General features: G+C 64.0%; 66 protein-coding genes, 1 tRNA gene, 1 pseudogene and 1 riboswitch (2 of these 69 running past the window's edge). Of the genes and pseudogenes, 43 read left to right on the top strand and 25 right to left on the bottom strand.

Annotation, left to right across the window (positions count from 1 at the left end):
- From LB520_RS17590 to LB520_RS17605, 4 genes are all read left to right on the top strand, one after another.
- Positions 1–98 carry the final stretch of a hypothetical protein gene (locus LB520_RS17590; protein WP_181174787.1) on the top strand. 280 nt of this gene lie to the left of the window's left edge, so the window shows 98 of its 378 coding nt (coding positions 281–378); its start codon lies off the left edge, out of view; it ends in the stop codon at positions 96–98.
- Positions 99–371: 273 nt separating this feature from the next.
- Positions 372–968 carry a glutathione S-transferase gene (locus tag LB520_RS17595; protein WP_224627621.1) on the top strand — a complete coding sequence of 199 codons (597 nt, stop codon included), beginning with the start codon at positions 372–374 and terminating at the stop codon, positions 966–968.
- Positions 969–1,231: 263 nt separating this feature from the next.
- Positions 1,232–1,603, top strand: a complete 372-nt coding sequence (locus tag LB520_RS17600) for a TfoX/Sxy family protein (protein ID WP_224524943.1) — start codon at positions 1,232–1,234, stop codon at positions 1,601–1,603.
- An 86-nt stretch (positions 1,604–1,689) separates the two neighbouring features.
- Positions 1,690–2,103, top strand: a complete 414-nt coding sequence (locus tag LB520_RS17605) for a GFA family protein (RefSeq protein ID WP_224638318.1) — start codon at positions 1,690–1,692, stop codon at positions 2,101–2,103.
- A gap of 144 nt (positions 2,104–2,247) precedes the next feature.
- Here LB520_RS17605 and LB520_RS17610 read toward each other — a convergent pair whose 3' ends face one another.
- Positions 2,248–2,901 (bottom strand): outer membrane protein, encoded by a 654-nt coding sequence (locus LB520_RS17610; RefSeq protein WP_095767043.1) that lies wholly within the window; start codon positions 2,899–2,901, stop codon positions 2,248–2,250.
- A 413-nt stretch (positions 2,902–3,314) separates the two neighbouring features.
- Between LB520_RS17610 and LB520_RS17615 the strand changes: the two genes are divergently transcribed.
- The 10 genes from LB520_RS17615 (at position 3,315) to LB520_RS17660 (ending at position 10,655) form a co-directional block, all read left to right on the top strand.
- A complete protein-coding gene (locus LB520_RS17615) occupies positions 3,315–4,079 on the top strand; it encodes an SDR family oxidoreductase (RefSeq protein ID WP_224638319.1) in 765 nt (254 codons plus the stop codon).
- Positions 4,076–6,166: an excinuclease ABC subunit UvrC gene (uvrC, locus tag LB520_RS17620; RefSeq protein WP_224638320.1), complete on the top strand. Its 2,091-nt coding sequence runs from the start codon at positions 4,076–4,078 to the stop codon at positions 6,164–6,166. The genes LB520_RS17615 and uvrC overlap by 4 nt, the downstream gene beginning before the upstream one ends.
- Before the next feature lie 488 nt (positions 6,167–6,654).
- Positions 6,655–7,251: a CDP-diacylglycerol--glycerol-3-phosphate 3-phosphatidyltransferase gene (gene pgsA / locus LB520_RS17625; protein ID WP_224638321.1), complete on the top strand. Its 597-nt coding sequence runs from the start codon at positions 6,655–6,657 to the stop codon at positions 7,249–7,251.
- Between the two features lie 9 nt (positions 7,252–7,260).
- Positions 7,261–7,518 carry a molybdopterin converting factor subunit 1 gene (gene moaD / locus LB520_RS17630; protein ID WP_095767047.1) on the top strand — a complete coding sequence of 86 codons (258 nt, stop codon included), beginning with the start codon at positions 7,261–7,263 and terminating at the stop codon, positions 7,516–7,518.
- Between the two features lies 1 nt (position 7,519).
- Positions 7,520–7,999, top strand: coding sequence for a molybdenum cofactor biosynthesis protein MoaE (locus tag LB520_RS17635; protein ID WP_224627626.1), 480 nt, complete (start codon positions 7,520–7,522; stop codon positions 7,997–7,999).
- Between the two features lie 134 nt (positions 8,000–8,133).
- Positions 8,134–8,547, top strand: a complete 414-nt coding sequence (locus LB520_RS17640) for a YbaY family lipoprotein (protein ID WP_224638322.1) — start codon at positions 8,134–8,136, stop codon at positions 8,545–8,547.
- A gap of 181 nt (positions 8,548–8,728) precedes the next feature.
- Positions 8,729–8,998: a hypothetical protein gene (locus LB520_RS17645; protein WP_095767050.1), complete on the top strand. Its 270-nt coding sequence runs from the start codon at positions 8,729–8,731 to the stop codon at positions 8,996–8,998.
- Between the two features lie 221 nt (positions 8,999–9,219).
- Positions 9,220–9,282: riboswitch (Fluoride riboswitch) on the top strand.
- Between the two features lie 98 nt (positions 9,283–9,380).
- Entirely contained in the window at positions 9,381–9,836 is a 456-nt protein-coding gene (gene crcB / locus LB520_RS17650; RefSeq protein WP_224638323.1) for a fluoride efflux transporter CrcB, read from the top strand.
- 18 nt (positions 9,837–9,854) lie between these two features.
- Entirely contained in the window at positions 9,855–10,277 is a 423-nt protein-coding gene (crcB, locus tag LB520_RS17655) for a fluoride efflux transporter CrcB (protein ID WP_224638324.1), read from the top strand.
- 33 nt (positions 10,278–10,310) lie between these two features.
- On the top strand, positions 10,311–10,655 hold the full coding sequence (locus tag LB520_RS17660; RefSeq protein ID WP_224638325.1) for a DUF190 domain-containing protein: 345 nt from the start codon (positions 10,311–10,313) through the stop codon (positions 10,653–10,655).
- On the opposite strand, the gene LB520_RS17665 is transcribed toward LB520_RS17660, so the two are convergent.
- Together LB520_RS17665 and ndk are read right to left on the bottom strand one after the other, a co-directional pair.
- Complete coding sequence (locus LB520_RS17665; protein ID WP_224638326.1) at positions 10,630–10,878, bottom strand: hypothetical protein; 249 nt, start codon at positions 10,876–10,878, stop codon at positions 10,630–10,632. The two genes, LB520_RS17660 and LB520_RS17665, sit on opposite strands and share 26 nt — an antisense overlap.
- Positions 10,879–11,040: 162 nt before the next feature.
- Positions 11,041–11,463 carry a nucleoside-diphosphate kinase gene (gene ndk / locus LB520_RS17670; protein WP_027165590.1) on the bottom strand — a complete coding sequence of 141 codons (423 nt, stop codon included), beginning with the start codon at positions 11,461–11,463 and terminating at the stop codon, positions 11,041–11,043.
- Between the two features lie 157 nt (positions 11,464–11,620).
- On the opposite strand from ndk, the gene LB520_RS17675 reads away from it, so the two are divergent.
- Positions 11,621–11,854: a hypothetical protein gene (locus LB520_RS17675; protein WP_224638327.1), complete on the top strand. Its 234-nt coding sequence runs from the start codon at positions 11,621–11,623 to the stop codon at positions 11,852–11,854.
- Positions 11,855–11,908: 54 nt separating this feature from the next.
- On the opposite strand, the gene LB520_RS17680 is transcribed toward LB520_RS17675, so the two are convergent.
- Positions 11,909–12,205, bottom strand: coding sequence for a DUF1905 domain-containing protein (locus LB520_RS17680; RefSeq protein WP_224544036.1), 297 nt, complete (start codon positions 12,203–12,205; stop codon positions 11,909–11,911).
- A gap of 24 nt (positions 12,206–12,229) precedes the next feature.
- On the bottom strand, positions 12,230–12,922 hold the full coding sequence (locus LB520_RS17685) for a glutathione S-transferase family protein (RefSeq protein WP_224638328.1): 693 nt from the start codon (positions 12,920–12,922) through the stop codon (positions 12,230–12,232).
- Positions 12,923–12,983: 61 nt separating this feature from the next.
- On the opposite strand from LB520_RS17685, the gene LB520_RS17690 reads away from it, so the two are divergent.
- The 3 genes from LB520_RS17690 to LB520_RS17700 all read left to right on the top strand — a co-directional run bounded on the left by LB520_RS17690 (position 12,984) and on the right by LB520_RS17700 (position 15,809).
- Positions 12,984–13,493 (top strand): DinB family protein, encoded by a 510-nt coding sequence (locus tag LB520_RS17690; RefSeq protein WP_224638329.1) that lies wholly within the window; start codon positions 12,984–12,986, stop codon positions 13,491–13,493.
- Positions 13,494–13,702: 209 nt separating this feature from the next.
- Entirely contained in the window at positions 13,703–14,629 is a 927-nt protein-coding gene (locus tag LB520_RS17695) for a hypothetical protein (protein ID WP_224638330.1), read from the top strand.
- A gap of 394 nt (positions 14,630–15,023) precedes the next feature.
- Positions 15,024–15,809, top strand: coding sequence for a GGDEF domain-containing protein (locus tag LB520_RS17700; RefSeq protein WP_224638331.1), 786 nt, complete (start codon positions 15,024–15,026; stop codon positions 15,807–15,809).
- 71 nt (positions 15,810–15,880) lie between these two features.
- Here the strand turns inward: LB520_RS17700 and LB520_RS17705 are convergent, their stop codons facing one another.
- Positions 15,881–16,237, bottom strand: a complete 357-nt coding sequence (locus tag LB520_RS17705; protein ID WP_224638332.1) for a hypothetical protein — start codon at positions 16,235–16,237, stop codon at positions 15,881–15,883.
- 243 nt (positions 16,238–16,480) lie between these two features.
- On the opposite strand from LB520_RS17705, the gene LB520_RS17710 reads away from it, so the two are divergent.
- Positions 16,481–17,296 carry a sterol desaturase family protein gene (locus LB520_RS17710; protein WP_224638333.1) on the top strand — a complete coding sequence of 272 codons (816 nt, stop codon included), beginning with the start codon at positions 16,481–16,483 and terminating at the stop codon, positions 17,294–17,296.
- A 63-nt stretch (positions 17,297–17,359) separates the two neighbouring features.
- Here LB520_RS17710 and LB520_RS17715 read toward each other — a convergent pair whose 3' ends face one another.
- From LB520_RS17715 to LB520_RS17725, 3 genes are all read right to left on the bottom strand, one after another.
- A complete protein-coding gene (locus LB520_RS17715; protein ID WP_095767062.1) occupies positions 17,360–17,662 on the bottom strand; it encodes a DUF982 domain-containing protein in 303 nt (100 codons plus the stop codon).
- Positions 17,663–17,843: 181 nt separating this feature from the next.
- A complete protein-coding gene (locus tag LB520_RS17720) occupies positions 17,844–19,925 on the bottom strand; it encodes an ATP-dependent helicase (RefSeq protein ID WP_224638334.1) in 2,082 nt (693 codons plus the stop codon).
- 145 nt (positions 19,926–20,070) lie between these two features.
- Complete coding sequence (locus tag LB520_RS17725; RefSeq protein WP_224638335.1) at positions 20,071–20,238, bottom strand: hypothetical protein; 168 nt, start codon at positions 20,236–20,238, stop codon at positions 20,071–20,073.
- A 133-nt stretch (positions 20,239–20,371) separates the two neighbouring features.
- Here LB520_RS17725 and LB520_RS17730 point away from each other — a divergent pair, with 133 nt between their 5' ends.
- Positions 20,372–20,554 (top strand): hypothetical protein, encoded by a 183-nt coding sequence (locus LB520_RS17730; protein ID WP_140846066.1) that lies wholly within the window; start codon positions 20,372–20,374, stop codon positions 20,552–20,554.
- A gap of 262 nt (positions 20,555–20,816) precedes the next feature.
- Here LB520_RS17730 and LB520_RS17735 read toward each other — a convergent pair whose 3' ends face one another.
- Complete coding sequence (locus LB520_RS17735; protein ID WP_224524912.1) at positions 20,817–21,785, bottom strand: LysR substrate-binding domain-containing protein; 969 nt, start codon at positions 21,783–21,785, stop codon at positions 20,817–20,819.
- Between the two features lie 113 nt (positions 21,786–21,898).
- Here LB520_RS17735 and LB520_RS17740 point away from each other — a divergent pair, with 113 nt between their 5' ends.
- The 5 genes from LB520_RS17740 (at position 21,899) to LB520_RS17760 (ending at position 25,170) form a co-directional block, all read left to right on the top strand.
- On the top strand, positions 21,899–22,732 hold the full coding sequence (locus LB520_RS17740; RefSeq protein WP_181174920.1) for a hypothetical protein: 834 nt from the start codon (positions 21,899–21,901) through the stop codon (positions 22,730–22,732).
- A gap of 59 nt (positions 22,733–22,791) precedes the next feature.
- Positions 22,792–23,841, top strand: a complete 1,050-nt coding sequence (locus LB520_RS17745; RefSeq protein ID WP_224638421.1) for a DMT family transporter — start codon at positions 22,792–22,794, stop codon at positions 23,839–23,841.
- The gene (locus tag LB520_RS17750; RefSeq protein ID WP_224544029.1) at positions 23,822–24,043 is read left to right on the top strand and encodes a hypothetical protein; all 222 of its coding nucleotides are present in this window, start codon (positions 23,822–23,824) and stop codon (positions 24,041–24,043) included. The genes LB520_RS17745 and LB520_RS17750 overlap by 20 nt, the downstream gene beginning before the upstream one ends.
- A gap of 356 nt (positions 24,044–24,399) precedes the next feature.
- Positions 24,400–24,849 (top strand): MucR family transcriptional regulator, encoded by a 450-nt coding sequence (locus LB520_RS17755; protein WP_140846068.1) that lies wholly within the window; start codon positions 24,400–24,402, stop codon positions 24,847–24,849.
- Positions 24,850–24,888: 39 nt separating this feature from the next.
- Positions 24,889–25,170 (top strand): hypothetical protein, encoded by a 282-nt coding sequence (locus tag LB520_RS17760; RefSeq protein WP_224638336.1) that lies wholly within the window; start codon positions 24,889–24,891, stop codon positions 25,168–25,170.
- A 95-nt stretch (positions 25,171–25,265) separates the two neighbouring features.
- Here the strand turns inward: LB520_RS17760 and LB520_RS17765 are convergent, their stop codons facing one another.
- The 3 genes from LB520_RS17765 to LB520_RS17775 all read right to left on the bottom strand — a co-directional run bounded on the left by LB520_RS17765 (position 25,266) and on the right by LB520_RS17775 (position 26,906).
- A complete protein-coding gene (locus LB520_RS17765) occupies positions 25,266–25,466 on the bottom strand; it encodes a hypothetical protein (RefSeq protein ID WP_095767070.1) in 201 nt (66 codons plus the stop codon).
- Positions 25,467–25,756: 290 nt separating this feature from the next.
- Positions 25,757–26,533, bottom strand: a complete 777-nt coding sequence (locus LB520_RS17770; protein ID WP_224544027.1) for a lysozyme inhibitor LprI family protein — start codon at positions 26,531–26,533, stop codon at positions 25,757–25,759.
- A gap of 136 nt (positions 26,534–26,669) precedes the next feature.
- Complete coding sequence (locus LB520_RS17775; protein WP_224544026.1) at positions 26,670–26,906, bottom strand: hypothetical protein; 237 nt, start codon at positions 26,904–26,906, stop codon at positions 26,670–26,672.
- Between the two features lie 136 nt (positions 26,907–27,042).
- Between LB520_RS17775 and LB520_RS17780 the strand changes: the two genes are divergently transcribed.
- The 3 genes from LB520_RS17780 (at position 27,043) to LB520_RS17790 (ending at position 31,515) form a co-directional block, all read left to right on the top strand.
- Complete coding sequence (locus LB520_RS17780) at positions 27,043–28,920, top strand: ABC-F family ATP-binding cassette domain-containing protein (RefSeq protein ID WP_224638337.1); 1,878 nt, start codon at positions 27,043–27,045, stop codon at positions 28,918–28,920.
- A 119-nt stretch (positions 28,921–29,039) separates the two neighbouring features.
- Positions 29,040–29,234 carry a hypothetical protein gene (locus LB520_RS17785; protein WP_140846073.1) on the top strand — a complete coding sequence of 65 codons (195 nt, stop codon included), beginning with the start codon at positions 29,040–29,042 and terminating at the stop codon, positions 29,232–29,234.
- A gap of 175 nt (positions 29,235–29,409) precedes the next feature.
- Complete coding sequence (locus tag LB520_RS17790) at positions 29,410–31,515, top strand: molybdopterin-dependent oxidoreductase (RefSeq protein ID WP_224638338.1); 2,106 nt, start codon at positions 29,410–29,412, stop codon at positions 31,513–31,515.
- A gap of 29 nt (positions 31,516–31,544) precedes the next feature.
- Here the strand turns inward: LB520_RS17790 and LB520_RS17795 are convergent, their stop codons facing one another.
- Positions 31,545–31,757 (bottom strand): hypothetical protein, encoded by a 213-nt coding sequence (locus tag LB520_RS17795; protein ID WP_224633186.1) that lies wholly within the window; start codon positions 31,755–31,757, stop codon positions 31,545–31,547.
- 170 nt (positions 31,758–31,927) lie between these two features.
- Here LB520_RS17795 and LB520_RS17800 point away from each other — a divergent pair, with 170 nt between their 5' ends.
- Complete coding sequence (locus tag LB520_RS17800; RefSeq protein ID WP_224610536.1) at positions 31,928–33,415, top strand: winged helix-turn-helix domain-containing tetratricopeptide repeat protein; 1,488 nt, start codon at positions 31,928–31,930, stop codon at positions 33,413–33,415.
- Between the two features lie 23 nt (positions 33,416–33,438).
- On the opposite strand, the gene LB520_RS17805 is transcribed toward LB520_RS17800, so the two are convergent.
- Complete coding sequence (locus tag LB520_RS17805) at positions 33,439–33,612, bottom strand: hypothetical protein (protein WP_224638339.1); 174 nt, start codon at positions 33,610–33,612, stop codon at positions 33,439–33,441.
- Here LB520_RS17805 and dapB point away from each other — a divergent pair.
- From dapB to LB520_RS17835, 6 genes are all read left to right on the top strand, one after another.
- Positions 33,611–34,387: a 4-hydroxy-tetrahydrodipicolinate reductase gene (gene dapB, locus LB520_RS17810; RefSeq protein ID WP_224638340.1), complete on the top strand. Its 777-nt coding sequence runs from the start codon at positions 33,611–33,613 to the stop codon at positions 34,385–34,387. The two genes, LB520_RS17805 and dapB, sit on opposite strands and share 2 nt — an antisense overlap.
- A gap of 218 nt (positions 34,388–34,605) precedes the next feature.
- Positions 34,606–35,565 carry an ABC transporter substrate-binding protein gene (locus LB520_RS17815; protein ID WP_224638422.1) on the top strand — a complete coding sequence of 320 codons (960 nt, stop codon included), beginning with the start codon at positions 34,606–34,608 and terminating at the stop codon, positions 35,563–35,565.
- Between the two features lie 160 nt (positions 35,566–35,725).
- Positions 35,726–36,580, top strand: coding sequence for an ABC transporter ATP-binding protein (locus LB520_RS17820; protein ID WP_224638341.1), 855 nt, complete (start codon positions 35,726–35,728; stop codon positions 36,578–36,580).
- A 13-nt stretch (positions 36,581–36,593) separates the two neighbouring features.
- Complete coding sequence (locus LB520_RS17825) at positions 36,594–37,469, top strand: ABC transporter permease (RefSeq protein WP_140846079.1); 876 nt, start codon at positions 36,594–36,596, stop codon at positions 37,467–37,469.
- Between the two features lie 100 nt (positions 37,470–37,569).
- The gene (locus LB520_RS17830) at positions 37,570–37,860 is read left to right on the top strand and encodes a type II toxin-antitoxin system ParD family antitoxin (RefSeq protein WP_140846080.1); all 291 of its coding nucleotides are present in this window, start codon (positions 37,570–37,572) and stop codon (positions 37,858–37,860) included.
- Positions 37,857–38,168, top strand: coding sequence for a type II toxin-antitoxin system RelE/ParE family toxin (locus LB520_RS17835; protein WP_224638342.1), 312 nt, complete (start codon positions 37,857–37,859; stop codon positions 38,166–38,168). Before LB520_RS17830 ends, LB520_RS17835 begins: the two co-directional genes overlap by 4 nt.
- 8 nt (positions 38,169–38,176) lie before the next feature.
- Here the strand turns inward: LB520_RS17835 and LB520_RS17840 are convergent, their stop codons facing one another.
- A complete protein-coding gene (locus LB520_RS17840) occupies positions 38,177–39,544 on the bottom strand; it encodes a sensor histidine kinase (protein ID WP_224544016.1) in 1,368 nt (455 codons plus the stop codon).
- A complete protein-coding gene (locus tag LB520_RS17845) occupies positions 39,541–40,218 on the bottom strand; it encodes a response regulator (RefSeq protein WP_224544015.1) in 678 nt (225 codons plus the stop codon). Before LB520_RS17845 ends, LB520_RS17840 begins: the two co-directional genes overlap by 4 nt.
- Before the next feature lie 482 nt (positions 40,219–40,700).
- On the opposite strand from LB520_RS17845, the gene LB520_RS17850 reads away from it, so the two are divergent.
- The 3 genes from LB520_RS17850 (at position 40,701) to LB520_RS17860 (ending at position 41,724) form a co-directional block, all read left to right on the top strand.
- A complete protein-coding gene (locus LB520_RS17850) occupies positions 40,701–40,940 on the top strand; it encodes a DUF680 domain-containing protein (RefSeq protein WP_224544014.1) in 240 nt (79 codons plus the stop codon).
- Positions 40,941–40,995: 55 nt separating this feature from the next.
- Positions 40,996–41,202 (top strand): DUF680 domain-containing protein, encoded by a 207-nt coding sequence (locus tag LB520_RS17855; protein ID WP_095767086.1) that lies wholly within the window; start codon positions 40,996–40,998, stop codon positions 41,200–41,202.
- A 273-nt stretch (positions 41,203–41,475) separates the two neighbouring features.
- The gene (locus LB520_RS17860; protein WP_224638343.1) at positions 41,476–41,724 is read left to right on the top strand and encodes a DUF680 domain-containing protein; all 249 of its coding nucleotides are present in this window, start codon (positions 41,476–41,478) and stop codon (positions 41,722–41,724) included.
- A 70-nt stretch (positions 41,725–41,794) separates the two neighbouring features.
- Here LB520_RS17860 and LB520_RS17865 read toward each other — a convergent pair whose 3' ends face one another.
- The 3 genes from LB520_RS17865 to purM are packed head-to-tail and all read right to left on the bottom strand — an operon-like array spanning position 41,795 to position 44,102.
- Entirely contained in the window at positions 41,795–42,310 is a 516-nt protein-coding gene (locus tag LB520_RS17865) for a SixA phosphatase family protein (protein ID WP_224544013.1), read from the bottom strand.
- A gap of 8 nt (positions 42,311–42,318) precedes the next feature.
- Positions 42,319–43,026, bottom strand: a complete 708-nt coding sequence (gene purN / locus LB520_RS17870) for a phosphoribosylglycinamide formyltransferase (RefSeq protein WP_224524876.1) — start codon at positions 43,024–43,026, stop codon at positions 42,319–42,321.
- Complete coding sequence (gene purM, locus LB520_RS17875) at positions 43,023–44,102, bottom strand: phosphoribosylformylglycinamidine cyclo-ligase (protein ID WP_224524875.1); 1,080 nt, start codon at positions 44,100–44,102, stop codon at positions 43,023–43,025. The genes purN and purM overlap by 4 nt, the downstream gene beginning before the upstream one ends.
- A 381-nt stretch (positions 44,103–44,483) precedes the next feature.
- Between purM and LB520_RS17880 the strand changes: the two genes are divergently transcribed.
- From LB520_RS17880 to LB520_RS17900, 5 genes are all read left to right on the top strand, one after another.
- Positions 44,484–45,101, top strand: a complete 618-nt coding sequence (locus LB520_RS17880) for a CDP-alcohol phosphatidyltransferase family protein (protein ID WP_140846090.1) — start codon at positions 44,484–44,486, stop codon at positions 45,099–45,101.
- Positions 45,013–46,260 (top strand): AI-2E family transporter, encoded by a 1,248-nt coding sequence (locus LB520_RS17885; RefSeq protein WP_411966478.1) that lies wholly within the window; start codon positions 45,013–45,015, stop codon positions 46,258–46,260. The genes LB520_RS17880 and LB520_RS17885 overlap by 89 nt, the downstream gene beginning before the upstream one ends.
- A gap of 1 nt (position 46,261) precedes the next feature.
- Entirely contained in the window at positions 46,262–46,966 is a 705-nt protein-coding gene (gene hdaA, locus LB520_RS17890; RefSeq protein WP_224605739.1) for a DnaA regulatory inactivator HdaA, read from the top strand.
- 616 nt (positions 46,967–47,582) lie between these two features.
- Complete coding sequence (locus LB520_RS17895; RefSeq protein ID WP_140846092.1) at positions 47,583–47,840, top strand: type II toxin-antitoxin system Phd/YefM family antitoxin; 258 nt, start codon at positions 47,583–47,585, stop codon at positions 47,838–47,840.
- Complete coding sequence (locus LB520_RS17900) at positions 47,837–48,220, top strand: type II toxin-antitoxin system VapC family toxin (protein WP_140846093.1); 384 nt, start codon at positions 47,837–47,839, stop codon at positions 48,218–48,220. Before LB520_RS17895 ends, LB520_RS17900 begins: the two co-directional genes overlap by 4 nt.
- A gap of 16 nt (positions 48,221–48,236) precedes the next feature.
- On the opposite strand, the gene LB520_RS17905 is transcribed toward LB520_RS17900, so the two are convergent.
- The 5 genes and pseudogenes from LB520_RS17905 to LB520_RS29395 all read right to left on the bottom strand — a co-directional run.
- Positions 48,237–48,959 carry a hypothetical protein gene (locus LB520_RS17905; RefSeq protein ID WP_141245331.1) on the bottom strand — a complete coding sequence of 241 codons (723 nt, stop codon included), beginning with the start codon at positions 48,957–48,959 and terminating at the stop codon, positions 48,237–48,239.
- Between the two features lie 65 nt (positions 48,960–49,024).
- Positions 49,025–49,101 (bottom strand) — tRNA-Pro (locus LB520_RS17910).
- A 74-nt stretch (positions 49,102–49,175) separates the two neighbouring features.
- The gene (locus LB520_RS17915; protein ID WP_224627782.1) at positions 49,176–50,351 is read right to left on the bottom strand and encodes a flavin-containing monooxygenase; all 1,176 of its coding nucleotides are present in this window, start codon (positions 50,349–50,351) and stop codon (positions 49,176–49,178) included.
- Positions 50,352–50,486: 135 nt separating this feature from the next.
- Positions 50,487–50,921 carry a nuclear transport factor 2 family protein gene (locus LB520_RS29390; protein ID WP_176477007.1) on the bottom strand — a complete coding sequence of 145 codons (435 nt, stop codon included), beginning with the start codon at positions 50,919–50,921 and terminating at the stop codon, positions 50,487–50,489.
- Positions 50,895–51,400: pseudogene (locus tag LB520_RS29395) on the bottom strand (NADPH-dependent FMN reductase); its annotated part runs 55 nt beyond the window's last position; the annotation flags it as partial. The pseudogene LB520_RS29395 and the gene LB520_RS29390, both read right to left, overlap by 27 nt.

Genomic DNA, 51,400 nt, shown 5'->3' on the forward strand with positions numbered 1-51,400 from the left:
AGCCCGCCGCCAAGGCTCCGATGAAGGCCGCCGCCGCCAAGGCACCGGCAGCCGTGAAGAAGGCAGCTCCGGCCAAGAAGCCGGCCGCCAAGAAGTAATCGCGTAGCTTCGCTCGCGAACCGCAACAGGTGAGGGCGGGTGCCACTCAGGCACCCCTCTCGCCAATTCGGTGTCACGGCGAGCGGAGTCGGAGCGCACGCTCCTCCTAAAGCTCTCGGTAATTTTGCTGCCAGGCAAAACTTCCGGGAGCTTTTTTTGTTGCCGCGCCCGGGCGTCAAAAATGTATTGGCCAAGCTGGATCGGCCTTGCTGGGCCGTTGCCCTGGAGACCCATTCGGTCAACAGTGCCGCAGATAAACTGGAAAGCCGATCATGCCGAAGCTGCTTTACGCGCCCACGTCTCCTTATAGTTCGAAGGTCCGCATGGCGGCCCTCCATGCCGGGATCGCCATCGATCTCGTGCCGGTCAAGACGGAGGACAGGCCGGCCGAGCTGATCTCGGCCAATCCGCTCGGCAAGATCCCGGTGCTGGTGCTGGAGGACGGCCGGTCGGTCCATGACAGCCGCGCCATCACGCAACATCTCAACCGGCTGTCGAAGAATGCGCTGTTCCCTCGCAATCCCGACAAGCGGCTCGAAGCGGAAGTTCTCGAGGCACTGGCCGACGGCATCTGCGACTGCGCGCTGTCGATGGTCTATGAACGACGCACGCGTCCGGAAGCGATGGTCCACCAGCCCTGGCTCGATCGCCAGTGGGCGAAGATCACCGCCGCGCTCGACCTCATCAACGCCAACCCGCCGAAGCTGCCGAAGAAGATCACCGCCGGCCATATGGCGCTGCGCGCCTGCCTCGGCTATCTGGCGCTGCGCTTTCCCGGCCAATGGGAGAAGGGCCGCAGCCGGCTCGTGCGCTGGGCCGCGAGGTTTGATGAGAAGTTTCCGGAGCTGAAGGGCAGCGTGCCGGGGTAGATACAGCTGATCTCCCCCCTTGTGGGGGAGATGCCCGGCAGGGCAGAGGGGGGCGCTGTCCCGCCGGCATCTCAGTATTGCTGAGCATGTGCCGCCAACAAAGATAACGGGGCTGCCTCGAAAGTTGGCGTTCCTTCGCGCCCCCCTCTGGCCTGCCGGCCATCTCCCCCACGAGGGGGGAGATTGGCAGCTCGGCCTCACGCCCGCCTTGAACCCCGTCCGTTTCCATGCTTGCCTGACACCGCCCAAGTCGGAGTGGTGACATGGCAAAGCCCTCAACCAGCCTCGCGCCCGACCCTATGGTCGAGCGTCTGCGTGCGGCGCTCGACCGGCGCGCCTTCACCGAGCAGAAAATGTTCGGCGGCACCTGCTTCATGATCGACGGCAACATGCTGATTGGCACGTCGAAGCGCGGCTTGCTAGTGCGTGTCGGCAAGGCCGCGCATGCGGCCGCAGTCGCGCGGCCCCATGCAAGCCCGATGGAAATGGGCGGGCGCTCGATGGAAGGGTATGTCCATGTCGCGCCGGAAGGCACAGCCACGGAGGCGGATCTCCGTGGCTGGCTCGGCCTTGCGCTGGCATTCGTCGAAACTTTGCCGCCGAAACCCGCCAAGGTCGCAAAGAAACGCGCGTAAGCCGCTCGTCGCATCGGCCTTGCGGACCGCGATGGGTCAGTGTTGTTAAGCTGGCCTCGAGGAACGAACGGCCAGGGGAGGAAGCAATGGCACTCAATGGGCATTGCATGTGCGGTGCTGTGGCCTGGACTTATTCAGGCGAGATCACGCGCAACCTGGTCTGTCACTGTACCGATTGTCAGCGGGCGACATCCGCCCCCTTCACGGCCTTTCTGGGAATGAGGCCGGACAAGCTGAGCTGGAGTGGCGACATCAGGCACTATGAAAGCAGCCCGAATACTTTTCGCGGTTTCTGCCCGTCCTGCGGCGCGAGGCTCTACTTCCGCTCCGACCGATGGCCTGCCGAGATCCATGTCCACGCCGCCACGCTGGACGACCCGGGCGAGTACCGTGCGGATGCGCAAGTCATGATGCGCTCAAGAGCAAAATGGCTCGACGGGCTGCAGTCGATTCCAGTCCATGAGGATTTCCAGCAGGCGCCGTCGACGCCGACTCCCTGAAGTCAGGGCGATATACGGCTCGCGTGCAGTTTGTTGCCTGCTCGTACAAGGTTCTCGAAACCGGCAAGGGCAGAAGGACAGGATTACAAACACAAAAAAAGCCGGGCTCAAGGCCCGGCTTTTTCGTGTCGTGGCTTCTACGACTTAGAACTTCATACCGACGCCGAAGGTGACGCGGTTGTCCTTCGACTTGACGTTGCCGAGGGCGCCGAAGTCCTTGTCGCCGTAGTCGGTGTAGCGGTACTCGACGCGGCCGAACACGTTGTCCGTGATCTTGATGTCGGTGCCGACACCGGCCGTCCAGCCGAGCATTGCCTTGCTCTCGTCAGTGGCGGTGACGCTATCCGTGATCTTCTGGTTCTTGGCGGCGAGACCGCCGGTGCCATAAAGCAGGATTTCCGGGGTCACGGCATAGCCGAGGCGAGCGCGCAGCGAGCCTTCGAGGCCGCCCTTGGCGTTGATGCCAGCGCTGTCGCCCTTGACGCCGTTGTAGCCGAGATCGGCTTCAGCGCCGTAGACGAAGTTATCCTGCTGCCAGTTGTAGCCGCCGAACACGCCGCCGATGAAGCCCTTGGTCTTCACATTGACGCCGGCGTCACGAGCATCGGCATGGCCGCTGAAGCCGTAGCCGAGGCTGATACCGGCATAGGGGCCAGCCCAGGAAGCGACCGGAAGCTCGGCAACCGGGGCGGGAGCCGGCGGCTCTTCGGAAACGACGTCGGCCGCAAAGGCGGTGCCAGCAAAGGCGAACAGCCCGAGCGCAGCGGCAAGCGGCGCGAATTTGAGATTGGTCTTCATTGTTATACTCTCCTTAAGCCACAAGACACTTAGGCTTTTTTGTTCATGAAACGCCCCGGCCCGTCCGGGGGGATAAACGGGCTTGGCGCTCAACGGTTCCGAATGTCGTGCTGAAATGCGGCTGAAGCGAACCTGAACTTGGGTCATTCCCCGGCGCGAATAAGGCGGAAAGTTGACGTTGCATCTTCGCAACAGCGAATGTCAGCAGTCTAATCATGTTGCGCTGCACACCGCTTGGTTCAAGGGGTCCGGCGACATATATTGCCGTGAACGGCGCCCCGAATCCGATGGGGCGGAGGCGCGTCCGGGCCGCTTCGCCACATTCCTGCCTCAGGTGGAAATGGCATTTAACGCTTGGCCCGTCACATTGTGCCGGCTTCCCGGAATCGTGAAGTCGATTGAGGATTGACACCATGAGACAAGCCACGACCGTCGCGCTGGTGACGGGTGGAGCAAGGCGGATCGGCAAGGCGATCGTCGAGGATCTGGCCGCCAATGGCTTTGCGGTCGCCATCCACGCCAATCGCTCCGGCGACGAGGCCGAGGCGCTGGCGAAGAAGATCGTGGCCGGTGGCGGCCGCGCCGCCGTTGTCGCCGCCGATCTCACCGACATGGATGCCGTGGGTGATCTTGTCGGTCGCGCGCAGGCGGCGCTCGGACCCGTCACGCTGCTGGTCAACAACGCTTCCTTGTTCGTCGACGATCGCGTCGAGGATTTCGACTGGCAAGCCTGGGACCGCCACTTCGCCATCCATGTGAAGGCGCCGGCGCTTTTGGCGCAGAACCTTGCTCGCGCGCTGCCGCAAGACGGGGAGGGGCTGATCGTCAACATCATCGACCAGCGCGTCTGGCGGCCGACGCCGCGTTATTTCTCCTATGCGCTGTCGAAATCGGCTCTGTGGACGCAAACGCAAATGCTTGCACAGGCGCTCGGACCGCGCATCCGCGTCAACGCCATAGGCCCCGGCCCGACACTGAAGAACAAGCGCCAGGATGACGATGATTTCGAGAGCCAGATCGAGGGCCTGATCCTGAAGCGCGGCCCGCAATTGCCCGAATTCGGCGCCACGATCCGCTATCTGTGGCAAGCGCGCTCGGTGACCGGCCAGATGATCGCGCTCGATGGCGGCCAGCATCTTGCGTGGCAGACGCCCGATGTGACAGGCATGGTGGAATGAGTCCCGTAGCCCAAAGAGACAAACGAAACGGCGCCGCCGACGATCTGCCGCCCGATATCGACCCCGATATGGACGTTGAGGACGAGGCGGCGGAGGAGATCGTCGAGGCTGAGCCTTTGCCGTCCGGTCCCGAGGTCGCTTTCACGGCCATCGACTGGACGCCGCATGCCGGCGACGCCGACGGGATGGTCGGCGCCGAGGTGATCCAGACCCTGGTCAAGCGGCTGCCCAACCAGCCCGGCGTCTATCGCATGATGAACGCCGCCGGCGACGTTCTCTATGTCGGCAAGGCGCGCAGCCTGAAGAAGCGCGTCACCAATTACGCGCAGGGGCGCTTCCACACCGCCCGCATCGGCCGCATGGTGCGCGAGACGGCGACGATGGAATTCGTCGTGACCCGCACCGAGATCGAGGCGCTGCTGCTCGAGGCCAACCTCATCAAGCGGCTGCGGCCCCGTTTCAACGTGCTGATGCGGGACGACAAGTCCTTCCCCTACATCCTGCTCACCGGCGACCATGTCTCGCCCGGCATCTACAAGCATCGCGGCGCGCGCTCGCGAAAAGGCGACTATTTCGGCCCCTTCGCTTCCGCCGGCGCCGTCGGGCGCACCATCAATTCGCTGCAGCGCGCCTTCCTGCTTCGAAGCTGCACCAACTCTTTCTACGAGAACCGCACAAGGCCGTGCCTGCTCTATCAGATCAAGCGCTGCGCCGGGCCTTGCACCGGCGAGATATCGCATCAGGGCTATGCCGAGCTGGTCGCCGAGGCCAAGGACTTTCTCTCCGGCCGCAGCCAGAAGGTGAAGACCGAAATCTCGGCCGCCATGCAGCAGGCCTCCGAAGAGCTCGATTTCGAGCGCGCCGCCATCTACCGCGACCGGCTTGCGGCGCTCTCGCATGTGCAGGCACATCAGGGCATCAACCCGCAGACGGTCGAGGAGGCCGACGTCTTCGCCATCCACCAGGAGGGCGGCCAGACCTGTATCCAGGTATTCTTCTTCCGCACCGGTCAGAACTGGGGCAACCGCGCCTATTTCCCCAAGGCCGATCCGGCGCTGGAGCCGGCGGAGGTGCTGGGCTCGTTCCTGGCGCAATTCTATGACGACAAACTGCCGGCGCGCACGCTGCTGCTTTCCCAGGCCGCGCAGGAACAGGAACTGCTCGCTGAGGCGCTCTCCACGCATGCCGGCCGCAAGATTACGATTTCGGTGCCGCAGCGCGGCGAGAAGAAGGAACTGACAGACCACGCGCTGCAGAACGCGCGCGAGGCGCTTGGCCGCAGGTTGGCCGAGACCTCGACGCAGGCGCGGCTGCTCGCCGGCTTCGCCGAGACCTTCGGCCTGGCAAAGCCGCCGGTGCGCATCGAGGTCTACGACAACTCGCACATCATGGGCACCAACGCGGTCGGCGCCATGGTCGTCGCGGGACCGGAAGGTTTCGTGAAGAACCAGTACCGGAAATTCAACATCCGCTCCACCGAGATCACGCCGGGCGACGATTTCGGCATGATGCGCGAAGTGATGCAGCGGCGCTTTTCGCGGCTGCTCAAGGAGCATGGCGACGCCCAGCCCGGCTCGGCCGTCGAGGGCGAAGCTGGCGAGGAGGATCTGGTCGCCGGCAATGGCGGCTTCCCGGCCTGGCCGGATGTTATCCTGATCGACGGCGGCCAGGGCCAGATGACGGCCGTGCGCCAGATTCTTGCCGATCTCGGCGTCGAGGACAGGGTGGTGGCCATCGGTATCGCCAAGGGCCCGGACCGCGACGCCGGCCGCGAGCGCTTCTTCGTCAAGGGCAGGGACTCTTTCATGCTGCCGGTGCGCGATCCGGTGCTCTATTTCGTCCAACGCCTGCGCGATGAGGTGCACCGTTTCGCCATCGGCTCCCACCGCGCCCGCCGCAAGAAGGAGATGGTCAAAAGCCCGCTCGACGAGATCGCCGGCATCGGTCCCGGCCGCAAGCGCGCGCTGCTCCACGCCTTCGGCACCGCCAAGGCAGTCAGCCGCGCCGCGGTCGAGGACCTTGTCAAGGTCGACGGCATTTCCGAGCACGTGGCGAAGCTGGTCTACAATCACTTCCACGAGAGCTGAGGGCTGGTCGCGAGCATGGAAGGTTGACCAAGGCGTCGGTGTGGTGAGGGATATTGCACCTTGGCGATTAGCTCAAACGCCCACCACGTCGTCATTCCAGGGCGGAGCAAGGAGCGCAGCGACGCGGCGCAGACCCTGGAATCCATTCCGTTACCTCTACGCCTTGCAGCGGTTCAGAAAACCTCCGTTCTGCTCCGTTGCAGTCCGCGCGAGGTCACGGAATGGATCCTCGGGTCTGCGCGTCCGCTTCGCTCCCGCTCCGCCCGTGGATGACGAAGTTGCTTAGGCTTCGCCAATCCCAACGTTGCAAGAAGAGTATACATCGAAGTTGCCAATCTCTGCCTCTGACGTGGAATGCCCAGACCAGAGCGGGTGCTTCACGCCGACCTTCACGCCATTTTTCCCTGGTCAATCGAATCTCGGCTGTTGACCCCCTACATTGGCTTCTGATTTGAGTACGTCTGGCGGTGGAGATTTCCCGAGACGACATGGCACAGCGCGCGTTCAACCTGCCGAACATCCTAACCTATGCCCGCATCATCGCGGTGCCGCTGGTCGTGCTGTGCTTTTTTCTTGAAGGCCACCTGAAGTCGTCCGACTTCGCCCGCTGGTCGGCGCTGGTCATTTTCCTGCTTGCCTCGATCACCGATTACTTTGACGGCTATTTCGCGCGCGCCTGGCAGCAGACTTCCAACATCGGCAAGATGCTTGACCCGATAGCCGACAAATTGCTGGTCGCCACCTGCATGCTCCTGCTTGCCGCCGACACCGACCGCCATGGCGGCATCGCCGGCTGGTCGCTATGGGCGGCAATCATCATCCTGTGCCGCGAGATCCTGGTTTCGGGCCTGCGCGAATATCTGGCCGCCTTGAAGGTGTCGGTGCCGGTGACCCAGCTCGCCAAATGGAAGACCACCATACAGATGGTCGCCATCGCCTTCCTGCTGGTCGGCCCGGCCGGCGACAAGATCTTTCCGCTGACCACGCAGATCGGCCTCGTGCTGCTGTGGGTCGCGGCACTTGTCACGCTCTACACCGGCTACGACTATTTCCGCGCCGGCCTCAAGCACATCATGGACGAGTAGGAAGCGCGGATGTCGACGAAACTCATCTATTTCGCCTGGGTGCGCGAGCGGATCGGCAAGCCGGAAGAGGACGTCGACTTGCCTGCCGGCATCGAGACGGTCGCCGATCTGCTGCGCTGGCTGAAGTCGCGCGGCGAGGAGTATGAGAACGCGCTGCAATACCCTGACGTCATCCGCGTCGCCATCAACCAGGAGCATGTCGGCCATCGCGAGAAGATCGAAGGCGCGCGCGAGATCGCCCTGTTCCCGCCGATGACCGGGGGCTGATATGGCCGGCGCGGTCGTGCCTGCCATCCGCATCCAGCGCGAGGACTTCGACGTCGCCGCCGAGATCGCCGGCCTGGCCAAAGGCCGGACCGATATCGGCGCCGTGGTCACTTTTTCCGGCCTTTGCCGTGACGAGCAGGGCGCGCTCTCGGCGCTCGAGCTCGAGCACTATCCCGGCATGGCGGAGGCCGAGATCGGCCGCATCGCCGCCGAGGCCGCCGGGCGCTGGCCCCTGCAGGGGCTCACCGTCATCCACCGCCACGGCAAGATAGCGCCGGGCGAGAATATCGTGCTGGTGGTCGCGGCCTCGTCGCACCGCCAGGCCGCCTTCGAGGCGGCGAATTTCCTGATGGACTACCTGAAATCGCGTGCGCCCTTCTGGAAGAAGGAACACCGCGCCGACGGCTCCGAGGGCGGCTGGGTCGAGGCCAAGGAGGCTGACGATCAAGCTGCGGACCGTTGGAAGAAACAGGGCGAATAATGCATGTCGCCCAGAACTGTGCAGCGGTTCTGGGCAACGACATGCATCAGAAAAAACTCCCGTTCGGCCATCGAACGACCGCAATCCTTCCCAAGCCTGCCGGGTGGTTTGATTTGCTTGGCGGGAGCAATCTCATGCTGGACCGCATCGCGGAATTCTTCATCTTCGGGCTGGTGCCGCTGGTGGTCGGCGTGCTTGCCGTGCCGGAAGCGACCAAGGCCGGCGAAAGGACGATCGCGGGCGAGGTGACCTACCGCGAGCGCATCGCGCTGCCGCCCGACGCCGTGCTCGTGGTCGAGCTTGCCGATGTCTCGCTGGCCGATGCACCGGCAACCGTGGTCGCTAGGCGCAGGGTAGCGCCCACCGGCCAAGTGCCGATCAGGTTCGACATCGGTTTCGATCCCAAGGCGATCCAGAACGGCCGGACCTATACGCTGCAGGCCCGCATCACCGTTGGCGAACGGCTGATGTTCGTTACCGGTGCAAGTCATCAGGTCGATCCGCTGGCGGGCAAGCCTCAGACGGTTCTGCTGAAAATGGCGCGCTGACGTCGCGCGCCGAGCCCGACCGCGCAACTTTTGTGCCTAGACACCGTTTTCTCCGGAATAAACCGGCAACGCCGGGCGTTCACCTATGCAGATGGCGGGCAGGCAAAGGGACAATGTCCCTTCACTTAAGCCGCCAGACCGAATGCGCGGGCTCGATCTGGCCACTCAAAGGAGACCAGACATGAAAAAGCGCACGCTTATCCTCGCAGCCGCGGGTGTATCGCTGATTGCCTTTGCCGGCGTTGCCCGGGCGGACGATCATCTGTTCAATGCCGAGCAGCATGGCCTCAGCCCAGACAGCCAGCCGTTCCAGACCAACAAGGCCGGCCACAGCGGCGACCTTGCGCCTGGACAGGGCAGTCCGTTCACCGGTGAGGAGACGAAGACGCCGTCTACCGATACCGAGGCAGCGAACGCCCATGCGAATGTGAAAGACCGTCAAGCCAAATGACGTCTGCCCGCCGGGGGGCGGCGGGTTTATGAGCAATTCCGGGAAAAACGGGGCGCGGTTTTCCGTCCCGAATTGCGTCGAAAACAACAGAGCATGATGTCGTCCGAAAGCCGCTTCACGCTTTTCGGCATCATGCTCTGGCTGGCCTGACCGTCTCGACGGTTCTGCCCGTCATTCAAGCACGTCGCAATTGACCGCGCTGTTGCGACCGCCTAGGTTCCCTCGAAAATGGGGATGGGGTTCCCCCGAAACCGCCCTTATGGGCTGATGACTCCTGCCAGGCGTGCTCTCGCGCGGCAGGATTTGTTTTTCCGCTTCGCTTCGTGCCTGTTCTTATGAAGTGATTCCGGCTTGGGATCGCGTTTGGAAAGGCTTTGAAGCGATGACCCTTGCGGCTTGCGCCCTGGTCCTGATCGGCGGTTTCTTCGGCGGCATTTCCCGCTTTTTCCTCTCCGGCGTGGTCGGCCGTTCCATCGGCGAGACCTTTCCCTGGGGTACATTGTTGGTCAATGTTTCCGGCGCCCTGGCCATCGGCGCCTTCGCCGGCGCGGCACGCTCGGTCGGCGGCGTCTTCGCCAGCGATCTCGTGCGCGACCTGATCGTCGTCGGCCTGTTCGGCGGCTACACCACGGTGTCGTCCTTCTGCCTACAGACGGTCAACCTTGCGGTCGACGGTGAGGGGCGGCTCGCCGCCTTCAACGTCGTCGCTTCGTCGGTGCTGTGCGTGCTGTTCGTCGCGCTCGGCTTTTGGGCGGTGGTCTGGGTGGCTGAGTCAGCCACCTGGGTGGTTGGGTCAACCACCTGGGTGGTTGGCTCAACCACCGGGGCTATGGGCTGAGCGATGGTGGACAGACAGATGGCAATGCGACTTTATCTGGCGGTCGGCTGCGGCGCGGCGATCGGCTCGCTGGCCCGCTTCCTGTCGGGCTATGTCATCGTCTCGCTGCTCGGTCTGAACGCGCTGTGGTCGACCGCTTTCGTCAATGTCGTCGGCTCGTGGATCATCGTGGTTTTCGCCACGCTCACCGGGCCGGACGGCCGCATGATGGTCGGTCCCGCCAGTCGCAATTTCGTCATGGCGGGCTTCTGCGGTGGCCTCACCACCTTTTCAGCGATGAGCCTCGACACCTTCACTATGCTGTTCGAGGGCGACTTGCCGCTGGCCGCGACCTATCTCATCAGTGTGGTCGGCCTGTCGCTCGCCGCCGCGTGGCTGGGCTATCTCATGGCGTCCAGGCTCAACCGCCTGCCGGTCGACAGGCAGTCGGCCAATAGGTGATGGGCCAACACAGGTGACCAGGGAGAAGAGAACATGGAACTTCCCGCGCAATGCGCGCTGCTCAGGATATTCTTCGGCGAGGATGACAGGGCGGCCGACGGCAAGCCGCTGCATGAAGCAATCGTCATCAAGGCGCGCGAGACCGGCATGGCCGGCGCCACGGTGCTGAGGGGCCCACTCGGCTTCGGCCGCTCCAGCGTGCTGCACACCGCCAAGATCCTGCGCCTGTCGCAGGATCTGCCCATCGTCGTCGAGATCGTCGACGCGCCGGAGAAGATCGATGCGCTGATCCCCGAGATCAAGGCGCTGACCAGGACGAAGAGCTGCCTGATCACCCGGGAGAAGGTGGAAGTCATCCGCTACGGCGACGGGGGCTGAACTCCCCGGCTCTCCCGTCACCGCCTCGGAGATGGCGGCCGATGGCCACTTCATCGAAGACACCGGCGGAAAACAGTCTCATCGCCTCTATCGCCAGGTCCGACGCCTCGGGACTGCCTAAGACGATGCCGCGCTCCTCGCAAACCTCGTCATAGATACGCTTCAACAGGACAAGATCGTCCGGATAGGCAAGGCCACTTTCAGAAACATGAGGCTTGATCATGCCTCCCTCCTCGGTTCGGCGGAAGCGCGGCTCACAGCCGCCGACGCTCAGCGCTACTTTTGCCAATTTCGCTGAACCTAGGGCAGGCGGCGGATGTGACCACCCGTTTCAACAAAAACGGCCCGCTGGAGCGGGCCGTTCCGTGAAACTCGAGCTTGCGCCTCAGCCGACGATCTCAGTGTCCGAGAACCAGTACTTGATCTCCTGCGCGGCGGTTTCGGGCGCGTCCGAGCCATGCACCGAATTCTCGCCGATCGACAGTGCATGGACCTTGCGGATGGTGCCCTCGGCGGCGTTCGCCGGATTGGTGGCGCCCATCACTTCGCGGTTCTTGGCGATGGCGTTCTCGCCCTCCAGCACCTGCACGATGGTCGGCGCCGACGACATGAATTCCACCAGCTCGCCGAAGAACGGGCGATCCTTGTGGACGGCGTAGAACCCTTCCGCCTCGCGGCGGCTCATCCACACGCGGCGCGATGCGATGACGCGCAGGCCGGCGTCTTCCAGCATTTTGGTGATGGCGCCCGTCAGGTTGCGCCTGGTCGCGTCCGGCTTGATCATGGAGAAGGTGCGTTCGATCGCCATAGGGTCGTCCTTGTTGTGGGAATGGAAATTGGAGTGGCGGGCTCTATACAAGCCGCCCGGCGGCTTGCCAAGGGGAGGCGGCTTCTGGTCAAGGCGAGCGCTTTGCGGGACAATTGGACGGCTGCGAACGCGCTGGACGCAGCTTGGAGCCGAGGCGATGAACTGGCCCTATCTCAGTCGCGGCGACATGGCGGGCATTGTCTTAGTGGCCGTGGTTCTTGCCTTGGCTGTCTTCGCCCTGCTGTTCTTCCCGCAGCGCGCAGAGCAGAATTTCGGCTTCGGCCCGGGATGGCAGTGCGTGCGCATGGAACAGGGCGATCCGATCTGCGTGAGGCTGGCCGACGGCAATGCGCCGAACGGGGACGCGCGCGACAAGGACGCGTCAAAATAGACGCGAATGGCACTGCACAGGGATTTTGACCGGTCGGCTTCAGTCGGCTCTGATCTAAAGCTCGACCTCAATGGTCAGCTTCGGCGAATCCCCTGCCTTGAGACCTTCGCGCTGGCGCACCGAGGCCTTGACCGGCAACAGAAGGCTGCCGGACGCCTTGTCGGGAAAGAGTGATGTTTGCCACCTGGTCTTGCCGATCGCCGCCGTGATGCCGAGCGAGCCCCAAGGGCGCGCCAGCCCCGTCATCGCCGCCTTGATCCGTGCCGCGAACTCCAACGGTAGTGTCACGAAATGCCAGCCGCCCTTGCCGGGGTAGACCCAAATCTCGGCCCGCATCTCATAGCGCAACATGCCAGCCCCCAACACTCGCGGTCTTCACGCCGCCGCCGCGACCTGCCGGCCGATCCCGCCATGCAGGTCGAGACAGCGCTCGAACCAGCGGGCGATGCTGTCGCCGTCGTCGAGCAACCGGAAAGGCGAGGCGATGCGGCCCCATTGCAGCGCCCCGAACACGATGTAATCGGCAAACAGCGGCGCCTCGCCGCCGATGAAAGGCTGGTAGGCGAGTGTCGAGCGCAGCGGCTCCAGCGCGGCGCGGAAGGCCGGGAGCCCGGCTTCGCGGTTGGCCACGACGTCTTCCAGGCGCTTGCCATAGCGCTGCTCGCGATTCTCGCGGAAATAGGCAGCGTTCGGTTCGTCCTGCATCGCATGCAGATCGGTCAGCGCCACCGTCGCGATGTAGGGGTGTATGGTGAGCTGCGACCAGCGCTCGATGAAGCGTGCCATCGCCTTGCCGCCTTCGCCGGAAAACAGCGTCGGCCGTTCCGGATAGGCTTCGTCGAGATAGAGCGCGATGGCGAAGGAATCGGCGACAACCCGCTCGCCGTCGCGGATCACCGGCACCGTCTTCGACACGCCGCCTTCGACTTTCGGCACCTCCAGGAAGCGCGTCGGCACGTCGGTGGCGGCAAGTCCCTTATGCGCCAGTGCCATCTTGGTCTTCCAGCAATGCGGGCTGAACGGGCGGGCGACGTCATGGCCGACGAGGTCATAGAGCAGAATGGTCATTGGCGGGTCCGTTGCTGCGGGTTACGAAGGGCCCGGATTCGGGTCAAGCCGGGTGGGAAGAATGAAGCAGCATTTCATGATGTTTGCGGCGTACAATCAATGGGCCAATGGCCGTCTCTATGATGCCGCCGCCGATCTTGCCGAAGACGAGCTCGGTCGCGACGTCGGCGCCGTCTTCGGCTCGATGCTCGGCACGCTCAACCATCTGCTCGCCGTCGACCGCGTCTGGATGAAGCGCTTCACTGGCGAGGGCGACGCGCCTTCGAACACCGCCGCCGTGCTCTACCACGCCTTGCCGGCCCTGAGGCTGGCGCGCGAGGCCGAGGACAGGAGGATCGTCGACTGGGTGGGCGGGATTGGTGACAAGACGCTCGCCGGCCGTTTCTCCTACATGACCGTCGACATGCGCACCGTCTCGCAGCGCCTTTCGCCGGCGCTCGGCCATTTCTTCAACCACCAGACCCACCATCGCGGCCAGGCGCATATGGTGCTCACGGTGCTCGGCCGGCCCTCGGTGTCGCTCGACCTGGCACTGTTCCAGCGCTCCGAGGAAGGTCGCGCCTACGCCTGAGCGCTGCATGGTCCAGGCTTTTCCGCGAGCCGATTGTTGATCAAACTCGACCATCAAGGAAGACGCGGAATCAACGAATTTTTCCTTGAAAAAATGGAACCCTGACCGAGCCCGTTCGTATTCCCTTCATTCCCTCTCGCACAGGCATGCGCACGGACCCGGCAGTCCGGCGATGCAGTGCGAAAAAAGTGGCAACGAAGGAGAATGCCATGAATGCTATCGTAGAAAAAATCGCCGGCACATTGATCGGCGGCATCGCCATTCTCGCCGTGCCGGCGAATGCCGCTGGTCTCGACATCGGCTTTGGTATTGGCAACACTGGCGTCGCGGCGGGTAACCCGGGCGGCGCGGGCACCGGCACGGGCTCCTCGATGGGTGGCTCAACCGGTCTCGGCACTGGCTTTGGCAGCAGCATCGGCGGCGTCGGCGTGGGCGGCACCGGCGGCTTCAACGCCGGCACTACTGGCTCGATCGGCGGCGTCGCGGGCACGACTACCGGGACAGGCATCTCGTTCGGTGCGACCGGCGGCATCGGCACCGGCACGGCGGGCGGCGGCTTAAACGCAGGCACCAGCGGCTCGATTGGCGGTGCCATGGGCACGACCACCGGCACCCCATTCGGTGCGACGGGCAGCATCGGCGCCGTCGGCACAGTAGGCGGCGGTGGTTTGAACGCCGGCACCAGCGGCTCGATTGGCGATGCCATGGGCACGACCACCGGCATCCCCTTCGGAGCGACGGGCGGCATCGGCGGCGTCGGCACAGTAGGTGGCGGCGGGGGCTTGAACGCCGGCACCAGCGGCTCGACTGGTGGTGCCGCGGGTACAACTACCGGCACCTCGTTCGGTGCGACCGGTGGCGTCGTCGGTACCGGCTCCGTGGGTGGCGGCGCCGGCGGCTTGAACGCCGGCACCAGCGGCTCGATTGGTGGTGCCACAGGCACAATCATCCCCAACACTGGTACCTCGTTTGGTGCGACGGGCGGCGTCGGCGGCACCGGCACGGTGGGCGGCTCCGGCGGCTTCAACGCCGGCATCGGCGGCTCGGCCGCCGGCTCCCCCATAGGTTCCGGCAATACCTCGACCGGTGGAATCGGTGGCACCGTGGGTGGTTCGGGCAGCTCGACAGCCCACTAAAAGGAAAAGCAGAGCCCGCCGCCGTGGAGGCGGGCCTGCCGTTCGCGTTATTGCTGCGCGCACCGAGCTTGCATTGAAGCCGATATTGTTCTCCCGCTGGACAATCGACCGGTTGCAGCGGGGCAATACCATGCAGCCAACGGCCAACCGGGAGCATCGGACCGGCCGTGAGGCTCTGCGGCACTCCTGCCGCGTTGCCGGCTGCGGCCGGCGGTGCCTGACGAGGCCTCCGGCCAGTCGGAGAGCCTGCCGCATCCGTGGTGGGCTTTCTGATTGCCTACCACGGCAGGCGGTGCCGACGGCGTATTAACCACACTTGCATTGAAGCTAATATGTTAGGACTTCTTTTGCGCTCGCGCTCCACAATAAGCGTGTTGCAGTGGGAGCAAAGGGCATGCGCATCGATTTGTCCCCGACAAGTTGGGGCAGGGTCGTGGTGGTCACCGCCGCCGGTACCGCCTTTTTCATTGCCGCCGCTTTCTTCGTCGATTCCTTCAATTTCCCCTCGCTGTCCCCGCAGGCGCTGCTTTGGGCGCAACTCACGGACCTTTTCCTGCCGCTCATCCTTGGCGGCTCCTTCCTGTTCTTCCTGATGTGGAAGATGCGCCAGCTGGCCATCACGCAGAAGGAACTCGGCATCATTGCTGCGACCGACAGCCTGACGGCGGTCTTCAATCGCGGTGCCTTCTCGATGCTGGTCGAAGCCTATCTCGAGCGGGCGCGCGACCAAACGGTCGCCGACACCGGCGCGCTGCTGATCGTCGATGCCGATCACTTCAAATCGATCAACGACCGCCTCGGTCACGATTGCGGCGACCAGGCGCTGAGGTTGATCGCCGCGACGATCAAGGGGCAACTGCACGGCGCCGACATTGTCGGACGCATCGGCGGCGAGGAATTCGCGGTCTTCCTGCCCGGCGCCGACGCCGCACGCTCGTTTCTGGTCGCCGAATCCATCAGGCGCCGCATCCGCGAGGCCGATTTTGCGCCGGGCGGCCGGCCTTGGCCGCTTTCCGTGAGCATCGGCGGCACCGCCTTCAGCGGCCCGACCACCTACCATGACATGTTCCAGGTCGCCGACCGCCATCTCTACAAGGCCAAGTCCAATGGCCGCGACCAGGTGAGCTTCGAGATTCCGCGCGGCGGGCCGGCGGGCGATGCCGCCGGCACGGTCCACTGAATCCGAGGTCAACGGTGCCTGCGGTTGAGCAGCGGCCTGTGCTGGCGGATCAACTGGCGCTCGACATCGAGCTAGGGCCTGATCAGGCCCGCCGCGGTCGGGGTCGGGCCCGGCTGATGCACCACCGCCATCAGCATGCCGTGTTCGGCGAGCAGGTTCAGCCACTTCAGCGCTTCCCATTTAGGCGTCGCGCCGCCGCGGCCCGTGAGGCTGCGATTGATGTAGCCGGGATAGGAAAGCAGGCGCTTGCCCGCCGAGGCGCCGCAGGTGCCGATCCTGACCGCCTTGCCGTCGGCGGTGACCCAGGCATAGACGGCTTCGCCGAGTTCGCAGGCCTTCGGATCGGTTATCGTCACCCGGATCGACGACTTGTCCCGGCCAAGCCGCATTTCGGCCGCCGGCTTGAAACGCTCGCGATCGAGAAACATCCGCCCTCCCGATGCATGTCGCCCGGAAGTGTGCAACGGTTCCGGGACGACGACATGCATCAAAACAAAGACTTAAAGCGCGTCCGCAACTGGCATGGTGAACGGCAACCGTTCCGTGTGGTGTTTCACGCAGCCGTCGAAAAGTTTTCATGCGATTTCGCAGCGCCGCGTATGCCAGCAACGGTCCGTTCATTCTTTGGCGGCTAGTGTCGGAGACTGGCCTCAGCCGATCCGCGAGCGACCGTGTTCGATCTCATCGACTACAAGGCGGTGCTGGTCATCGCCCTCATCTTCATTCCGCTCGAGCAGCTCCTGCCGCTGCATGCCGAGCAATCGGCCACGCGCCGGCATTGGCTGAACGACGTCTTCTATCTGCTCTTCAACGGCATCGTCATCAAGTTCGGCCTGTTGCTGGTGATCGGCGCTGCGATGCTGGTGGTCCCGCGCGTCGTTCCCGAGGCGCTTTCGGCCGCCGTCCGGTCGCAGCCTTTATGGCTGCAGACGATCGAGGCTCTGCTCATCGCCGATATAGGCTTCTACTTTGCCCATCGCGCCTTTCACGCGGTGCCGTTCCTGTGGCGTTTTCACGCCATCCATCACTCGATCGAGGAGATGGACTGGCTGGCCGGCCACCGCGTGCATCCGGTGGATCAGATCCTGACCAAGTCGGCTTCGTTCCTGCCGCTCTTCGCCCTGGGTTTTTCCAGCGAAGCGGTTCTCATCTATGTGCTGATCTATCACTGGCAGTCGGTGTTCATCCACTCCAACACCCGCATCAAGTTCGGGCCGCTGAGATGGCTGATTGCCTCGCCGCAGTTTCATCACTGGCACCATGCCAACGAACGCCAGGCCTATGACAAGAACTTCGCCGGACAGTTGCCCGTCCTCGATCTGATCGGCGGCACCTTGTTCATGCCGCAACATATGCCGGAAAAATACGGCATCGACGAGCCGGTGCCGCAGCTCTATCACCAGCAGCTCGTCTATCCCTTCGTGACCGCGGCCGAGCCGGTCGCGCCGATCGCAGAAACGTTACCGGCGGCCGCCAAGCCGGAATGACGTCACGGAAAAACCCGCCACTGAGGGCGGGCTTTCCGGGAGGGCGGTCTTCTGTTGTAAAATTCAGGCGGCGAAGCCGCCATAGCCGCGCGCCACCGGCTTGACCGAGACGACCGGCTGCTCCGAAGGCCACAAGACGCCTGCCGTCACCGCGAAGGTGATCAGCGCATCGCGCGCGGCCTCGACCGGGATTTCTCCATTCCGCGCGGCCTCGCAGGCCTTCACCGCGGCGCCATAGCTGAGGCGGCGGCGCGACGGCGGGAACTCGGTCAGGAAATCATGCATCTCGAACAGCGAGGCGATCATGCGCTTGTGGCCGGCGCCGACGCTGAGGGCGACCGGTGTGAAGAACGTCCTGTCGTGCATTCGGACCTCGTCAGTTGGCTGCGGAGGCGGCGAGCCTCCCTGGCTGGGGAAGGACGCCACACAACGCGGCTTGCGGCGGGAGGTTCCACGCATGCCGCTGTTTTCTCAAGGATGGCATGCCCCGCTGACGCGGAGACAAATCGGGCTCTTTGCCTTGCAGTGGCTGGAACGGCCAGGCAGCCTATTTCCACATGCCGCGCATGCGGGCGCCGAGATCGACCTTGACGCCCGGCCGCTGGCGCGGGTCGTCCTTGAGCGCGCCGCTCGCCCAGGACGACTGCTCGAAGGCCGAAAGCATCGAGGCCGGGATGAAGCGCGTGCGCGAGGCATAGACGTGGCGGTCGCCGCGCGCCGCCTGGTTGTGCGGATAAAAGCGCTGCGGCACGACGAGATGCAGGCTGTCCTTGGCCCGGGTCATCGCCACATAGAGCAGGCGCCGCTCCTCCTCGATGTCCTCCTTGGTACCGACGCCGAGATCGGCCGGGATGCAGCCGTCAACGGTGTTGAGCACGAAGACGTTCTTCCATTCCTGGCCCTTGGCCGAATGGATGGTCGATAGGATGAGATAATCCTCATCGCGATGCGGCGGCCCGGCCTGGTCGCTTGTTGCGTCGGGCGGGTCGAGGGTGAGCTCGGTCAGGAAGCGCTCGCGCGACGGATAGGTCGATGCGATCTGCTCAAGCTGGAGGAGATCGGCCCGGCGCGTGATCGCATCCTCATGGATGCGCTCCAGATGCGGCTCGTACCACAACCTGATCCGCTCGAGGTCGGCCGGCCATTTGGCGCCGGCGCGTAAGCCGCCATAGATGTCGAGGAAGACCGGCCAGTCCTGCGCCGCGCGCTGCGGCGCCCGGAAGCGGGCAAGGCCCAGCGTCTCGTCCAGCGATGTCGCCATGGCGTCGACGATCTGCGAGGCGGCGGACGGGCCGATGCCCGGCATAAGCTGCAGCACGCGAAAACCGGCGACGCGGTCGCGCGGGTTCTCGGCAAAGCGCAGCATCGCCAGCATGTCCTTGACATGCGCGGCATCGAGGAATTTCAGCCCGCCGAACTTGACGAATGGAATGTTGCGGCGCGTCAGCTCCACCTCCAGCGGCCCGCTATGGCTCGAGGTGCGGAACAGCACCGCCTGCGCCTTCAGCGCCGTGCCGGCCTCGCGCTCGGCCAGGATCGCTTGGCACACATAATTGGCCTGCTCGGCCTCGTCGCGCACGCTGACCAGTTGCGGCTTGTGCGAGGACCGGCGCTCGGTCCATAGATTCTTGGTGAAGCGCTCGCTGGCCTCGCCGATGACCTTGTTGGCGGCGGCCAGGATCGTCTCGGTCGAGCGGTAGTTACGCTCCAGCATGATCACCGCGGCTGCTTGCACGAACTGCTTTGGGAAATCGAGGATGTTGCGCACTTCGGCAGCGCGGAAGGAATAGATCGACTGCGCATCGTCGCCCACCACGGTCAGCCCGGCGCCGTCCGGTTTCAGCGCCAGAAGGATCGAGGCCTGCAGCCGGTTGGTGTCCTGGTATTCGTCGACCAGCACATGATCGAAGCGACCGCCGAGATGCGCCGCGATCTCCGGCTCGGCCGCCATCTGCGCCCAGTAGAGCAGCAGGTCGTCGTAATCGAGAACGTTCTGCGCCTGCTTTGCCTCGACGTAAGCCGCGAACAACTCCTTCAGCTGTTCGGCCCATCCTGAGCACCAGGGGAAGGCCGAACCAAGCACTTCTCCCAGCGGCGCCTGCGCATTCACCGCCCGTGAATAGATCTGCAGGCAGGTGCCTTTGGTAGGAAAGCGGCTTTCGGTCTTCGAGAATCCCAGCTCGTGCCGCGCAAGGTTCATCAGGTCGGCCGAATCCTCGCGGTCATGGATGGTGAAGGCCGGGTCGAGGCCGATCTGCTCGGCATAGTCGCGCAGCAGTCGCGCGCCGATGCCGTGGAAAGTGCCGGCCCAGGCCAGCGCGTCGGCGATGATTGCCGCGTCGCGCCCCAGCACCTCGCCGGCAATGCGCTCGACGCGCTTGGCCATCTCGGCCGCCGCGCGGCGGGAGAAGGTCATCAACAGGATGCGGCGCGGATCGGCGCCCTTGACGATGAGATGGGCGACGCGATGCGCCAGCGTGTTGGTCTTGCCGGAGCCTGCGCCGGCGATCACCAGCAGCGGTGCCGCCATCTTGCCGTCGCCATGCACCACCGCCAGCCGCTGCTCGTCGTTCAGCCGGGCAAGATAGGCGGGCGTCTCGAAGGACGAATCACGGGCGGCGATGTTCATCGCCCATCAAGCATCGTTTCCGCTTTGTTCGCAATAATTTCCTCGGCCCGCGCGAGGGGGGAGAGGTGGCCGCGAAGCGGCCGGAGAGGGGCTGCGCCGGCATCCACGCTTCACCGGAAGGGGCTATTCCCAATCGAAAGAGCCGCTACCGCTTCGGCTCGACCCCCATCGCCGCCGACTGGCGCCGCAAATTGCGCCTCTCGTCGCCCGGCATATCCAGTGGCGCGACGTCTTCAGGCACCTCGTCGATGATCCTCACGGCAACGCGATAGGCGGTGTAGGCAAAAAGCCCGGCAAGCAGAAGGCGGACCATAATCAGTTTCCTCGTTGCGTTCGATTGGCTCGGGATTCCAACCGGACTCGGATCGGTTGGTTCCCGCCGGTCAACGCAACCAAACCGCCACCGCCCCGTTTGCCCCTCAAGGAGCGAACGAGAGGAGGTCGTCATGAAGAAGCTTCCTGTGCTGCTGGCTCTTGCGGCAGGGCTCGTGCTCGCCGCCTGCGACAACAGCGTGCCGCCCACCAAGGCGCCGGGCGATGAAGTCAACCAGAACCCGCAGGTCGACAAGAACCCTGTGCCGAAATCGACCACCGGCGGAGACCAGCCGGGCACGCCGCCGAAGCAATAGGGCAGGGCAGGTCGGATTATCGTTGGGCCGAAACGAAGAAGGCCGGCGCCGCTTGGGAGGAAGCTCGGTAGCGCCGGCCAAGCGGGAAAATCAGGCCCGCCGCACAACACAAGATAGCTGAGTCTCCGCTTCGCGTCATGGTGCGATCGCGGTAGCCGGCTATGGAGCCACCGGAAAATCACGAAATTCTGCAGGGCCCGTCATCGCGAGACCTCCGATGGTGCGGGATTCGCTCAAGTGAGCATCCGTGGAAGACTGGCCTTCACGCCATCGCCACGCGCCGTACCGGCACGTTGGCGATCTCGATGTCCAACTGGCGCTGCGTCAGCGCCGCTTCGGCCATGATCCACCGCTTGAACAACTCGACCTTGCGGGCGCCGACCGCCTTGATGGGGCTGACGAAATACCAACCCGCCGTGTTGGGATGGTGGACCGCGAAGGGGGCCACCAGCCGTTCGGCGCGGATGTCGCTTGCCATATAGGCGCGGTTGGCGACGGCAAAGCCCATGCCGGCATTGGCCGCTTCGTAGGACATCATGCAGCTATCGAAATAGACGCTCCTCGTTTCGCCAAGCACGAAGCTCGCGCCGGCAAAGCCCAGCCACGACTGCCAGTTCTGCGTGCACGTGTCAGAGTGTAGCAGCGTGAAGTAGCGCAGATCCTCCGGCACCACCTTCGACAGCGGTTTGTCGCCCAGCACCTCATGGAAGAGTTTGCGGCTGCACACCGGCGTCAGATCTTCCTTGAACAGCAGCTCCGACGTGAGACCGGGGAAATTGCCGTCGCCATAACGGATTTCGAGGTCGTATTCCGAAGTCGAGAATTCATGCGTGGCGTAAGAGGTCGACACCCGCATCTCAATATCGGAATATTGATGCTGGAAGGCCGAAAGCCGCGGAAACAGCCAGCGCGCCGCAAAGGTCGGCAGCACGCAGATCCGCAACACATGCGCCTGCGACTGGCCGGTTGCCTCCATGCTGGCCGCCACTATCCGCTCCAGCGCCTCGCGCACGCGCGCCACATAGGTCTCGCCCTCCGGCGTCAGCGACACCGCGTTGCCGCCACGCTCGAAGATCTTGAAGCGCAGCTGATCCTCCAGGCTCTTCACGCGCTGGCTGACGGCGGAAGCGGTGATGAATTGCTCTTCGCCGGCGCGCGTGAAATTCCTGTGCCTCGCGGCGCTCTCCACGATTTTCAGTGAGTTGAGGTTGACCTGACTGAGCAGTCGCACGGGGTTTTCGACCTTAAGCTGGGCTTACGCTACCACCAGCATTCCTAAATTTACAGGGGTAGGCGTTTAAATGACTGTTAACCAAGTGTTGCCCCCATCTTGGAGAAAATAGAATGAACGCCCATACAATTCCCGAACTGCGCTGTGCAATGAGCCGCGAGGCCATCATTGGTCATGAGACCTCCTGGAAAGTGTCGGGTTTCGGCGTCGCCCAGTATCGTCACGGTTACGACCCGGCTCTGCTTGCCGCCATCGAAGAAGCGGCGCTCAAATTGAAGGCCAGCCATGCCGTGCACAAGCACCTCGACCTCACCTTCATCACTGGTGCCGACCGCTATATTCCCGAGATCAAGGAGCTCTTGCACGACAAGCTGCGCCTGGAAAGATTGTCCGACATGATGGGAACCAAGCTCGAGCCCTATCCGCTGTCGATCGTCGGCTCGACCGTCACCTTCATGAATCCAAGGGATGGCGCGGTCGAATGGCATTGCGACGGCGTTCCGGTGACGGAGCTCATTCCGCTGTCGATCAGCGATCCTCTCATCGGCGGTCATCTGGAAATCTACTGCGACGATTCCGAGACCGGCCGCTCGATTCTGGAATCCGGCCGCGAGCTGCCGCGCAACAAGATCATGCGCATCGACCACAAGATGAACTACGCCACGCTCGGCCAGTTCCTCGGTGTGCTCCACCGCACCGCGCCGATCCAGCTCGGCGAGCGCGTCACCCTGGTGCTCAACCAGCGCTCGACGGCCAAACCCTATGTCGACGACAACCGCATGTTCTACCTCGCCGCCGACAACGACCATGACCGTGCCTGGGTGAACGAGCTGGCCGAGGATGTCTGGACCAACCAGCTGCCCGCCTACCGTCGCCATGCCGAGGAACATCCTGTGCCGCAGCCGACGGCGGAAGCGGTTTCCGGCGGGGCGAGGGAGTCTTGGTAATGACCGACGATCCGGTCGAGTGTCAGCCGCCTTCAGTGTCGCTGAGCCTCGGGCCGGTCATGCCGGAAAGCCAAAGCCTTTCCGGCGCCCTCGGCGCGGCGCTTGCCTTCGCCCTCGGCGCCGTGGCGCTGTGGGCGACCAACGCCCTGGTCGGCAAGACGTTGCTTGCCGTCTATCCGGTGTCGCAAGTGCAGTTCCTGCAATTTTGCGGCGCGACGATTGTTTTCGCGCTGATCCGGCTCTTTCCTTCCCCCCTTGTGGGGGAAGGTGGCCGAGCGAAGCTCGGTCGGATGAGGGGTGCTGGACGGATCGCCGACGCCGGAGTTCCTTCCAACACCCTTCATCCGTCTCGGCGCTTCGCGCCGATCCACCTTCTCCCACAAGGGGAGAAGGGAAATGCCGCGCTCGCCTATCTCGTTGGCTTCTTCGGCCTGGTCGGCACCATGGTCCTGCAATATATCGGCTTCGCCTCGGCGCCGGTCATCGAGGCGAACCTTGTCGCCTATACTTGGCCGCTGATGACTGCCGCGGCGGTCATCCTGCTTGGCAGGCCGCGGCGTCCGCTGTTGCTCGGGCTGGCGGCGGCGCTTGGTTTCGTCGGCGTGGCGCTGGTGATCTCCGGCGGCCGAGCGCATTTTTGGTCTAACAGTGCATGGTTCGAAGGCGGCAGCCTTGTCGGCTATCTCGCCGCTTTCGGCTCCGCGCTCTGCATGGCCTTCTACTCGTTCGCTGTCGGCCGCCTCGCCGTGTCGCCCGAGCGGCTGCTCCTGCCTTCGGCGCTGATCGGTGTCGCGCTCACCTCCGCCTGGTGCCTGCATGATGGCGTCGTGCGCCCGAGCGGCGCGCATCTTCTGCTCGGCCTCTATCTCGGCGCCGGCCCGATGGGGCTCGGCTATTATTTCTGGTCGCGCGCGGCAAAGCTCGACCACGGCGGCAGGATAGCGGTCGTCGCCTATCTGACGCCGATAGCTTCCACGTTTCTGCTGACGCTCTCGGGCGAAAGCTTGTCGATGACGGCTGTTGCCGGCGCCGTCCTCGTCATTGGCAGCTGCCTTGCGGTCGGCATCGAAGGTACGGAGAGCAGGCACAATGTCCAAAATGGCCGTTGACGAGGACGAACGCCGCGCCAGGCAGGAGGCGCACTGGCTGGTCAGGGAGTTTGGCGCGGAGGCGCCGCTCTATGCGGCCATGAAGGCCGAAAAGGCCATCGAGCAGAAGGACTTTAGCCGCTGCGCGCGCTGGAAGCGCGTGCTGGAGATCCTCGCGGAGAGGCCGCCTGCCGAGCTCAGGCGCGGTGTCGCCGCCGGATGAGCGATTTGCCATGGGGCCGCCGAATCGCGCATGGTCGAGCATTCGGCTGGTAGATTGCCGTTGCCGTGCTGGAACTTGGCCTGAACTTCGATTTTTCAGCAACTCCTACCGTAGGTTGAAGTTCTGTAGCCCCTTTTACCTATCCAGGCGGGCGGCCGGTGCTATAAAGCGTGCGCTATAGCTATTAGAATTCCTAACTTGCGCGTTTCCAATCCGTGTAGAAACATCACCCGGTATTGAGTCTCGTAGCTTTACTGACTCTGGACGGTCCGTTGGGGGACAGGTCCAATTCGATACACCGACGAAAGTCTTAAAAAAAGAGCTGGCGATTTGAGGGCCAGCAGAAGGTGAAAAAATTGTCCAACATCGACGACAAGACTGCAATCGAACTGACCGCCGACATTGTCTCGGCCTATGTCGGCAACAATCCGCTCCCTGCCTCCGGCCTGCCCGATCTGATCGCCAGCGTCAGCGCGTCGGTGCGCAGGCTCGCCACCGGCAGCGTTGTCAAGGAGGCGGTGGCGCAGACGCCCGCGGTCAACCCGAAGCGCTCGGTTTTCCCCGACCACATCGTGTGCCTGGAGGACGGAAAGAAGTTCAAGTCGTTGAAGCGTCACCTCGCGACCGATCATAACCTGACGCCGGACGAATATCGTGCCAAATGGGGCCTGCCCGCCGATTATCCGATGGTGGCGCCGAGCTACTCGGCGACCCGCTCGGCGTTGGCCAAATCCTCCGGCCTCGGCCGCAAGCCGGCCGGCGGCGACGCGGCCAGGAGCAAGGGCAAGCGTAAGGTCAAGGCCTGAGGCATGTTGCCCGCAACGGATGATGTCGCGCCATGGCCATTGCGCGACCATCTGGCCGACCTTGCCGCGTTGCGCCGCGGGATTGCTGCGCAGTGCTCAGTGAATGCGGCTCACGGCGTCAAGGCGCGGCGCATCCTGTTTTCGCTGGGCAGTCCGTCCGGCGACCTGCTTGCGGTGCTGGACGCGCTCGACCGGTTCGAGCGCGCCATCATCGAATGCGACGCTCCGCCGGTGATCGAGGCGCACAGGCTGGAATGTCTCGCAGTCCTTGAGCAATTCCAGAAAAAGTGTGAGCGGTTAGGCTCGGCGACTTCGGCGTAGCCTTTCCGCCCGGAACTGCGTCAAAACAGGGAGATAGAGCGATTTACCGTTTCCTCGAAACGGTGAAACGCTCTGGACCGCCTTATGGCGAGCGCTCAGCCGAGGACCTGAGGCGGCTCCGCCGGCCGGACCTGTTTGGGGTCCTGCTCGTTGGCCAGGCTTTCCGCCTCGACCGCCGTCATCTCAAGAAGATAGACGAGCATGTTGTAGCGCGTGCGCGAGAGCATCTTCGCCAGCTTGCGCGTGATTTCCGCGACATATCGCAACGTGCGTGGATCGTTGATCGCCGCGCCCATCGTGAGCTCCTGAATGCCAGAGCCAAGTTTTCTTGGATCAAGTTATCGTTGGCGCCAACTCACGACTCACGGCGCATCGGCAAGGTCGCAGGTTTGCGATAAAAACTGAAATCAATTTTTGATAAGCATCATGCTTGGGTCAGAAGATTTCGCTGCCTTTTTGGTGGTATCGTCGCTTGCTGCATCAATATTGAGCACGAGGCAAACTTGCGGTTGTCTGCTTGCGACGGGTTGATCTTTCTCCGGGAATGTTGATCGCCGTGGCAGTCAGGAGCGACGTCGGGTGCGGCTTAGTTCTTGTAGGCGGAACAAAAGGCGGGCGGGTTGTCGTTGCCGATCATGGCGCAGCCGCGCTTGATCTCGTCGATCATCATGCTGCATGCATTTTGCCCGTTGCAGGGCGGATGGGTCGCCGGCGACACCTGGACGCATTGCGAGACATACTGGTCCGACTTCGCCTTTCCCGCGGATTGCACGCATGGCCGCGTGTCGTTCCGGCTTGCCTGTGCAGCGGCGGGTTTCGCAGACGCCGTGCCAGCCGTCGCGGGCGCGGCGCTGCCGCCGGTTTGCGGCACGCAGGAGAGGTCGCCTTCGGGGCATTGCAACTGGTGCTGTAACTGCGCCAGCCGCGCCTTCGTCAAGTCCTGTCTGCAGGTCTCGACGAGGGTCGCATATACCGAGCCACCGGCATAGGGCTGGGTGCGGAAGGCGCATTCCTTGTCGCGGAACGGGATCCAGGCGCGCTGCGCCTCGCGCAGGCGCTTCAGGTCGGTGGGAGCCAGACGTCCCGCCAGCTCCTTGTAGACTGCATTGAGCCCCGCGTCCGCCGAAGCGGCATTCGCGGCCGTGCAGGTCGCAAGGTCGGCCTGCGTCTTCGCTGCCGCGCAGTCGATGGTTGCCGCACGGGCCGCGGGGGTGGTGGGAAGCATGGTCAGCCCGGCGACGACCGCGAAAATCGCGACCGCCAGCGAGGCCGAAAGGAGCGAGGTCTTGGCTGACATCTGATCTGTCCTCTGCTTGAACCCGCCGCTCGCGCCAGCATAGGTTGAGACAACCGCGGCGATCAACGCCAAACCTGTGACGTGGCAAGCAAAGTGTGACCGGGCGAAAGCAGAGGAACGAACAATCCTTCCTTGAGGGGAGACATTCCGGCAGGATAAAGGGGCGTGTCCGCCCGCCTCTTCATCAATCACAAGGCGAAGCCTAGGATGCTTTTCCTGAATCGATTTGGATCAACAGGTGTTTCGGCTCCCGCGTCTCCAGCCGGTTCGCAATCTTGGCCGCTTGGGGCGAGATTGGTTGGCCCTGCGGCCCGCTCGCGGGTTCAGCGGCGAGAGCAATGTGAGCGGTCTCGTTTTCGAACAGAACCACCTGCGTCGCCAGCGCGGTTGTCGTGGCGACCTGGAAGAAGATGAAAGCCAGGGCGAGATAGCGGATCACGGGCGTCCAAACGTTTCGGCCGGCAACTGGTTCCAGTCCTTCGAGTTTTTTGCTGAACGGCCAAAGACAACGAGCGGGGGTCTCATCCCAGGCCCTGGCTCTTGCGAAGCGCCGATCTCCCGTGCAAAAGCCGGCCATGCTTATCATCAACGACCTTACGCTGCGCATGGCGGGGCGGCTGCTTCTCGATCATGCCTCATTGACGCTGCCGGCCGGCACAAAGGCCGGCCTTGTCGGCCGCAACGGCACCGGCAAGACGACGCTGTTCAAGGCGATCACCGGCGATTTCCCTTCGGAGACCGGTTCGATCAGCCTGCCGAAAAGCACCCGCATCGGCCAGGTGGCGCAGGAAGCGCCCGGCACCGAGGAGCCGCTGATCGACATCGTGCTCAAGGCCGATATTGAGCGCACCGCGCTGCTCGAAGAGGAAAAGACGGCGACCGACGCGCACCGCATTGCCGACATCCACATGCGGCTGGCCGACATCGACGCCCACTCGGCCGAGTCCCGCGCGGCCACCATCCTTGCCGGCCTCGGCTTCGACGACGCGGCGCAGCGCCGCCCGGCCTCCTCCTTCTCGGGCGGCTGGCGCATGCGCGTGGCTTTGGCCGCCGTGCTGTTTTCCGAGCCTGACCTTCTGCTGCTCGACGAGCCGACCAACTATCTCGACCTCGAAGGCACGCTCTGGCTCGAGAATTACGTCTCGAAATATCCGCACACGGTTCTCCTGATCTCCCACGACCGTGACCTGCTCAATCGCGCCGTCAATTCCATCGTCCACCTCGATCAGAAGAAGCTGACCTTCTGGCGCGGCGGCTACGACCAGTTCGAGCGCCAGTACACCGAGCAAAAGGAACAGCAGGAAAAGGGCCGCATCAAGCAGGAAGCCGCCCGCAAGCATATGGAATCCTTCGTCGAGCGTTTTCGCGCCAAGGCCTCCAAGGCCAGGCAGGCGCAGTCGCGCATCAAGGCGCTGGAAAAGATGAAGCCGATCGCGGCGATCGTGAATGACACGGTGCGGCCATTCTCGTTTCCGGAGCCGGTGAAGACGGTGGCATCGCCGATCGTTGCGCTCAACAACGTCAGTGTCGGTTATACGCCCGGTGAGCCGATCCTGAAGAAGATGACCTTGCGCATCGATGCCGATGACCGCATCGCGTTGCTCGGCGCCAACGGCAACGGCAAGTCGACCTTCGCCAAGCTTTTGTCCGGCCGGCTGAAGCAGGAGGCCGGCACGATGACGGTGGCGCCTGGGCTGAAGGTGGCGATCTTTGCCCAGCACCAACTCGACGATCTCAGGCCTGAGGAAAATGCCTACGAACATGTTCGCAGGCTGATGCCGGAGGCGCCGGAATCGAAGGTGCGCGGCCGTGTCGCCCAGTTTGGGCTTACCACCGAGAAGATGAACACCGCGGCGAAAGACCTCTCCGGTGGCGAGAAGGCGCGCCTCCTGATGGGCTTGTCGGCTTTCGAGGGCCCGAACCTCTTCATCCTCGACGAGCCGACCAACCACCTCGACATCGACAGCCGTGAATCGCTGATCCATGCGCTGAACGACTTTCCGGGCGCCGTGATCCTGATCTCGCACGATCGGCACCTGCTCGAAGCCACCGCCGACCGGCTCTGGCTGGTCAAGGACGGCGCGGTCAATCCCTATGACGGCGACCTCGAGGATTACAAGACGCTGGTCACCGGCGTGTCCTCCAACCGCCGCGAGCAGAAGGAGGCCGACAAGGCGTCCAAGGCCGACCGCCGCCGCGAGGCGGCCCAGCGCCGCGCGGCACTGGAGCCTTTAGCCAAGGAAATCCGCGCCACCGAGGCGCTCATGGACCGCATCCGCAAGCGCATCGACCTGATCGAGGACGAGCTGGCCAACCCGGCCGTCTACGAAAAGGACCCCTCGACCGCGACGCAGCTTGCGAAGGAGCGCTCGCAACTGGCGCAGACGCTGGCGCAAAACGAGGACAGGTGGCTGACGATGTCGGCGGAGTATGAGGAAGGGATCGCGGAGTAACGCTATTTCCCTTCTCCCCTTGTGGGAGAAGGTGGATCGGCGCGCAGCGCCGAGACGGATGAGGGGTGTTCCAGCGGAGTGAGACGCTGGAATTGGGTAAAGCGGTGCGGGAAACGTCGATGTCCAGAAAATTGTGGATCAATGCAGGCAGCCTTCTGGCGGTCGACTCGAACGCAAGTGTCAAATGCCCGGAATGTGGCGAAGCGGACCTCAAAGTTTTCGACACCAAGGCAGGCGAAGATCATATCGAGCGGCACATGCGCTGCCCGAAATGCGGCGCTTATAGCGCGCTGTATAAAAACATCACTGAGTAGCCGACATTAGGTTTGATTCCAGCTTGGCAGTTGCCTTGCAAGACAACCGCCTCATTTCTTCCAACACCCCTCATCCGTCTCGGCGCTACGCGCCGATCCACCTTCTCCCGCAAGGGGAGAAGGGGGAACCCATCTGGCCCTACACCTCGTCCCTAAAACCCGCTACACACCCCGCATGAACCAGCACGCCAAGCTCCGGATCGGCCATTCGGCCTGTCCGCATGATTGCCCCTCCACCTGCGCTCTCGAAGTCGAGCTGCTCGATGACAACCGCATCGGCCGTGTCCACGGCGCCAAGGCGAACAGCTATACGGCGGGTGTCGTCTGCGCCAAGGTCGCGCGCTATGCCGACCGCGTCCACCATCCCGACCGGCTGCTGAAACCGCTGGTGCGCGCCGGCGCCAAGGGCGAGGGCGCCTGGAAGGAAGCCAGCTGGGACGCAGCCCTCGACTTCGTGGCGGAAAAATTCATCGCAGCCGAAGAAAAATACGGCTCGGAGACGGTCTGGCCTTATTTCTACGCCGGCACGATGGGGCTGGTGCAGCGTGACGGCATCCAGCGGCTGCGCCACGCCAAGAAATACTCCGGCTTTTTCGGCTCGATCTGCACCAATCTCGCCTGGACTGGCTGGATGATGGGCGCGGGCGCGCTGCGCGGGCCCGATCCGCGCGAGATGGCTAAATCCGACTGCGTCGTGATCTGGGGCACCAATGCCGTGGTCACCCAAGTCAACGTGATGACCCATGCGACCAGGGCGCGCAAGGAGCGGGGGGCCAAGATCGTCGTCATCGACATCTACGACAACGCCACGATGAAGCAGGCCGATCTCGGCCTGGTGCTGAAGCCCGGCACCGACGGCGCGCTCGCCTGCGCGGTCATGCATGTGCTGTTCCGCGACGGGCTGGCCGACCGCGCCTATCTCGAGAAATACACCGATGATCCGCGTGGGCTGGAAGAACATTTGCGGACGCGCACACCCGAATGGGCGGCCGCCATAACCGGGCTATCCGTCGCCGAGATCGAGGCATTCGCCCATCTCGTCGGCAACACCAAGAAGACCTACTTCCGGCTCGGCTACGGCTTTGCCCGCCAGCGCAACGGCTCCGTCAATATGCATGCCGTCTCCTGCATCGCCGCCGTCACTGGCGCCTGGCAGTATGAGGGCGGCGGCGCCTTCCACTCCAACTCCGGCATCTTCCAGCTGAACCAGGACGTGCTGGAAGGCACCGCGATGCGCGACCCGAAGGTGCGCTATCTCGACCATTCGCGCATCGGCCCGGTGCTGACGGGCGCGGCCGACGCGCTCTATGGCGGTCCCCCGGTGACGGCGATGCTGATCCAGAACACCAATCCGGCCAATGTCGCCCCGGAGCAGCGGCTGGTGAGAAAGGGTTTTCTGCGCGAGGATCTGTTCACCTGCGTGCATGAGCAGTTCATGACCGACACGGCCAAGCTCGCCGACGTCGTGCTGCCGGCGACGATGTTTCTGGAGCATGACGACATCTACAAAGGTGGCGGCAACCAGCACATCACGCTGGGCCCCAGGCTGATCGAGCCGCCGGAAGGGCCGAGAACCAACCACTATGTCAATGAGGAGCTCGCCAAGCGGCTCGGCGTCGGCGACCGGCCCGGCTTCGGCCTGACCGAGCGCGAGCATATCGACATCATCCTCGGCAAGCGCGGGCTCGGCAGCTTCGACAGCCTGAAGGCTGAGAAGTGGGTCGACCTGCAGCCCGGCTTCGACGACGCGCATTTCATCAACGGCTTCGGCCATGCAGACAAGAAATTCCACTTCCGGCCCAACTGGACCGGGCAGTCGGCGCCCAACCGGCCGCCGAAAAGCATGGGTCTGTTCGGCCCGCTGGGACGGCTGCCGGAATTCCCCGATCATGTCGAACTGATCGAGGTCGCGGACGAGGAGCATCCGTTCCGGCTGGCGACCTCGCCGGCGCGCAATTTTTTGAACTCGACTTTTGCCGAGACGCCAGTGTCGAGGGCCAGGGAAGGCCGGCCCGAATTGTTGCTCCATCCCGAAGATGCCGTGGCGCTCGGCATCGAGGATGGCGGCCGCGTCGAGGTCGGCAACCGGCGCGGCGACGTGGTGCTGCACGCAAAATTTTTCGACGGTGTGAAGCGCGGTGTGGTGATCGCCGAAGGCATCTGGCCGAACAGCGCGCATGAGCGCGGCGAAGGCATCAACGTGCTGACCGGCGCCGATGCGCCCGCGCCCTATGGCGGCGCCGCCGTCCATGACAACAAGGTGTGGCTCAGGGCGCTTTGACCCACTTCGCGGTCTGCCATTGCTTGCGCTCACCAAGTGGGATCTCGGCCTTCGAGATCATCGTCCGGCACGACCCGCGATTGGCGCCCAAGACTGGCGTAGGGATCCACGTAAGCCATCTTGAGTGCGTCGCCTACCAAACCGGACATGGCATTGAGCGATGCGCCGAGCCTCGGAAAGCCTCGCCGCAGCAGTTTAAGGCGTCGGACTATGATCGGGCCTGTGGTGAGGATGTCAGCCATGATGTCCTCCTGTAACGGCGACAATGGCGCTGCCTCCCACGCAGGTCCTTGGCTCGAACCTGAAGAGACCTGCACGGCTCTGAATTTGCCTGACGCGAAGAATCCCGAACGGCCCTGAAGTTCGCCTTCAGGGTTATCTTGGACTATCCTCCCCGCGAGGGTGGTGGCCAATGGACTTGGAGTTTGGGAACTATCGTTTGAGACGAGCCGAACGGCAGTTGCTAGGCCCGAAAGGGCCGGTGGAGCTTTCGGCGCGTTCCTTCGACATCCTCGCCATGTTGCTCGACAGACCCGACGAGGTGATCGGCAAGACCGAACTTCTAGATGCGGTCTGGTCCGGCGTGGTGGTGGAGGAGAATACGCTGCAGGTCCACATTTCGGCGCTGCGAAAATTGCTGTCTGCCGAGATTATCGCAACCGTGCACGGTCGCGGCTATAAATATGCAGGCCCCAGGCCCTTCGCGGTTAAGGCGGATGTTACGCGGTCGTTCAGACCGTCCATCGCCATACTTCCTTTCGACAATATGAGCGGCGATCCGGAGCAGGATTATTTCAGCGACGGCATCACCGAGGACATCATCGCCGAGCTTGGCAAGTATAAGGAGTTTCTGGTCATCGCGCGGAACTCCTCCTTCCAGTTCCGCGGCAAGGCGCATGATCCGGCGGAGGTGGCGAGCAAGCTTGGCGTCCAATACGTCGTCGAAGGCAGCGTGCGGAAGATCGGCAACAGGGTGCGGATCGCCGTGCAGCTGACCGATGCGTCGTCGATGGCTCATATCTGGGGCGAACACTACGACCGGGAACTCGACGACATTTTCGCCATCCAGGATGAAATCACCCGGATGATCGCGGCGCGTCTGGCTCGGCAGGCCAGAACCGCGATTTCGTCGCGCGCCAGAGGCCGCCCGACCAACAACATGTCGGCCTATGAGTTTTATCTGCGGGCGCTGCAACTGGCCGCGGTCTATGACACTGTGCTCGAAGCGGAACCATTTCTGCGCCAGGCGGCAAAGCTCGATCCGCAGTTTGCTGCCGCGCATGCCATGCTCAGCTTTGTGGAGTCGATCAAGTACTATTGGGACTACAACAATCCCGGCCATTTGCATTCCGGACTGGCGATCGCAAGAACGGCGTTGGACCTTGATCCCGACGAGGCCTATGGGCATCTCGCCACCGGCTTCGCTCACTTGTACCTGCGCCAGTTCAAACAGGCTGAATTCAGCCTTGACCGGGCCGTCGCGCTCAATCCGAACGATCCATTCATTCTTAGTATCCGCGCTATTTTCCTCAATCACACGGGCAGGCCGGAGGAGGGGCTTGATGAGATAGCCGAAGCCCAGCGTCGCGACCCATACGCCGTGGGATGGTATGACGACTTCCGTGGCGTCCTTCTGACGACGGCCGGACGATATCGCGAGGCAGTCGTCTGCTACGCGAAAATGGCGACTGTAACACCGTGGTCGCTCATCCGTCTTGTCATCTGCCATTCCGAACTCGGCGAAATCAGGCAAGCGCAAGAGGTCCTGGCAAAGGTAAAGGCGCATTATCGCGGACTAAGCCTCGACCAGATCATCGATACCGAAGTGGATTTCTACCAGGATGCCGCCATATGCGGGCGCTATCGCGCGATCCTCGATCATGTTGACAAGGCGCAATAGCGCCGTCGCGGCCCGTAGCCTTGCTACTTCGCCACCTGCGCGTCCAGCGTCTTGATCTCGTCCGCGGCCGCCTTCACATTCGTGTACAGTTCGCTCTCGTCTCGCCCCGTTTGCCGTGGCCTGCAGTCGTTTGAATCAATTTGCCAAGGCGGCGTGCCAAAGGATTGTTCCGACTCAGTTTTCGACAGGATCGCCATGCCGCAGCCGCTCAGGATAGCCATCGCCGGCGCGCTCGGCCGCATGGGCCGGCAGATGGCGGAAGCCGTCGCGGCCGATCCGCGGCTGCATCTCGTCGCGCGCTTCCATCGACCGGGCAGCATGGGCGAGGGGCTGGTCGAGCGCGATGAAGCGCTGGCGCTTGCCGATGTGGTCGTCGACTTCACCACGCCCGCAGCTTCCGCCGAACTGGCCAAGGCCTGCGCGGCGCGCGGCGGTCCGGCGCTGGTCATCGGTTCGACCGGCTTCAGCGCCTCGGAACTGGCGGCGATTGCCGACGCCGCGAAGAAAGTCGCCATCGTGCGCTCCGGCAGCTACTCGCTCGGGCTCAACATGCTGACCGGCCTGGCCGAGCAAGCGGCAAGGGCGCTTGCCGCCGACGACTGCGACATCGAAATTTTTGAAGCGCATCATCGCATGAAGGTCGATGCGCCGTCAGGCACGGCGCTGATGCTGGGCGAGGCGGCCGCGCGAGGACGTGGCGTCGTGCTGGACGATGTGGCGAGACGCGCCCGCGATGGTTTCGTTGGTCCGCGCAATGCCGGCGAGATCGGCTTTGCCGTTGTGCGCGGCGGCAGCATCGTCGGCGAGCACAGCGTCAGCTTCCTGAGCGACGGCGAGAGGCTCACGCTTTCGCATGCCGCCGGCGACCGCTCGATGTTCGCCCGCGGCGCCATCGCGGCTGCGCTCTGGGTCGCCGGACGGCCGCCCGGCGAATACGACATGCGCGATGTGCTGGGCTTCACTGCCTTGTGACCGGAAACCCCGCCGGACTCCATTCCACGGCTGCTAAAACGGCTGAAAGCCAGCTGAAAGCTTGGCCATGCCATGACAGTTTTGTGGCGGTCGCCACATGAACGGCCTGGGAGCGGCCGACAGGAGGAATGCGGCGCGGCGCGCCGCCCAGTGGAGGAAGACTAGTGACCCGTTTCATCTCTAAACGCGCCCTGCGTTCAGTGGCGCTGACGCTTGCCATGGTTGGCGCTGGCGCATCGACGGCATCGGCTGCCGACAAGATCACCATCATCGTCGGCGGCATGGAAAAGCAGATCTATCTGCCGGCCGTGCTCACCCAGCAGCTCGGCTACTTCAAGGACGAGGGGCTGGACGTGGAGTTGGTGAACTCCCGCGCCGGCGTCGAAGCCGAGAATGAGTTGCTGGCCGGTGCCGTGCAGGGCGTCGTCGGCTTCTACGACCACACCGTCGACCTGCAGTCGAAGGGCAAATACATCCAGTCGATCGTGCAGTTCAGCCAGGCGCCGGGCGAGGTCGAGCTGGTCTCGGCCAAGCACCCGGAAATCAAGTCGCCGGCCGACTTCAAGGGCGCGACGCTCGGTGTCACCGGCCTCGGCTCCTCGACCGATTTCCTGACGCAGTATCTCGCGGTTCGCAGCGGCCTGAAGCCGGGCGACTACACGCTGCTTCCCGTCGGCGCCGGCAACACTTTCATCGCCGCCGTCAAGCAGGACCAGATCCAGGCCGGCATGACCACCGAGCCGACCATCGCTAAGCTGCTCCAGACCGGCGAGGCCAAGGTCCTGGTCGACATGCGCACGCCCGAAAAGACCAAGGCGGCGCTCGGCGGCGACTACCCGGCTGCCTCCTTCTACGTCCAGTCGAGCTGGCTCGAAGGTCACAAGGACGAGGCGCAGAAGCTCGCCAACGCCTTCGTCAAGACGATGAAGTTCATCGCCGGCCATTCGGCCGAGGAGATCGCCGACAAGATGCCGAAGGACTATTACGCCGGCAGCAAGGACCTCTATGTTCAGGGTCTGGCAGGCGGCAAGGCGATGTTCACGCCGGATGGTCGTATGCCGGCCGATGGACCGCAGACCGTGCTGAAGGTTCTGTCGACCTTCTCGAAGAGCCTGCAGGGAAAGCAGATCGACCTATCGAAGACCTACACGACCGAGTTCGTCGACGCGGCGAAGTAGGCGCCGGCAGGCGAGGGCGGACGGACCCCGTCCGCCCTTGAAAAGCAAGAGCTTGCGTCGGCCGCCTGAATCAATTCTACGGCCGTGTTTCCGGATGCCGGCGAGCAGGCCCGCGGGCCCGGATCGCGCCATCCCCGCACCACCACAAAAGGAGTGTGCCATGCAATCGCAGATCATGGCGGCGGAGAAACTGTCTCCCGCCGCGCCGCCGGCTGACGCCGCGATAGCCATCGACGATGTGACGCTGCGCTTCGTCACGCCGGACGGCCACATGATGACGGCGATCCGCGATTTCACCATGACGGTGGCGCGCGGCGAGTTCGCCTGCGTCGTCGGCCCTACCGGCTGCGGCAAGTCGACGACGCTCAACCTCGTCACCGGCCTGTTGCGTCCGACCACCGGCAATGTCCGCGTCATGGGCAATCCGGTCACCGACATCAGCCGGGACATCGGCTTCGTCTTCCAGGCCGACGCGCTGTTTCCGTGGCGCAGCGTCCTCGACAACGTCGCCGCCGGTCCGCTCTTCCGCGGCATGCCGAAGAAAGAAGCCTATGAGAAGGCGCGCGACTGGATCGGCCGGGTCGGCCTTTCGCGGTTCGAGAAGCACTATCCGCACCAGCTTTCGGGCGGCATGCGCAAGCGCGCGGCGCTTGCCCAGACCTTCATCAACCAGCCCGAGATCCTGTTGATGGACGAGCCCTTCAGCGCGCTCGACATGCAAACCCGCACGGCAATGCAGGACGAATTGCTGGACCTCTGGTCGGGGCTGAGATCATCCGTCGTCTTCGTCACGCACGATCTGGAGGAAGCGGTGGCGCTGGCCGACAAGGTCTATGTGCTCACCGCAGGCCCGGGCACGGTGAAGAGCGTCTACCGCATCGACCTGCCGCGCCCGCGCGTCATGTCCGACATTCGCTACGACCCGAAATTCATCGAGATTGCCAAGGTGATCTGGAACGATCTGCGTGAGGAAGTGCAGCTCGGCCAAAGCCGTGGCTTGCAAGCGAGCCATTGAAAGGAGACTTGCCATGACCGCCATCTCTCCAACCGATCAGGCCGCAGCCCGCGCCACCTCGATCGTCGCCGCGGAAGCGCAGGCGAGGGCACGACTGCGCAAACGCCATGCTCTGGTCATCGGCCTGCGCCTCGCGATCCTCGTCGTCTTCCTAGGCCTTTGGGAACTCTGCGCCGACTACAACATCATCGACCCGTTCTTCTTCTCCAGCCCGTCGGGCATCTGGGAACAGATCTGGTCCTGGATCACCGAGGGCACCTCGCAGGGGCCGCTCTGGCTGCAGATCTATGTGACGCTGGAGGAAACCTTCCTCGGCTTCGCTATCGGCGCCGTCGGCGGCATCGTGGCAGGCATCATCCTTGGTCGCAACAAGCTGCTGGCCGATGTGTTCTCGATCTATATCAAGATCGCGAACTCCGTGCCGCGCGTGGTGCTCGGCTCGGTGTTCATCATCGCGCTCGGGTTGGGCATGGCTTCCAAAGTGGCGCTGGCCGTCGTCATGGTGTTCTTCGTCGTCTTCGCCAACGCCTTCCAGGGCGTGCGCGAGGCTGACAGGGCGATGATTGCCAACGCCCAGATCCTCGGCGCCTCGCCGTTCCAGATCACCACCTCGGTCATCATTCCTTCGGCGATGAGCTGGATCCTCGCCAGCCTGCATGTCTCGTTCGGTTTCGCGCTGGTCGGCGCGGTCGTCGGCGAGTTTCTCGGCGCCAAGCAGGGCATGGGCCTTTTGATCTCCACCGCGCAGGGCGCCTTCAACGCCAATGGCGTCTTCGCCGCCATGATCATCCTGGCGGTGATGGCGCTGGTGGTGGAGTTCATCATCACCCGCTTCGAGAACTATGTTGTGAAGTGGCGCCCGGCGCCGTTCAACGAGCAGGGGACCTGAGCAATCACCGCACATCATCATGTCTGGTGTGCGGCTTCACCTAGTGTATGACAAAGTCACCCGCCTTGTGCTATACTGAGGGGTATCGAGGAGACGGGCCATGCGAAACTCCCAGCCCCTGACGATCACACTGCCGCTCGAGATGGCGCAGATGGTGAAAAATAAAGTTGCCTCAGGCGAATACGCCACCGAGAGCGAAGTCATCCGTGATGGCCTGCGTACGTTGGCTGCCCGTGACGCGGCGATTGAACGCTGGCTGCGCGAGGCAGTCGTGCCGACGATGCAGGATGCGCGCGCCCATCCTGAGAAGCTTTTGACGGCCGAACAGCTGCGCCGCAATCTCTCTGAGCACATCAACGCGATCGCCGCCAAACCGCGCTCCGGTGCATGAAATATCAGGTCAGGTTCCATGCTGCCGCCGAGCGGGACATTGCCGAGTTGCTGAGCGAGCTCGCGCCAAAGGCTGGCGTGGCAACTGCTTTGCGTTTTGTCGGGCGCATTGTCGACTATTGTCTCGACTTTGAAACTTTTCCGGAGCGGGGCATGCGTCATGACGAAATCGCACCGGGTTTGCGCACGGTAGGATGGCGCCGACGCGCAACGATCGCGTTCGAAATCGTGGATGACAAAGTGGTCATCCTCCGGATTCTTTATTCGGGTCGTACGCTCGAATTGCCGGACGAAGAGTCCGAACATTGAGGTAGGCCTTAGGCCAGCGGCAGCCGGACCTCGACTTTGAGCCCGCCCGCGGCGGCGTCGCCCACAGTGACGCTGCCGCCGGCATTCTCGACCACCTCGCGCACGATTGCCAAGCCGAGCCCGCTGCCTTCCTCTGCCGAGCCGGCGAGGCGGTAGAAGCGTTCGAAGACATGCTCCCGCTCCTCGGCCGGAATGCCGGGGCCGGTATCGGCCACCGTCAGCACGCCCTCGCGATCGACCATCGCCAGCCTGACAGTCACCGCGCCGCCAGCCGGCGTGTAGCGCAGCGCGTTGTCGACCAGATTGACGATCATCTCGCGCAGCATCGTGCCGTCGCCGATCACCGCCACCGGTCCGTTCTCCTCGAGGCCGAGGTCGATGTCGCGCTTGATCGCCACCGGTGCCTGCGCTTCCAGCACATGGCGGGCGGCCTCGGTGAGGTCGATGCGGTCGGCGCGTGGCCGCCGGCTGCCGGGCTCGGCGCGCGAAAGCGTGAGCAATTGTTCAGCGAGCCGCGCCAGCCTGCCGGAACTCGCTTGCAACGCGACCAGCGCCTCCTGGCGCCGATCGGACACGGTTTCCCGCAAGGCATAGCTGGCCTGCGTCGACAAGAGCGCCAGCGGCGTGCGCAACTGGTGCGCGGCATTGGCGATGAAGCGTCGCTGCGCCGCCATTTGCGCCCGCACGCGCTCCATATAGGCGTTGAGCGCCTCGATCAGCGGCCGGATCTCGCTCTGCGCGCCCGGGACCTCGACCGGATCGAGATCGCTGCGGCTTCGCGAGCGCACGGCATCGCGCAGCCGGATCAGCGGCGCCAGGCCGCGGCGCAGGCCAAGCAGCACGAACACGCCGGCAATGGCCACCAAGGCAAGCTGCTGGGCGAAGGCGCTGAGCCACAGGCGCTTGACCATGGCGTCATGTCCGGCAAGCGTGACGCCGACCGTGACCTTGATCGGCGAATCGCTGCCGGCGCCGATCACGGCATGGCTGAGCGTTGCCAGGCGCAGCGGGTGATCGCGGTAGGTGGCTTCGACGCTGCCGCGATCCGGCGCCTCGGGCAGGTCCGGATAGCCGCTCAGCAGCCGCCCGCCGGCGGTCTCGACGCGATAATAGACGCTGTCGCGGTCGCCGGTGTCGAACATCTCGATCGCCGCCGGCGGCACGGTAGCGTCGAGCGCGCCGTCGGCCATCGCCACCTGCTCGGCGATGGCGCGTGCCGAGCCGACCAGCATGCGATCGGTGACGAGGTCTGCCGTCGCCAGCGCGTTGCGCTGGCTGGTCCACAGATTGATGGCGGCGAGCCCAGCCAGCGGCAGCACCACCCAGGCCAGCAACTGCAGGCGAAGGCTGCCGAACCGGAGCCTGTCGATTTTCATGGCGCCGGATCGTCGTGGCGCAACAGGTAGCCCAGGCCGCGCAAGGTGGCGATCTGGACGCGCGATCCCTCAAGCTTCTTGCGCAGCCTGTGCACATAGATCTCGATGGCGCTGGGGTCGGCGTCGGTGTCGAAGTCGTAGATCGCGGTCGAGAGCGCCGCCTTGCTCACCGTGCGACCGGCCTTGACGACGAGCTGTTCCAGCACCGCGTGCTCACGCGGCGTCAGCGACAGCGTCGCGCCGGCAAGCGAGAACAGCCTGGTGTTGGTATCAAAGGTGAGATCGCCGCAGGAAACGACCGGTGCGGTGCGGTCGTTGGCGCGGCGCAGCTGCACGCGGATGCGCGCTTCCAGCTCCTCGATCTGAAATGGTTTCGCCAGATAGTCGTCGGCGCCTTCGTTGAGGCCCTTGACCCGGCCGTCAAGGCTGGCATTGGCGGTAAGCACGATAACCGGCACCGGGTTGCCACGCGCCCGCAGCCTTTTCAGCACCTCCATGCCGCCCATGCGGGGCAGGGCAAGGTCGAGGATGATCAAAGCGTGATCCCCGGCGGCTAAAGCATGCTCGACATCCTCGCCCTCATGCACCACGTCGACGACATAGCTCGCCTGGCGCAGCGTCTTGCTCAGCCAATCGGCCAGTTCGCGATTGTCCTCGACAAGCAGCAGCCGCATCGTTCGTCGCTGTTCCTCCCAACGGCGTCGACCTTCGCCAAAGGGCGGCAGGCGGCGTCCAAATTGGTTCCCGAGGCAACCGATAGTATCGATCCGCGCGCAAGGCAAACGTGGTTTCTCGGCGACCGCCACCCCGGTCATGGTGCCTGCCGAGCCACCTGTTCGGTCGTGCAAGTGATAAAACCGAACCGTTCGGTTCAATTAATGTTGACGGTTCGTATAGCCGGGGTGAACACCGGCTCCCGTTATCCAGGTGCCGCATCGCGCGACGATCCCCGTAACTGACTGATATCAAACAATAAGAATGTGGCCGCTGCGTAGTTCAGTTAATTTCAAAATCGAACCGAACGGTTCGGTTCACAACTTTTCGTGATTGGAAATGGCAACAGGGCCGACCCATTTCGGGGTGGTCCGAGCGACGCGAATTTCCATTACGGCACGCCACTAGACGGACACGACTTTTGAAATCTGGAGTATCTGAAATGAACAAGATTGCTTTTGCCGCCGCTGCTTTCCTCATTGCCACGGGCAGCGCTTTCGCTGGCAGCGACCACTACGGTTCCGACAATGTCAACCAGCCGGCCGTAACGGCCCCCGCGGGCAACGTCGACAACACCGTCACCGGTTCGATCCGCAAGCTCGACAAGTTCGAGCAGCGCGAGTTCCACATCACACCTGATCAGAACCAGCCGCCGTCGGGCCAAGGCATCTGGGGCCGCTAACCGGCGCGCCTCCTAACCCGCTTCAACCATAACCTTCAAATCTGAAGTAACTCAAATGACCAAGATCGCTCTTACCGCCGTCGCTCTGCTTGTCGCCACGGGCGCCGCTTTCGCCAGCTCGGACAATTACGGAGCGGCCAATGCCAAACAGCCGGCTGTCACCATCGACCGGACTGTGACGACCTCGATCGCGAAGTCGGACGCGGATGTCCGAAGGCCGGTGGTGCAGGGCACCGATCACAACCTGTTCGGCAACCACTGATCCGACCCGGAAAAAAGCAGGCGGCGGGCTTGTCCCGCCGCTCTGTTTTTCTGCAGCCGGCTAACGCCGTTTGAATCGCATCACAAGTATTTGTCATCACAAGCATTTGTAATCGTTTGCCTTTTTCTGAGCGACGTCCGATCCGACACTGCCATGGCAGCTGAAAAGCGAACGCGCCGGGAATAAACCCAGGCCGCCGCGGGTCTTTTCGGCAGCGGGGCCATCCTCCCAAAGCCATCGCCCGACGAAACCAAACGGACAAGGAAAACCGAAATGACCAGGATCGCTCTCACCACTGTCGCAATGCTTCTCGCGATGGGCTCCGCCTTCGCCGGCAGCGACCACTACGGCGCCGATGGCGTCAACCAGGCAGCCACCGTTGGCCCCGACACCAGCGTCACGGCTTCGATCCCGAAGCACAACACAGTCAAGCCGGCCCCGAAGGTCGATACCGAGATGAAGACTGGCGCGACCGGCGCTGCGGATTGGCCGGGTCCGCCATCGGATAACTGGGGCAATTGAGCTCGTCTTTGAAAATATTGAAGGCGGCGGGCTTGCCCGCCGCCTTGCTTATGGGCCGCCAGGCTTCGGGCTACGTCAAATCCTTCGGCCGAACAAAATGCGTCAGTCGGGCGCCACGGAAGTCGAGATCGGCCCAATCCTTGTCCAGCGTGAACCGGACAAGAGCTGCCGTCGGAAACTTCGCTTCGATCTTCTTGAAAACGCTCTCATCCGTTCCGGGGCCGGCCAGCCGCAACACATAGTGCTGCAGGCCGGGATTGTGGCCGATCACTATCAGGCTCGCTGCCTTGGCCTGCCGCACGCGCGCCAGGATCGCACCGGCAGCCGCCTCGTAGAGTTCGTCGGCGAATTGCGCCGGCACGTTCTTCGGGAGTTCGGCCGCAACCAGCCGCCAGGTATCGCGCGTGCGCAGCGCCGGCGACACCAGCGCCAGATCCGGCAGCCAACCGCGCTGGGCAAGCTCCCGCCCCATCAGCGGCGCCGTCTTTAAGCCGCGCGCGGCTAGCGGCCGGTCGAAATCCTCAAGCTTGGGATCGTCCCGACTCGACTTGGCGTGGCGGAGGATAAGAAGTTGTCTCAGGGGCATTGCAGCCTCTACGGCGTGATCCGCGCCAGCTGCTCGAGGTCGGTCTCCTCGCGCAGCGGGTCGGGCGCCATCACCACCGAGGTGGCGTTGTCGGCGTCGTCGGCGAAATGGGCAAGCACGGTGTGGCCCTTTTCCATGCGCGCCTTGCCTTCGGCGACCAGACCCAGCGCCAGCGGATAGAGCCGGTGCTCCACCTTCAGCACGCGCGCGGCAAGCGTGTCCTCATTGTCGCCGACCATCACCGGCACGGCGGCCTGCGCGATGATCGGGCCGTCATCCATCTCGGGCGTGACGAAATGCACCGAGCAGCCATGGATGCGAACACCGGCGCGGATGGCCCGCGCATGCGTGTCCAGACCCTTGAAGGCCGGCAGCAGGGCAGGGTGGATGTTGACCATGCGCCCCTGCCATTTCTCGACCAAGCCGCGGCCGAGGATCCGCATATAGCCGGCCAGGGCAACGATGTCGGCGCCGAAGCCGACAAGCGCGGCGTCGAGCGCAGCGTCATAGGCATCCTTGGTCGGATGGTCGGCGCGCTGGATGACCTTGGTGGCGATGCCGCGCGACTGGGCGATGCCGAGGCCGGCCGCGTTGGGGCGGTCGGAAATGACGCCGACGATTTCCGCCGGATAGATTGGATCGGCGGCGGCCGCGATCAGCGCCGTCATGTTGGAGCCGCGTCCCGAGATCAGGACGACCGTGCGTTTCCTGCTCATAGGCCGATCGAGCCCCGATAGATGACGCCGGCGTCGCGGCGCGGCACGATGCGGCCGATCGGCGTCACCGTCTCGCCGGCTTCCTGCAGCACCGCCGCGACCTGCGCCGCCTGGCCGGAGGCGACCGCGAGGATCATGCCGATGCCGCAATTGAAGGTGCGCATCATCTCTTCCGGCGCGACGCCGCCGGTCTTGGCCAGCCACGAGAACACCGGCGGCACGTCGATCGCTTCGAGGTCGAGCTCGGCGGAAAAATCTTTGGGCAAAACGCGCGGAATGTTTTCCGGGAAACCGCCGCCGGTGATATGGGCCAGCGCCTTGATGCCATGCGTGTTGCGGATCGCTTTCAGGATCGACTTCACATAGATGCGCGTTGGCTCGAGCAGCGCCTCGGCGAGGCTGAGCTCCTCGTTGAATGACGCCGCATCGCTCCAGCTAAGGCCGCTCGCGGCGACGATCCGGCGCACCAGCGAAAAGCCGTTGGAGTGCAGGCCGGACGAGGCAAGGCCGAGCAGCACGTCGCCTTCGACAATGTCGTCGGTCGGCAGCAGCTGGCCGCGCTCGGCGGCGCCCACGGCGAAGCCCGCAAGGTCGTAATCCTTGTCGTGATACATGCCCGGCATCTCGGCGGTCTCGCCGCCGATCAGCGCGCAGCCGGCCTGCCGGCAACCTTGCGCGATGCCGCCGACGATTGAAGCGCCCTGGTCCGGGTCGAGCTTGCCGGTGGCGAAATAATCGAGGAAGAACAGCGGCTCGGCGCCCTGCACGACGATGTCGTTGACGCACATGGCGACGAGATCGATGCCGATCGTGTCGTGCTTGCCGGCATCGATGGCGATCTTGAGCTTGGTGCCCACACCGTCATTGGCCGCGACCAGCACCGGATCGGTGAAGCCGGCGGCCTTCAGGTCGAACAGTCCGCCGAAGCCGCCGATCTCGCCATCGGCGCCCGGCCGGCGCGTGGCGCGCACCAGCGGCTTGATCTTCTCGACCATCAGATTGCCGGCATCGATGTCGACGCCAGCCTCGGCGTAGGTGAGCCCGTTTTTGCGCTCGGCCTTGTCGCCCTTGCTCATCGTCGGCTCGTCCTCGTTTCCATTGCCGGCTCTTCGCATGAATGGTTTCGGGGAGCAAGGATGGCCGTCGTTTCCGCCGACAAAAGCGTGGAAAGTGAGCACCGACATAGGCGATTGGCGAAGGCCGAGATGGCCAATCTCCCCCCTTTGCGGGGGAGATGTCCGGCAGGACACGGGGTGTGAAGGAATACCAGCGTCGATAATGGTTCTGACGACACGGCGAAAGAAGAACTCCGATATGCCGAGGGACAGCACCCCTCTGCCTTGCCAGGCATCTCCCCTGCAAGAGGGGAGATCGGCAGCTTCAGCGCCGCTCCTCTCTTGCCCAATTTACTTATCTCCATCATCTATTCTCCAATAAAAATCGCGACGGGACATCACGTGACCCTTCCCAACATGATCACGATCATGCGGCTGCTGCTCGTGCCCGCAGTGGTGCTCGCCATGCTGCAGGCGCATTGGGACTGGGCCTTTGCCGGATTCCTCGTTGCCGGCATCTCCGACGGCGTCGATGGCTTTATCGCGCGTCGCTGGAACCAGTCGTCCAGCCTCGGCGCCTATCTCGATCCGATCGCGGACAAGCTTCTGCTGGTCTCGGTCTTCGTCGTCATGGGTTTTGCCGGCGAACTGCCGCTTTGGCTGGTGGTGACCGTGGTCTCGCGCGACGGGCTCATCGTCTGCGCCGTGCTCTTGTCCAGCGTGATGAGCCATCCCGTCGAGGTCAAGCCGCTCTTCGTGTCGAAGGCCAACACCGCCGCGCAGATCGTGCTGGCGGCGCTTGTGCTGGGCGAACTTGCCTTTTCCGTGCACCTGGACCCGTTGCGGACCGCGCTCATATTGCTGACCGGGGTCTTGACCGTGGCTTCGGCCGCAGCCTATCTCGTGGCCTGGCTAAGGCATATGAGCGGCTATGGCGAAGGCTCCCGAACGAGCAACTCCCAAACCGGCGACATCAAGTCGGGCATCGGCAAATCGGGCGGCTCCAACACGGGCGCCTGACGGCGAAGCCGCGGTGATTGAGGCCGACGACAGCTCGGGCGGGCTTCGCCGCCAGGTCTTCTTCTGGCTGGCGACGGCGGTCCTGCTGGCGCTGTTCCTCTACATTTTCTCGGGCATCCTCCTGCCTTTCGTCGCCGGCATGGTGCTCGCCTATTTCCTCGACCCGGTCGCCGACTGGCTGCAGCGGCTCGGCCTCTCGCGCCTGATGGCGACCGTGGTGATCCTGATTGCCTTCATCGTCGTGGTGGTGCTGGCCTTGGTTATCCTGGTGCCGGTGCTGGCCACCCAGATGGCCGATTTCGCCCGCAAGCTGCCGGAATATCTCACCCGCCTGCAATCGCTGATCACCAGTTTCGACCCGAAGTGGCTGGAGCAGCGTTTCGGCGTCAACGCCGCCGGTCTGCGCGACGGGCTGAATTCGCTGCTCACCTCCGGCTTCAGCCTGCTCACCACCGTCTTCACCTCGATCTGGAGCTCCGGCGTGGCGCTGGTCTCGGTGGTGAGCCTGTTCGTCGTCACCCCGGTCGTCGCCTTCTACATGCTGCTCGACTGGGACCGCATGGTGGCCGAGGTCGACGGCTGGGTGCCGCGCGATCATGTCGAGACGGTGCGCGCGCTTGCCCGCGACATCAACACCGCCACCGCCGGCTTCGTACGCGGGCAGGGCACGCTTTGCCTGGTGCTCGGCGCCATGTATGCCACGGGCCTGACGCTGACCGGCCTGAACTTCGCCATCCTCATCGGCTTCTTCGCCGGGCTGATCTCCTTCATCCCCTATGTCGGCTCTTTGACCGGGCTGGTGCTCGCCGTCGGCGTCGCCTTCGTCCAGTTCTGGCCGGACTGGACCATGGTGGTCGCCGTGGCCTGCGTGTTCTTCGTCGGCCAGTTCATCGAGGGCAACATCCTGCAGCCGCGGCTGGTCGGAAAGAGCGTCGGCCTGCATCCGGTGTGGCTGATGTTCGCGCTGTTTGCCTTCGGCGCGCTGTTCGGCTTCGTCGGCCTTTTGATTGCCGTGCCGGCCTCGGCGGCGATTGCCGTGCTGGTGCGCTTCGCCATCGCCCGTTATCTGGAATCGCCGCTTTACAAGGGCAACGGCACACAGCCCGCGCCGCAATTGCCGGCCGACCGCGGCGGCGGCCATCGCTCGACGCGGGGCTGAAATGACGGCTCAGCCAGCCGACCCGCCGCGCCAGCTGCCGCTCGATCTCGGCCACGGCACCGGCTATTCGCGCGACGAGCTCGTCGTCTCGGGCACCAATGCGCAAGCGGCATCGCTGATCGACCGCTGGCCGGACTGGCCGTCGCCGGTGGTCGTGCTGGCCGGGCCGCCCGGCTCGGGCAAGACGCACCTCGCCCGGATCTGGCAGGATCGGACGCATGCCGTCGCCATCGATCCCGGCCGGATCGGCGAGCACATTGCCGGGCTCGGCAGCAGGCCGGCGCTCATCGACGACATCGACAAGGCGGCGGTCGACGAGCAGGGCCTGTTCCACCTGATCAACGCCGTGCGCGGCGCGGGCTCGACGCTGCTTTTGACGGCGCGGCGTTTCCCCTCCGCCTGGCGCGTCGCGCTGCCCGATCTCATCTCGCGGCTGAAGGCGGCGTCGACGGTCGAGATCCACGAGCCCGACGACCTTTTGCTTGCCGGCGTCATCACCAAGCTCTTCGCCGACCGCCAGGTCGAGGTCGAGCCGCATGTGGTGCAATATCTGGTGCGTCGCATCGAGCGGTCGCTCGCGACCGCCATGCGCGTCGTCGAGCGCCTCGACCGCGCCGCACTCGAACGCAAGACGCCGATCACCCGCGCCTTGGCCGCCGAGACCGTGAGCGCCATGGACGAAGGGCAGGGCGAGTTCGATATTTAGCCACCGATAGCGCCCGGCGGTTACGCCCATAGCCCGGCCAGATGCTGGGCCAGAAGATACACGCCTGTGCGCCGCGATGTAACAGGCGGCGACAAGGACGAAAAACATCAGGCTGGCGGACCGCGACCGCGCGACGCCACCCGGTCTCTTGCTCGGCCGGTTGTTCCAAACCCAGAGCGCAGCGCACAGAATTGCCCAGACCACCATGACCGGAACGGCAAAGCCGTAATAGGCTAAATAGGCCGGGCCGATCAGCGACAGCACCGCCTCGACAACAGGCATGGGAAATCCCCTTTTGTTCAAAGCTTAGACCGGCGACAAAGTTGGAAGCGAGGGATTATTCAAGCCACAGCCGGTGTGTTCCGTGATCAACCGGTAGGAGCCAGCGGCCTAGCCGTCCCATTTCGGAACAGCCTTTCCGGCATCGCTCTTGCAAGGCAGACAATGCCGGTTGATCCCGGTCCCGGTCGCGTTCCTGATCGGGTTGTAGGCTCGCCGGGCTCGAGGTGTTGGGGTTCTCGCCCGGCGGGTTTACCGTTCCTCCGAACTGCGGCCTTGAGCTAGACTATCAAATGGTCTATTTAATGGACCAAATCATGGTCCATATAGGGTTGTCATGCAGATATCCGTGACAGACGCCAAGGGGCAACTGACCGAACTGGTGAGGCGCGCCGAGGCTGGAGATGAGATTATCCTGACCCGCCACGGTCACGCGGCCGTGCGTCTCGTCCCGGTACGGTCCGCGCCGGACCGGAAGCACCGCCGGAGCCTGCTGCAGGCCGTCCGGGCCTCCGGCGCCGCGAAAGCCAGTGCCGGCCCGCCTGCGGCGCGCAGCCAGGATTTCCTCTATGGCGATGACGGCCTGCCGGAATGATCGCGGTCGATACCTCGGCCTTGATCGCCATCGTCCTCGACGAGCCGGCGGCGGACGCCTGTATCGCTACGCTTGAAACGGAAGACGAACTTCTGATATCGGCCGGAACCGTAGCCGAGCTCCTGATTGTTGCCGCACGACGCGGCGTGGCCGAGGAAGTGCAATCCCTGCTCGACGGGCTCGGCTTCGAGATTGCGCCAGTCACGGAAGGCGCGGCTCGGCGTGTTGCCGAGGCTTACGCACGATGGGGCAAAGGCATCCACCCCGCGGCGCTCAACTTCGGCGACTGCTTCGCTTATGAGGTGGCGAAGGACCGCGCTTGCCGGCTGCTCTATGTCGGCGAGGATTTCTCCAAGACGGATGTCGAAGGCGCGATTTGAGCGATCCGGAAATGGGCTAGGTCGGCTTTCCCTTGAGCCTGTCCCGTAGCCGGCGCAGTTGCCGCCGCCACCATGGCTTCGGCTTGCGCGGGACTAGGACCATCTTGCCGTCGATGACGGCGTCGTCCACCCAGTCATGCACCCGCATGCGCCAGCTGGTTGAGACGCGGGCAAGCAGGGAGAGCGGATCGCCGCCGCTGATCCGCACCAGTTCCGGATCCTTCAGCAAAAGGCAGAAATCGAAATCCTGGGCGATGAGCGCGCGCAGGAACACGATCTGGCGCCGCATGCGGTGGAAGTCGCTTCCCTGTCCGTTGACCATGCTGCGGGCGCCGATCCACTGATGAAGACGGGCGCCCCTTAGCGTTTCGGCGGGCGGGCGGAAGGAAACCTGTTGGCGCCCGTCTTCGATGCGGCTTGTCGGTGTCAGTGGATACCAGAAATCGAGTGGCGCGGGGATCGGCACCCTGACGCTGGCTTCGGCAAGCGCGGCTTCGCTTGCGCCACGCCTGAGGCAGATCGCACTCTGCGCCGCAAATCCCAGTTCAGCAAGCGCATCGAGCAGCAAGCTTCCGCCACCGATGGTGAAAGCCGCGTTGATGCGGTCGCTTATGAGGGGAGACCACAAGTCGCGCGGCACCCATGTCAGCCGCCGCCTGGCGCCATCCACGACGACGATGATGTCTGTGTTGGCGTCCCAATTGTCCCTGTCGAGGATCGCCACGACCACGGCTGCCAAATGAGAGCCCCCTCTGGCCAGATGCCGGGGCGGGACCGGCTTGGTTCTTTCCGGGAAGGAAATGATGGTCGGAGTGGCGTGATTCGAACACGCGACCCCCTGATCCCAAATCAGGTGCGCTACCAGGCTGCGCTACACTCCGACGTCTCGCGGCGTATAGGGGGCGCACGCCCGGAAGGCAACACAAAAACGGAGGTCAAAAAGCGACCGTTCGGCTCAGCGTTGCTGGCCGGCGATCTTCTTGGCGATCGCAGCGCCCTGGATCCTTGCATTGGCAAAGCAGCCGCGAATGCTCGGCCGCATGCCGGTGAACCAGAGTCCGGGCAGCTTCGGGTCGTTCGCGGCGCCGTTGAACAACGGCACGCCCTTGGCGTCGAGCACGCCGAGCCGGCCCAGCATCGTCTCCAGCCCCGTGCGGTAGCCGGTGGCGGCAATGACGATGTCGGGCGCGATCGTCTGGCCATTGTCCAGCACGACGCCGTCGCGCCTGAATTCGCGCAATTGCGGCACCACGATGATGCGTCCGGCCTTGATGGCATCGACCGCGCCGTCGTCGGCGGCGATCGCCGTATAGTCGGAGCCGAGCCGGCTTGCGCCGCCCGCCGGGGCGGGGGGCAGGCCGTGTTTGGTAAGGTCGCCGAACACCAGGCGCTGCGTTGCCGCCATCACCGCGTCCGCGAGCCTTGTCGGTAGGCTCGCCATGAGCGGCGATATGCGGTGCACGGCGATCTTGCCGATACGCTTGGGCAGCAGCGAAGGTCCGTTGCGCGCCGAAAGCCACATCTGGCCCGTCTCGACGCGGGAAAGATGATTGAGCGCGTCGAAGCCGGAATTGCCGGCGCCGATCACCAGCACCGTCTTGCCGGCATAATCGCTCGCCCTGCCGAAATCGGCCGAGTGGATGATCGATCCCGAAAAATCCTCCATGCCTTTCCAGGCCGGGATGAAGGGTTGCCGGTCGCGCCCGGTGGCGATCACCACATAGCGCGCCGCCTTCAAGCCCGCGCTTGTCCGCAGCAGCCAGCGGTCGCCACGAAATTCGATCTCATCGACCTTGACGCCGAAGGCTATCGGCAGCCGGTGCCTCTCGGCGAAATCGTTGAGATGGCCGATGACGGCGCTGCGGTGCGGGAAGGCCGGCGTTCCTGCCGGAAAGGATACGCCCGGCAGCGAGGAAAGGTCGCGATGCGTGTTGAGGTGCAGGTTGTCGTGGCGGCGATGCCAGGGCTCGGCCAGCCGTTGCTCGCGTTCCAGGACCTGCACCGTCACATCGGCCTTGGCCAGCGCATAAGCGGCGGCAAGCCCGGCGGCGCCCGCGCCGATGACCATCGCGCCTTCCAGTATCGCTGGTTCGCCGACCCCCGACGGCAAGACTTTCGCTTCCGCGTCCATTGGTGTCTTTATCGTCGCCATCATGCCTTCAACTGGCACGGCCATGTATCTGACATATGCCGCTCACGTGCCAAAAGGAATAGGCGGATGTTGCGAGACGTCCGGCATTGTGTCGCGGATTTTTACAAGCGCCGGCTAATGAGCCGGGTCGGCGTGGCGATGCACCAGCTTGAACGCGCCATCCTCCAGCCGGAACACTTCCGTCACCCGCAGGGTCATCTCGGTCGCCTCGCCGTTCTTGCCGATGCGCGCCTTGGCGTGCTGCAAGCCGCTCCAGAAGGCCAAATCGCCGCTTGCCGAAGCCTGCAGCACCTCAAGGTCGGTGTTGCCGCCCTTGTGGAAGCTTGCAGCGTCGCGTTCGTAGCGGCCGGCGACCGCTTCGGCGCCTTCGAGATGGTCGCCGCGCGGCGAGAAAAACGTCGCCGGTCCGGCGTGGGTGACGATCGCCTTCAGCGAGGTGGCATCGCCATTGACATAGTCCTCGGCGATCTTCTCGCGCTGCTTCATGAAGGCATCGAAGGACGAGCCGCCGGGGTGCACCCTCCTGATCCAGCTTTCCAGGCCGGCCATGAAATTCTCGAGGAAGGCGGCGGTGTCGGCATTGGTGACGGCGCCCTTATCGTCGAGCAGCTCCGCGACATTGCCGATATAGGCCTCCGGCTGCTGCATCACGGGCATGTCGAGGAAGACGAAGGTCTGCCGAAGCGCCTGGTTGGAGCCGAAGGCGCCGATCTTGCTCGGGCTGACGCTGACGACTCCGGCGGGCAGGTCCTTGAACACGCTCTTGCCCGGCGGACGCGAGCCGACATCGAGCGCGTTTTTCAGGCAGCCCGGGATCGAGCGGTTATATTCCGGGGTGACGAACAGCACCGCGTCGCATTCGCGTATCGCCGCACGAAAAGCCGACCACGCCGCAGGCGGGCTGTCGCCATCCAGATCTTCGTTGTAAAGCGGCAGGTCGCCGATCTCGATGAAGCGGCAGCGCACCGAATCCGGCGCGCGGGCGGCGAGCGCCTTGGCGATCTTGCGGCTGAAGGACTGGGCGCGCA

Origin of the sequence: Mesorhizobium sp. CA12 (genome assembly GCF_020165255.1) — a bacterium.
Lineage (GTDB): Bacteria > Pseudomonadota > Alphaproteobacteria > Rhizobiales > Rhizobiaceae > Mesorhizobium.

Excerpts from the sequence above, each read along its gene's own strand:
- LB520_RS17640 (WP_224638322.1), top strand. The coding sequence starts at position 8,134 with ATGCTGGACCGCATCGCGGAATTCTTCATCTTCGGGCTGGTGCCGCTG.
- LB520_RS17815 (WP_224638422.1), top strand. The coding sequence starts at position 34,606 with ATGGTTGGCGCTGGCGCATCGACGGCATCGGCTGCCGACAAGATCACC.
- LB520_RS17695 (WP_224638330.1), top strand. The coding sequence starts at position 13,703 with ATGAATGCTATCGTAGAAAAAATCGCCGGCACATTGATCGGCGGCATC.
- LB520_RS17615 (WP_224638319.1), top strand. The coding sequence starts at position 3,315 with ATGAGACAAGCCACGACCGTCGCGCTGGTGACGGGTGGAGCAAGGCGG.
- LB520_RS17840 (WP_224544016.1), bottom strand. The coding sequence starts at position 39,544 with ATGAAAATCGACAGGCTCCGGTTCGGCAGCCTTCGCCTGCAGTTGCTG.
- LB520_RS17865 (WP_224544013.1), bottom strand. The coding sequence starts at position 42,310 with ATGCCCCTGAGACAACTTCTTATCCTCCGCCACGCCAAGTCGAGTCGG.
- moaD (WP_095767047.1), top strand. The coding sequence starts at position 7,261 with ATGTCGACGAAACTCATCTATTTCGCCTGGGTGCGCGAGCGGATCGGC.
- LB520_RS17885 (WP_411966478.1), top strand. The coding sequence starts at position 45,013 with ATGGCGAAGGCTCCCGAACGAGCAACTCCCAAACCGGCGACATCAAGT.
- LB520_RS17635 (WP_224627626.1), top strand. The coding sequence starts at position 7,520 with ATGGCCGGCGCGGTCGTGCCTGCCATCCGCATCCAGCGCGAGGACTTC.
- LB520_RS17915 (WP_224627782.1), bottom strand. The coding sequence starts at position 50,351 with ATGGACGCGGAAGCGAAAGTCTTGCCGTCGGGGGTCGGCGAACCAGCG.
- LB520_RS17900 (WP_140846093.1), top strand. The coding sequence starts at position 47,837 with ATGATCGCGGTCGATACCTCGGCCTTGATCGCCATCGTCCTCGACGAG.
- LB520_RS17835 (WP_224638342.1), top strand. The coding sequence starts at position 37,857 with ATGAAATATCAGGTCAGGTTCCATGCTGCCGCCGAGCGGGACATTGCC.
- purN (WP_224524876.1), bottom strand. The coding sequence starts at position 43,026 with ATGAGCAGGAAACGCACGGTCGTCCTGATCTCGGGACGCGGCTCCAAC.
- LB520_RS29390 (WP_176477007.1), bottom strand. The coding sequence starts at position 50,921 with ATGGCCGGCCTGGAAAGCTGGATCAGGAGGGTGCACCCCGGCGGCTCG.
- LB520_RS17730 (WP_140846066.1), top strand. The coding sequence starts at position 20,372 with ATGAAGAAGCTTCCTGTGCTGCTGGCTCTTGCGGCAGGGCTCGTGCTC.
- LB520_RS17780 (WP_224638337.1), top strand. The coding sequence starts at position 27,043 with ATGCTTATCATCAACGACCTTACGCTGCGCATGGCGGGGCGGCTGCTT.
- crcB (WP_224638323.1), top strand. The coding sequence starts at position 9,381 with ATGACCCTTGCGGCTTGCGCCCTGGTCCTGATCGGCGGTTTCTTCGGC.
- LB520_RS17860 (WP_224638343.1), top strand. The coding sequence starts at position 41,476 with ATGACCAGGATCGCTCTCACCACTGTCGCAATGCTTCTCGCGATGGGC.
- LB520_RS17595 (WP_224627621.1), top strand. The coding sequence starts at position 372 with ATGCCGAAGCTGCTTTACGCGCCCACGTCTCCTTATAGTTCGAAGGTC.
- LB520_RS17675 (WP_224638327.1), top strand. The coding sequence starts at position 11,621 with ATGAACTGGCCCTATCTCAGTCGCGGCGACATGGCGGGCATTGTCTTA.
- LB520_RS17830 (WP_140846080.1), top strand. The coding sequence starts at position 37,570 with ATGCGAAACTCCCAGCCCCTGACGATCACACTGCCGCTCGAGATGGCG.
- ndk (WP_027165590.1), bottom strand. The coding sequence starts at position 11,463 with ATGGCGATCGAACGCACCTTCTCCATGATCAAGCCGGACGCGACCAGG.
- pgsA (WP_224638321.1), top strand. The coding sequence starts at position 6,655 with ATGGCACAGCGCGCGTTCAACCTGCCGAACATCCTAACCTATGCCCGC.
- LB520_RS17685 (WP_224638328.1), bottom strand. The coding sequence starts at position 12,922 with ATGACCATTCTGCTCTATGACCTCGTCGGCCATGACGTCGCCCGCCCG.
- LB520_RS17660 (WP_224638325.1), top strand. The coding sequence starts at position 10,311 with ATGGAACTTCCCGCGCAATGCGCGCTGCTCAGGATATTCTTCGGCGAG.
- purM (WP_224524875.1), bottom strand. The coding sequence starts at position 44,102 with ATGAGCAAGGGCGACAAGGCCGAGCGCAAAAACGGGCTCACCTACGCC.
- LB520_RS17825 (WP_140846079.1), top strand. The coding sequence starts at position 36,594 with ATGACCGCCATCTCTCCAACCGATCAGGCCGCAGCCCGCGCCACCTCG.
- LB520_RS17745 (WP_224638421.1), top strand. The coding sequence starts at position 22,792 with ATGCCGGAAAGCCAAAGCCTTTCCGGCGCCCTCGGCGCGGCGCTTGCC.
- LB520_RS17850 (WP_224544014.1), top strand. The coding sequence starts at position 40,701 with ATGAACAAGATTGCTTTTGCCGCCGCTGCTTTCCTCATTGCCACGGGC.
- LB520_RS17705 (WP_224638332.1), bottom strand. The coding sequence starts at position 16,237 with ATGTTTCTCGATCGCGAGCGTTTCAAGCCGGCGGCCGAAATGCGGCTT.
- LB520_RS17690 (WP_224638329.1), top strand. The coding sequence starts at position 12,984 with ATGAAGCAGCATTTCATGATGTTTGCGGCGTACAATCAATGGGCCAAT.
- LB520_RS17800 (WP_224610536.1), top strand. The coding sequence starts at position 31,928 with ATGGACTTGGAGTTTGGGAACTATCGTTTGAGACGAGCCGAACGGCAG.
- LB520_RS17845 (WP_224544015.1), bottom strand. The coding sequence starts at position 40,218 with ATGCGGCTGCTGCTTGTCGAGGACAATCGCGAACTGGCCGATTGGCTG.
- LB520_RS17665 (WP_224638326.1), bottom strand. The coding sequence starts at position 10,878 with ATGATCAAGCCTCATGTTTCTGAAAGTGGCCTTGCCTATCCGGACGAT.
- dapB (WP_224638340.1), top strand. The coding sequence starts at position 33,611 with ATGCCGCAGCCGCTCAGGATAGCCATCGCCGGCGCGCTCGGCCGCATG.
- LB520_RS17610 (WP_095767043.1), bottom strand. The coding sequence starts at position 2,901 with ATGAAGACCAATCTCAAATTCGCGCCGCTTGCCGCTGCGCTCGGGCTG.
- LB520_RS17795 (WP_224633186.1), bottom strand. The coding sequence starts at position 31,757 with ATGGCTGACATCCTCACCACAGGCCCGATCATAGTCCGACGCCTTAAA.
- uvrC (WP_224638320.1), top strand. The coding sequence starts at position 4,076 with ATGAGTCCCGTAGCCCAAAGAGACAAACGAAACGGCGCCGCCGACGAT.
- LB520_RS17855 (WP_095767086.1), top strand. The coding sequence starts at position 40,996 with ATGACCAAGATCGCTCTTACCGCCGTCGCTCTGCTTGTCGCCACGGGC.
- LB520_RS17785 (WP_140846073.1), top strand. The coding sequence starts at position 29,040 with ATGTCCAGAAAATTGTGGATCAATGCAGGCAGCCTTCTGGCGGTCGAC.
- LB520_RS17750 (WP_224544029.1), top strand. The coding sequence starts at position 23,822 with ATGTCCAAAATGGCCGTTGACGAGGACGAACGCCGCGCCAGGCAGGAG.
- crcB (WP_224638324.1), top strand. The coding sequence starts at position 9,855 with ATGGCAATGCGACTTTATCTGGCGGTCGGCTGCGGCGCGGCGATCGGC.
- LB520_RS17645 (WP_095767050.1), top strand. The coding sequence starts at position 8,729 with ATGAAAAAGCGCACGCTTATCCTCGCAGCCGCGGGTGTATCGCTGATT.
- LB520_RS17600 (WP_224524943.1), top strand. The coding sequence starts at position 1,232 with ATGGCAAAGCCCTCAACCAGCCTCGCGCCCGACCCTATGGTCGAGCGT.
- LB520_RS17680 (WP_224544036.1), bottom strand. The coding sequence starts at position 12,205 with ATGTTGCGCTATGAGATGCGGGCCGAGATTTGGGTCTACCCCGGCAAG.
- LB520_RS17725 (WP_224638335.1), bottom strand. The coding sequence starts at position 20,238 with ATGGTCCGCCTTCTGCTTGCCGGGCTTTTTGCCTACACCGCCTATCGC.
- LB520_RS17720 (WP_224638334.1), bottom strand. The coding sequence starts at position 19,925 with ATGAACATCGCCGCCCGTGATTCGTCCTTCGAGACGCCCGCCTATCTT.
- LB520_RS17820 (WP_224638341.1), top strand. The coding sequence starts at position 35,726 with ATGCAATCGCAGATCATGGCGGCGGAGAAACTGTCTCCCGCCGCGCCG.
- hdaA (WP_224605739.1), top strand. The coding sequence starts at position 46,262 with ATGACGGCTCAGCCAGCCGACCCGCCGCGCCAGCTGCCGCTCGATCTC.
- LB520_RS17790 (WP_224638338.1), top strand. The coding sequence starts at position 29,410 with ATGAACCAGCACGCCAAGCTCCGGATCGGCCATTCGGCCTGTCCGCAT.
- LB520_RS17740 (WP_181174920.1), top strand. The coding sequence starts at position 21,899 with ATGAACGCCCATACAATTCCCGAACTGCGCTGTGCAATGAGCCGCGAG.
- LB520_RS17765 (WP_095767070.1), bottom strand. The coding sequence starts at position 25,466 with ATGGGCGCGGCGATCAACGATCCACGCACGTTGCGATATGTCGCGGAA.
- LB520_RS17715 (WP_095767062.1), bottom strand. The coding sequence starts at position 17,662 with ATGCACGACAGGACGTTCTTCACACCGGTCGCCCTCAGCGTCGGCGCC.
- LB520_RS17895 (WP_140846092.1), top strand. The coding sequence starts at position 47,583 with ATGCAGATATCCGTGACAGACGCCAAGGGGCAACTGACCGAACTGGTG.
- LB520_RS17700 (WP_224638331.1), top strand. The coding sequence starts at position 15,024 with ATGCGCATCGATTTGTCCCCGACAAGTTGGGGCAGGGTCGTGGTGGTC.
- LB520_RS17605 (WP_224638318.1), top strand. The coding sequence starts at position 1,690 with ATGGCACTCAATGGGCATTGCATGTGCGGTGCTGTGGCCTGGACTTAT.
- LB520_RS17805 (WP_224638339.1), bottom strand. The coding sequence starts at position 33,612 with ATGGCGATCCTGTCGAAAACTGAGTCGGAACAATCCTTTGGCACGCCG.